Genomic DNA, 55,812 nt, shown 5'->3' on the forward strand with positions numbered 1-55,812 from the left:
ACGGGAAGAGGCCGGCGTAGGTGGCGCCGTCGAACGTGCAGTAGGAGGCGCCGACGTAGTGCAGTTTGTCGTCGCCCAGGGCCGCCCGGGCCCCGGACCACCCGCCGCCGGCGCAGTTCGGCCGCCGGCCTCAGGCCCCGCGTTCCGCACCTGCGGGGCCGTCCGCGCCGTCCCCGGCGCGCTCGTCCAGGCGGAAGAGTCTGATCTCCCGTTCCACCCGCGCCTGGTAGCGCGCGTACGGCGGCCAGAACCGCAGCACCGCCGCCCAGACCTCCTCGCGTTCCGCGCCGTGCAGCAGGCGCGCCCGGACGGGGACGTCCCGGCCGCGCCAGCTGATCTCGGCCTCCGGATGGGCGAGGAGGTTCGCCGTCCAGGCCGGATGCCCGGGCCGGCCGAAGTTGCTGCCGATCAGCACCCAGGCGCGCCGTCCGGCTCCCGCGTCCTCGCAGGGCATGCAGGCCAGCGGCGTCCTGCGGGGCAGGCCGCTGCGTGCGCCGGTGGAGGTCAGCACGCAGCCGGGCAGCATGCGGGTGCTCAGCAGCACCCTGCCGCCGGTGATGCGGTGCACCGCGCGGTCCACCGCGGGCACGACGTACGGGGCGATCTTGGCGAAGGCGCGGGTCGAGGAGACCTTCTGCACCAGTTGTTCGACGACAGCCGTCACAGAACCACCGCTTCCCGGTCGTTTTGCGGGTCGAAGAGGCCGGCCAGCTCCGCAGCACGGGCCCGCAGGCGATGAACGGGGCCGAAGAGGAGTTCGTCGGAGTTCACCCGTTTGAAGTACAGCTGCACATCGTGTTCCCACGTCACTCCGATACCACCGTGCAACTGCACGCCCTCGGCGGCCACCGTGCGGGCCGTCTCCAGTGCCTGCGCGAGTGCCAGCGCACCGGCTGCGGCCCGCCCGGACCACGCCGCGTAGTACACCGCCGAGCGGGCGGCGCACACGGCCACGTACAGATCCGCCAGCCGGTGCTTGATCGCCTGGAACGAGCCGATCGGCCTGCCGAACTGTTCGCGTACGCGCGCGTACTGCACCGTCAGCTCCAGCACGCGCTCCGCCGCCCCCACCGCCTCCGCCGCCAGGGCGGTCGACACGCCGCCGGCGAGCGCCGCCAGCGCGGCCCGGGCATCGGCCCCGTCCGGGCCCAGCGGCCGTGCCTCGGCGTCGCGGAACTCCAGCCGCGCCTGGGGCCGCGTCTGGTCCAGGGTGACCAGCCGGACGCGGCGCACCCTGCTCTGCGCCGGGTCGACGGCGAACAGCAGCACGCACGGACGTACGGGGCCGCCGGCGCATGCGGCGACCAGCAGCAGGCCGGCACTGTGGCCGTCGAGCACCTGCGGCGCCTCGCCGTACAGCCGCCAGCCGGTGGGGGTGCAGCGCGCCTGCACCCCGCCGGAGCGGGCGCCGCCGGCCCACTCGCCGTCCTGCGCGCCGGTCAGGCCCAGGGCCTCGGGCAGGGTGCCGCGGGGCACCACGAGCGTCCCCGTGAGGTCGCCGCCGGCGAGGCGCGGCAGCAGCGCGTCCCGCTGCCGGGACGTACCGAGCGCGGCGACGAGCGGCGCCGCGAGCGCGCACGTGGCGAGCAGCGGCGAGGGCAGCAGCGCCCGTCCCGTCTCCTCGAAGGCCAGGGCCGGCTCGACGGGCCCGCAGCCGGCGCCGCCGTACCGCCGCTCCACCGCGAGGCCGGCCAGGCCCACCTCCTTCGCCAGCCGCCGCCACAGTTCCTCGTCGTACCCGGCCGGGGTGTCGGCCGCCGCTCTGACCTTGTGCGGGGGCGCGTGCCCGGCGAGCAGGTCGCGCAGGGTGCGCTTGATCTGGTGTTGTTCCTCGCTGAGTGCGGCGTCCATGGACAGCACCCCTCCGCGGGCTCGACCTGACGACTCGTCACATCACGCCGCCATGCTAGGCGTTGTTCTGAAGTACCGTCAGCTGTATGACTCGGGGCACGCGCAAGGTCGCCGTCGCCGGCGTCGCTCTGTCCGACTGCGGCCGCCTCGACGCGGTCACTCCCTACGCCCTGCACGCACAGGCCGCCCGCCGCGCGGTGCACGACGCCGGCCTGGACCGCTCGCTGATCGACGGCTTCGCCTCCGCCGGCCTGGGCACCCTGGCCCCGGTGGAGGTAGCGGAGTACCTTGGCCTGCGCCCCAGGTGGGTGGACTCGACCTCCGTCGGCGGCGCGACCTGGGAGGTCATGGCGGCCCACGCGGCCGACGCCATCGCCCAGGGGCACGCGAACGCCGTCCTGCTGGTGTACGGCTCGACGGCGCGCGCTGACATCAAGGCGGGCCGGCGCACGTCCGACCTGTCCTTCGGCGCGCGCGGGCCGGCGCAGTTCGAGGTGCCGTACGGGCACACGCTCATCGCCAAGTACGCGATGGCCGCCCGCCGTCACATGCACCAGTACGGCACGACGATCGAGCAACTGGCCGACATCGCGGTGCAGACCCGTGCGAACGCCGCCCACAATCCGCACGCGCTGCACCGGGACCCGATCACCGTCGACGACGTCCTCGGCAGCCGGATGATCGCCGATCCCTTCACCGCCCTCCACTGCTGCATACGTTCCGACGGCGGCTGCGCGGTCCTGCTGGCCTCCGAGGAGTACACGGCGGACGCGGCGAAGTCACCGGTGTGGGTCCTGGGCAGCGGTACGGCCGTCTCGCACGCGGCCATGTCGCAGTGGGAGGACTTCACGGTCGGCCCGGCGGCCGTCGCGGGGCGGCTGGCCTTCGAGCGGGCGGGCGTGCACCCCCACGAGATCGAGGTGGCGGAGCTGTACGACGCCTTCACGTACATGACGCTGGTGACACTGGAAGACCTGGGCTTCTGCGCCAAGGGCGAGGGCGGCGCCTTCGCCGCCGGGGGCCGGCTGACGACCGGCGGCGAACTGCCGGTCAACACCGACGGCGGCGGGTTGTCCGCCTGCCACCCGGGCATGCGAGGCCTCTTCCTGCTGGTGGAGGCGGTACGGCAGCTGCGCGGCGAGGCGGAGGAGGGCAGGCAGGTGCGCCGGGCGGGCGGCCGCCCGCCGCGGCTCGCCGTCGCCTCGGGGACGGGCGGCTGGTTCTGCTCGGCGGGCACCCTGGTCCTGGGCCGCGACTGAGCCCGGGGTCCGGGCAGCCGGTGGGACGCGCGAGGTGACCGCGCGGCCCGCCGTTCAGCCCGCCGGGGCGGGGCGGAACACGGGCACCGCCACCGGGACGTCCGCCTCGCGCCGGAAGGCGACCTGCAGGCGCATGCCGATGGCCAGCCGGTCCTTGGGGCAGTCGACCACCTCGGTCATCATGCGCGGGCCCTCCGCGAGCACCACTACGGCCGCCGTGTACGGCAGGCGCGCCCCGAAGGGGGCGAGGTCGTTGCGGTGGACGACGGACCACGTGTAGAGCTCCGCCAGGCCACAGGCCTCCTCCCAGACGACGTCCCCGCTCCAGCAGTGGGGGCAGAACTCCCGGGGATAGTGGTGAGCCCTGCCGCACGAGGCCGCACGGCAGCGCCGTACGAGCAACCGGCCCTCGGCGGCGGCGTCCCAGTAGGGGCGCGTGAAGTCGTCGATGTCGGGTACGTCGTGGCGTGCCGGACGGTCCACCGCCGAGCCCCCCTTGTGATGCGGATGCGTCTTGCGGGTGTGTGTCGCCAGTCTGGGTCGCCGGTCGCTCGCGCCCCTCCTGCCCCGTTCCCCGGAGCCTGCCCGGATCGCTAGTCTGACGGGGCATCAGTTTGAACACCACCTTAGCCAACGCTTCGTCGGCATACCCGGCACTGAGCAGGAGTGGGCGAGAACGATGCTCGGATCGACTCACGGCAGCCTCACCACCACCTCCCGTCCCGCCCGCGTAGCGGCCTGCGGCCGGCACCCGGGACCGGCCGTGCACGGCACGGCCACCGACCCCGCGGAGGACCTCGACGTCAGCGGTCGCCCGCTGAAGCGCGACGTCCCCGACCTGGACCGGCTCTTCCGGCCCGAAACCGTGGCCGTCATCGGCGCCTCCGACACCGAGGGACGCCCCAACACCGCCGTCACCCGGCAGCTCGTCGACTGGGCGGGCCGCGTCGGCGCACGCATCCACCCCGTGCACCCCACGCGCACCAGCGTCTTCGGCATACCCTGCCGCCCCGGCGTCCGCGACCTGCCCGAACCGATCGACCTCGCCGTCGTGCTCGTCGGCGACCCGGCACCGGTGCTGGAGGATCTCGCCCGGCTCCGGGTGAAGTTCGCCGTCGTCTTCGCCTCCGGGTTCGCCGAGACCGGCGCCGAGGGCGCGGCCGCCCAGCGGCGGCTCGCCGCCGCCGTGCGCGGCACCGCCACCCGCCTGCTCGGCCCGAACACCAACCTCAACGCCTTCGAGCGCTTCCGCGACGACCTCACGGGCCCCGCCATCGCCCTGATCACCCAGTCAGGCCACCAGGGACGGCCGGTCTTCGCCCTGCAGGAGCTCGGCATCCGCGTCTCGCACTGGGCCCCGACCGGCAACGAGGCCGACCTGGAGTGCGCGGACTTCGTCTCCTACTTCGCCACGCGGCCCGAGGTCGGGGCCATCGCCGCCTATGTGGAAGGGATCGCCGACGGCCGCTCCTTCCTCCTGGCCGCCGACCGGGCCGCCCGGCACAAGGTGCCCCTGGTGATGGTCAAGGTCGGCCGCACGGAGACGGGCGCCCGGACCGCCGCCACCCACACCGGCAAGCTCACCGGCGCGGACGACGTGGTGGACGCCGCCATGCGGCAGTTCGGCGTCATCCGTGTGGACGGCCTCGACGAGCTGCAGGACACCGCGACGCTCCTCGCCCGTGCCCGCCCCCCGCGGGCCACCGGCGTCGCCGTGTATTCGATCTCCGGGGGGACGGGGGCACACTTCGCCGACCTGGCCACGGCAGCCGGGCTGGAACTGCCGGTCCTCTCCCCCGCCAAGCAGGCCGAGCTCCATCAGTGGATCCCCGAGTACCTGAGTGTGGCCAACCCCGTCGACAACGGAGGCCACCCGGTCGGCGACTGGCGGGGCCGCAAAATCCTCGACGCCCTCCTCGCGGACCCGTCCGTCGGCGTCCTCGTCTGCCCGATCACCGGCCCCTTCCCGCCCCTGAGCGACAAGCTCGCGCAGGATCTGGTGGACGCGGCCGAGAAGACCGACAAGCCGGTGTGCGTGGTGTGGGGCTCGCCCGTGGGCACCGAGGCCGCCTATCGCTCCACCTTGCTGGGCTCCTCGCGCGTAGCCACTTTCCGTACCTTCGCCAACTGCGTCGGCGCGATCCGCGCCTACTTCGCCCACCACCGCTTCACCGGCGACTACCGCTCGCCCTTCGAGGACGCACCCCGCTCGCCGTCCCCCGCCGTACGCAAGGCCGAGCAACTGCTGCGCCCGGGCGAGCAGCTCAGCGAGCACGCGGCGAAGCAGCTCCTGCGCGCGTACGGCATACGGGTGCCGCGCGAGCAGCTGGTGACCAGCGCCGCGGCGGCCGTGCGGGCCGCGGGCCAGATCGGCTATCCGGTGGTCATGAAGGCCTCCGGCCCGCGGCTGGCCCACAAGACGGAGCTGGGGCTGGTCAGGCTCGGACTCGGCTCCGCGAGCCAAGTGCGCGACACCTACCGGGAGCTGTGCGACATCGCGCGCTACGAAGGGCTCCCGCTGGAGGGCGTCCTCGTGGGACAACTGGTGCCGCCAGGTGTCGAGATGGCCGTCGGCATCACGCACGACCGTCTCTTCGGCCCCACGGTGACCGTGGGCGTGGGCGGTGTCCTGATGGAGGTCCTCGACGACACCGCCGTCCGCGTACCGCCGTTCCGCGAGGAGCACGCCCGTCAGATGCTCGGCGAACTGCGCGGGCGCGCCCTGCTGGAGGGCGTCCGCGGGGCTCCCCCGGCCGACGTGGACGCCCTCGTCGAGACCGTCCTGCGCGTCCAGCGCATGGCGCTGGAACTCGGCGGCCTCGCCGAGCTGGACGTCAATCCGCTCGTGGTGCTGGAGCGCGGCCAGGGCGCCGTGGCCCTCGACGCGCTCGCCGTCTGCCGCTGATCCCGCGGCCCCAAGGAGTCCGCTCATGAGTCCCTCCCCCCAGGAGATCCCCTCCGCTGGTTCATTGGTAGCGCACACCACTGACAACGGGGTGGTCCGACTGACCCTCAACCGCCCCGAATCCCTCAACGCCATCACGCCCGACCTGCGCGAACAGCTGATTTCCGGCTTCGCCCGGGCCTCGGCCGACCCGGCCGTGCGGGCCGTCGTCCTCACCGGCGCCGGCAAAGGGTTCTGTGCGGGTGCCGACCTGCGTACGGGTGCCGGGGCGCCCCCGCCCGAGCGGGTGCCCGGCGACGTGGCGCGCCTGCTCCGGGAGGGGGCGCAGCGGCTGGTCGGGGCGGTGCTGGACTGCGAGAAGCCCGTGATCGCCGCCGTCAACGGCACGGCCGCCGGCCTGGGGGTGCACCTGGCGCTGGCCTGCGACCTGGTCCTGGCCGCGGAGGGCGCGCGGTTCCTGGAGGCCTTCGTCCGGCGCGGGCTGGTGCCCGATGGCGGCGGCGCGTATGTGCTGGCCCGGCTGGTCGGTCCGCAACGCGCCAAGGAGTTGATGTTCTTCGGCGACGCGGTGCCCGCGGCGGAGGCGCAACGGATGGGGTTGGTGAACCGTGTGGTGCCGGACGACGAGCTGGCCGCTGCCGCGATGGCGTGGGCGTCGCGGCTGGCAGGCGGTCCGACCCGTGCCCTGGCGCTGACGAAGCAGCTGGTCAACGCCTCCTTGGAGAGCGGTCGTGCGGCCGCGTTCGCGGCCGAGGCGGCGGCTCAGGAGATCAACGCGACCACGGCGGACGCTGCCGAGGGCATCGCCTCCTTCCGGGAGCGCCGGAACGCTGTCTTCCGTGGACGCTGACCGTGGGCTGCGCGCCTGAGCCTTCCGATCTCACGGGGCTTCGGATTCAATGTGCGCATGATGGGACACGCCGGTATGGCGGCCGTCGCCATACGCTTCCTGCGGTCGGAGGGGAACACCGCCCCGGTCGCCCCGTATCCCGCCCCGCGGGCCCGCCCCGTCCTGCGGGCCGTCGGACCGGACGAGCGTCCTCCCCCGTCGCCGGAGGTGTTCCGCAGCGTTCTGGGGCACTTCGCCAGCGGCGTCACGGTGATCACGGCCCCCGGCACGGAAGGCGAGCCTCCGGCCGGCTTCGCCTGTCAGTCGTTCTCCTCCCTCTCCCTCGACCCGCCGCTGGTCGTCTTCATGGTGGCCCGCACCTCCACGACGTGGCCCCGCATCGCCCGTGCGGGCGTCTTCTGCGTCAACATCCTGGGATCCGGACACGGCGCCCTGTGCAGGGGTTTCGCCGTCAGTGGCGCGCGAACCGCCGACAAATTCGACGGAGTTGCCTACGACGCCGCGCCGGTGTCCGGCTCACCGCGGCTGCGGGACGTGCCGGCGTGGATCGACTGCGCGGTGCACGCGGTGCACACCGCCGGGGACCACCTGGTGGTCGTGGGGCGTGTGGCGGCACTGGGGGCGGACGAGGATGCGGCGAGCGCCGGTCCCCTGCTCTTCCACCGCGGGGCCTTCGGCACGTTCGACGCCTTCGGCAGCTACGACGGATAACCGTTTCCGCTAGTGCTTCCCGTGCTTGTCCCTGCTGCCGCCCTTGCCGTGCTTGACGACCTTGGTGAGCACATAGCGCTTGCCCGAACCGGGCTTGCCGATCTCGTGGTAGATCCGCGGCTCCCGCTTCGTGCCGATGAGGCTCCAGTCGCGGGACAGCTCGCACGCGCCGATGCGCAGGGAGACGCCCTGGACGCGTCCGCTGTCCTTGACCGGCGTCCAGGTGCCCGAGCCGTCGCAGTCCCGGGCCCGGTCCTTGCCCGTACCGTCCCAGGTGAAGTTGTCCAGGCCGTCGGCCACGGCGGCGCCGTCGTCGGTGAGCCGTACGGTGCCGCCCCGGCCGTCGCTCCACGTACCGGCGAGGTCCTGCTTGGTCAGCCGCGGTGGCTGGTACACGCTCACCAGACCGGAGGCGTACGCCCCCGTGCCGAGGGCGCCGACGACGAGCCAGGCGATCAGGCCGTCGCGCACGACACGGCGGGTCACACTGCCGGCGCGACCGGTGCGCACGCGGCGTGCCGCCGCCCGGCCGGCCAGCGCGGCGGGCAGCAGTCCGGCGGTGAGAGCGCCCCACCAGATGAGGTAGTTGAGCGGGTTCGCGACGTTGCGACTGCCGAGCGCGGCCACCGCGCCGAAGACGAGGACCGCGGCCGCGGAGACCACGGGCACGGCTGCCGCCGTCCACCAGGCGCGGTCCTCGCGGTAGCGGCGGCGGGCGGCCCGCCGGCCCAGCGCCAGCGCGGGCATCACGGCGGCCGCGGTGACGAAGCCGCTGATCAGGACGGTGAGGAGCAGGGCGGCCAGCGCGACCACGGCGGCGAGCAACGGGGCCTTGGGCAGGCCGTCGTGCTCGCGTGCGAGCAGGACGAACACCCCGGTGGTGACGGCGACGACCGTCTCCGCGCACAGCGCCGCCATGGAGGCACAGAACGCGGCACCGAAGCCGTCGTTGCGCACCGGGCGCTGCGACGCGGCGCAGCACGGCACGGACGCGGCGTCCGTCGCCCCGTCCGGTATCGCGTGCGGCTCAGCCTGCTGTGTCATATCAGCCCCTCTCACCATGAGAGATTCCCCCGAAGGCCGAGAGGTTGCGTCGGATCGGCCCAAGATTTCACCGATTCATCCCGCTTGGTCCGCAGGGGACCCGGGCGGGGTCCGGCCGGACGGCAGGAAGGCCGGACCAGGCTGGTCGGACCAGGAAGGCCGGACCAGGAAGGACGCACCCACCTCACACGGACATGCCCGGCCGCGCAAGACCTCCCGCCCAGAACGCACGACAGATCACAGGGCGGCCGTGAGCGGCTCACGATGCGGACCGATCGGGCCGAAGGAGAGGACGCCGCGCGCGACCCTACGGTTGTTCGCGTCGGCCACGGCCCGCTCGAAGTCCTCGACGGGATAGACCTCGGTGACCAGCTCGTCGAGCAGCAACCGGCCCTCCTCGTACAGCCGCGCGTAGAGGGCCACGTCGTGCTGGGGCCGCGAGGAGCCGTACCGGCAGCCCAGTACCGACTTGTCCATGTACAAGGACGCGACCGGGATCGCCGCCTCGGCCCCGGCGGGCGGCACGCCGAGCAGTACGGCTCGGCCGTGCCGGCCCAACGCGTCCACCGCCTGCCGGACGAGCCCGGTGTCGCCGACGCACTCGAAGGCATGGTCGACCCCTGGAGGAACGATCCTGCGCACCGCGGCCGACACCTCGTCGGCGGCGGGGACGTGGACGAAGTGCGTGGCCCCGAAGGTGCGCGCCACGGCCTCCTTCTCCGGGTTGGCATCGGCGGCCACGATGACGGAGGCGCCCGCGAGCCGGGCCCCCTGCAGGACGTTGAGCCCGACGCCGCCGGCGCCGATGACCAGGGCGGATTCGCCGTGCGCGACGCGGGCGCGGTTGAGGACCGCCCCGACGCCGGTGACGACACCGCACCCGAGAAGTGCGGCGGAGGCCGGCGGGATGCCGGACGGGATCCTGACGGCCTGGACGGCCGTGACCACGGTCCGCTCGGCGAAGGCCGAGGTGGACGCGAACTGGAAGAGGGGCTCTCCGCGGCGGGAGAAGGGCCGGCCCGGCCGGCCGATGGAGGTGCGGCACATCGCCGGTCTGCCCAGCGCGCAGTCGGGGCAGGTACCACAACTGGCCAGAGTGGCCAGGGCGACGTGATCGCCTGGTGAGACATGGGTGACGCCGGGGCCCGCACTGCGGACGATGCCGGTGCCCTCGTGCCCCAGGACCACGGGAACGGGGTGGGCGATGGTGCCGTCGATGACCGAGAGGTCGCTGTGACACAGGCCGGCAGCCGTGACCTCGACGAGGACCTCACCGGGTCCCGGGTCCCGGACGTCGAGGTCGTCCACGAACCGCGGGCGCTTGCCGTCGAAGATGACGCCTCTCATGGGGTGGTTGTCCTCTCGGCAGCGCGAAGGGGGCCGGCGGGTGGGGGTGACGGTCAGGAGGGCCAGACGACCGACTGCAGTTCGCTGTACGCGGCGAGGCCGAAGGAACCGCCGTCGCGGCCGGTCCCGCTCTCCTTGAAACCGCCGAAAGGCGTCTCGGGGTGGCGCTGGACGGTGTTGATGCCGACGTTGCCGCTGCGCAGCCGGGCGGCCAGGGCCCAGGCCCGGGCGGTGTCGCCGCTGAAGACGTAGTCGTACAGGCCGTACGCGGTGCCGTTGGCGATGCCGACGGCCTCGTCGTCGGTGTCGAAGGGCATGGCCACCACGACCGGGCCGAACAGCTCCTCGCGCGCGACGATCATCGACGGGGTGGCGTCGGCGATGAGCGTGGGGGCGACGTAGAAGCCGGGGCGGACGGGGGGACGGGTGCCGCCCGTGACGATGCGGGCCCCCTCGGCGCGGGCCGCGGCCACGTGCGCCTCGACGCGGTCGCGCTGCGCCGCGGAGATCAACGGGCCGACGATCGTGGAGTTATCCACAGGGTCCCCGACCGTCAGTGACTCGGCGTAGTGTTTCAACCCGGCGACGACCCGCTCGTACAGCGATCGATGGACGAGCACACGGGTCGGAGCCGTGCACACCTGCCCGCTGTGGAAGGACCAGACCGAACCGACCGCCCCGATCGCCGACCTGATCACCTTGTCGTCGGCGTCCTCGAGAATGACGGCCGCTCCCTTGCCGCCCAGCTCCATCAGGGTGCGCTTGAGCGACCTCCCCGCGGTTTCGGCGATCTTCCTTCCCACGGCAGAGGACCCGGTGAAGCTGACCATGTCGACGCCGGGGTGGGCCACGAGTGCCTCCCCGGCCGCCGGGCCCGAACCGGTCACCACGTTGAACACCCCGTCGGGCAGCCCGGCCTCGCGCAGGATCGGGCCCAGTTCGAGGCAGCAGAGGGGGTCCTGCGGGGCCGGCTTGGCCACGACCGTGTTGCCCATGGCCAGGGCGGGGGCGACCTTGCCGGCGAGATTGACGATCGGGAAGTTGTAGGAGGTGATGCACGCGACGACACCCACGGGACGACGGACCGCCGCGGCGCCGAGCAGACCGCCCGGGGCGAGCGCGCTCGCCCCGACGGCCCGCGGAGCCAGGGGGATGACGTCCGGTTCCACCGCGCCGCGCGCGTAGCGCCGGAAGCGGTCCGCGGCGACCGGCACCTGCATCGTCGAGGCGACGCGCATCGTCGCGCCCGTCTCGGCCTGGAGGAGGGGCACGAGCTCCTTCCCGCGTTCCACGAGGAGATCAGCGATCCGGTCCAGTACGGCCGCGCGCTCGCGCCGAGCCGTACGGGACCAGCCGTCCTGCGCGGCCCGCGCGGCGGCCACGGCGTCGGCCACTTCGGCGGGAGTCGACTCCGGGGCCTCCCCGACGACCTCTTCGGTCGCCGGATTGACAACTGGATAGTGCCCCTTTTCCGGCGCGCGCCAGGCGCCGGCGATCCAGTGGCCGTACGCCGTCATGGCCGGGCCTCCTTCGGCAGGCCGAGCACGCGCTCGGCTATGAGGTTGCGCTGGATCTCGTCCGAGCCCCCGTAGACGGTGTCGGCTCGGCTGAAGAGGAACAGGTGTTGCAGGTCGTCGAGCCGGTACGGGCGGCCGGCGCGCCAGTCGTCCGGTCCCAGGGCGGCCGGCGCGCCGCGCACCTGCATCGCCAGTTCACCGAGCCGCTTGTGCCAGGTGCCCCACAGCAGCTTGGCGACGCTGGGCGCCCCGGGGTCCGCGGCGTCCCCCAGGAGGCGCAGGGCGTTCCAGCGCATGACCTGCAGGTCGGCCCACTGCCGTACGAGCCGGTCCCGTACCACCGGCTCCGCTGCGGCTCCGGTCCGCAGGGCGAGGCGGATCACCCGGCCCAGCTCGGCCGCGAACCCGGTCTGCAGGGCGAGGGTGGCCACGCCGCGTTCCCGGGCGAGCAGGCTCATGGCGACCCGCCAGCCGGCGCCCTCGCCGCCCACGAGGTGCTCGGCCCGGGCCTTCGCGCCGTCGAAGAAGACCTCGTTGAACTCGGCGGCGCCCGTCAGTTGCCGGATGGGGCGGACCTCGATCCGGCCCGGCTGGCCCATCGGCACGAGGAGGAAGGAGAGACCGTGATGACGCCGGGAGCCCTCGGTGGTGCGGGCCAGCAGAAAGCACCAGTCGGCCTCGTGGGCGTGGGAGGTCCATACCTTCTGTCCGCTGACCCGGTACGTGCGGCCGCCGTCGGCGCGGACGGCGGTGGTGCGCAGGGCGGCGAGGTCGGAGCCCGCCCCGGGTTCGCTGTAGCCCTGGCACCAGATCTCCTCGCCCCGGGCGACGGCGGGCAGGAAGCGGGCGCACTGCGCGTCGTCGCCGTGGGCGAGCAGGGTGGGCGCGAGGAGGTGTTCCCCCATGTGCCCCAGGCGCGGTGGGCCGCCCGCCCGGGCGTACTCCTCGGCCCACACGACCTGCCCGGTCGGGCTCGCCGTGCGGTTGCCGTACGTGCCGCGTGCGGTGCTCCAGCCGAGGCCGATCCAGCCGCCTGCGCCCAGATCCCGTTCCCAGGCGCGGCCGGTGGGTCGCGGGGCACCGTCCGCGAGGTGTTCGGTCAGCCAGGCGCGGGCGCGATGGCGCAGTTCCTCGTCCTCGGGGCCGAATGCGAAGTCCATGCTGTGCGCCTTTCCTCGTGGCGGCGCCGGGTCCTTCAGGCGTTGGGCCGCCGGCCGGCAGCGGCAGCGTCGGCCATGGCCTGCACGTGGCCGAGCATCGGCATGGGGTCGGTGCCGACGGTGCCCGGGAAGAGATCCGCGATGCGCTGGGGTGTCCAGGGCTCCTCGGCGTAGGCGGCGCGCACCTCCCGTGGCTGTGCCCACAGGGCGATCTTCCGGCCTGCGACGGTGTAGACCTGCCCGGTGACACCGTCGTGGCGGGCCTGGTCGCTGAGCAGATAGACCACGAACGCGGCCACGTCCTCGGGGGCGCCGAGGTCCTTGAGCTCCATGGGGACGTTGGCGGACATCCTGGTGCGGGCCACCGGGGCCACGCAGTTGGCGGTGACACCGTACTTGTGCAGGCCGAGGGCGGCGCTGCGGACGAGGGAGATGACGCCTCCCTTGGCGGCGGCGTAGTTGGCCTGGGCGACGCTGCCCTGGTGATTGCCGCTGGTGAAGCCGATGAGCGTGCCGCTGCCCTGCCGTCGCATCACGCCGGAGGCGGCGCGGAAGACGGTGAAGGTGCCTTTGAGGTGGGTGGCGACGACCGAGTCCCACTCCTCCTCGGTCATGTTGAAGATCATGCGCTCGCGGAGGATGCCGGCGCCGCACACGACGCCGTCGAGCCTGCCGTAGCGGGCGAGCGCGGTGTCGACGATCCGTTGCCCGCCGGCCATCGTCGAGACGTCGTCCGCGACGGCGGTGGCCTCCCCGCCTTCCGCCTCGATCTCCTTGGCCACGGCGGTGGCGACCTCGCTCGTGGGTTCGTCGCCGGCGACGGAGACCCCGTAGTCGTTCACCACGACCTTGGCGCCCTCGGCGGCGCAGGCCAGGGCGACGGCCCTGCCGATGCCCCGCCCGGCCCCGGTGACCGCGACCACCTTGTCGTTGAGGAAGTTCGCCACGGCACTGCCCCTTCCCGCAGTTCCTGACGGTCCGTTAGATTTTTGGGCAGCGCGGGCACGAGCACAAGACCCGGCACCGCACCCTCCGGGCGGGGATGCGCGGCCGCGATCAGGAGGGGAACCCATGCCGCTGCCGAGCGAGTTCCACGAGCTGGCCAAGCGCGTGAACAACTGGGGGCGCTGGGGCGAGGAGGACGAGATCGGAACCCTCAACCTCATCACGGACGCCGTCGTGCGCGAGGCGGCGGCGACCGTCACCAGTGGGCGCCGCATCCCGCTGGCTCTTCCCCTGCAGCAGGACGGGGTGCAGACGGGAGTCATTCCGGGCCGCGTCAATCCGCTGCACACCATGGTGGCCATCAACGCCGAGATCTTCGGCCCGGGGACCGTCGCCACCAGCGACGACGTCGTCACCATGGGCCTCCAGGCGGCCACACACTGGGACGGGCTCGCACATGTCTCCCACAGTGGGCTGCTGTACAACGGCCGCCCGGCGGACTCGGTGACCGCTCATGGCCGCGCCGCCTTCAGCGGCGTGGAGAAGGCCGGCCACATCGTCTCGCGGGGTGTTCTGCTCGACGTGGCCCGCGCCCTGGGGGTGGACCGGCTCGACGGCGGACACGCGGTGACTCCGCAGGACCTGGAGGCCGCGGAGGAGCTTGCCGGGGTCCGGGTGCGATCCGGCGACATCGCGCTGGTGCGCACTGGCCAGATCCAGCTCTACCTCGGCGGTGACAAGCAGGCGTACGCCTATCCTTCGCCCGGCTTTTCGATCCGCGCGCCCGAATGGTTCCACGCCCGCGACGTCGCCGCCGTCGCCAACGACACCCTGACCTTCGAGATCTTCCCGCCCGAGATCGAGAACCTGTGGATGCCGGTGCACGCCCTGGACCTGGTGGAGATGGGCATGCCGCAAGGCCAGAACTGGAACCTGGAGGCGCTGTCGGAGGCCTGCGCCGAGCAACGGCGTTACGCGTTCCTGCTGGCAGCGATGCCGGAGCCGTTCGTGGGCGGGACGGGCACGCCGGTGGCACCGGTCGCCGTCCTGTGAGTGCGGGCACGCAACGCCGGGCGGGTACGGGCGTCGGAGCCCGGCAGGCGAAGAGACGGGCGGGCGGCGGCGCACCGATGCGCACCCCGAGCACGGCACCTGTGCGCCGCCACCCAGCTCCGGCGCCTTAAGCCCTGTCGTCGCGCCGGCCGCGACCCGCACTCGCCAAGGCAGCCCCGCACAGCCGGGCCTCTCGACGTCCCCTCGCAGCGAATCGCTGCATCCAAGGGTGATCACCCGAACACTTCACGTCAACACCTGGTCTGGACTTTGTCGACTACGCCCGATTTGTCGCGGCGTGTTGTGGCTCGAAAGCACCAGTCCAGCAGGCGGCGCGACGGTCCACCTCGCACCAGATGCGCTTGCCGGCCCCGTCCCGCTGCCAGCCCCAGCGATCGGCGAGACCGTCGACCAGCTCCAACCCCCTGCCACCGGTGTCCTCACCCTCGGCGTGCCGACGCCTGGGCGGGCGGGCACTGGTGTCGGCCACCTCGACCCGCACCGGGCCGGTGCCGGGCAGGAGCATCCGCAGGACCGCCGGACACCCCGTGTGCACCACGGCATTGGTGACCAGCTCCGAGATCAGCAGGATCAGCGTCTCGGCCAGGGGCTCGTCCGCCCCTATCCCCGATCCTGCGAGCCGCGACCGCGCCCACCTGCGAGCCCGCCCCACTTCCGCGGGATCGGCCCCGACCTCCATCTGCACCTGAAGCACATGCACCGCTCACACCACCCGAACCGGCGGACCCAACGCCTCACGCCTCGACGAGATCACGGTCAGTGACCCCCCGTCGACACAGCATGGTTGACGTACGGTTACCTCAACAAGCGCTTCCGGCATATTCAGACGCAACGGCGTATGCGTCCGGCATACTGTGCGGCGCACTTGATGAGGGGTCGAACATCGAGGCGCCTTCCGCCCCGGAACGCACTGCACGAAGGGCACTCCGGCACCGACTGTCACCGCTGTGGCGACACCGTTTTTATTGCGCCTCTGAACCACTCGCACCTCACGGAGAGTACCCGAGAGATGCAACGACTCCACACAGTGACGAGTTACTGGAAGAAATCGCGTCGATATCGACACTGAGTGACTGTCGATCGGGTCAAGAGCGGCAATTCACCCACATCCTTCACAGCGAATCATTTGGGTCATTCGCGATTTCCTGCCCGCAATTCCCGGACTCGTCGAGGAGTGCGCCGGCCAGCAGTTCCTCGGCGTCACCGGCCGAGCACCACTGGGCGGCCCGCAGCCAGGCACGTTTCAGGTACGGATGGACGTCCGCCTCCCAGGTGAACCCGATACCGCCATGCAGTTGCAAACAGTCACGGGCATTGCGGACAGCAGCCTCGTCGGCGAGCAATTTGGCCGCAGCGATCTCACCATGAGTAGCGGTCAGGGCCGCTGCATAGACGCTAGCGCGTGCGATTTCCGTACGCACGAGCATCTGTGCGCACACGTGCTGCACGGCTTGAAAGGCGCCGACAGGGCGCCCGAACTGCCGCCTTCGCGTCACATGGGAGACGGCCATCTCCAGTGTCCGGGCAGCATTGCCGAGTTGGAGCGCCGCTGTGAGCAGGGCCGCTTCCGCCCTCGTACGGGCCGGCTTCCCGGCCACCTCCACGGCCGGCGACCTTGGGTGCGGCAGGGGGAGTTCCACCAGGTGCAGGGGGGTCGTCGGATCGACGGAGTGCAGCGGGCGGGCGGAGAGCACCACCGGCCCCGTACCTTCGGCGGTCGGCAGCACTCGGACCGCCGCGTCGTCGAGGAGCAGGACGGCGTCGGCTGCGGCAAGGTGTTCGACCGTTCCGGAGCGGTCGGGTGCCGTCACGACGGCTTGCCCCTCGGCCGCACCGGGCACCGACCCGGCCGCCAGTTGCGTGGCCACCACGGGTCCCGGCAGGAGGCAGCGCCCCGCCTCCTCCAGGACGAGAACGGCCTCCGCAAGCCCCAGGCCGGCCCCGCCCGCCTCCGCCGGCAGCCGCAAGGAGAAGAAGCCGGCCTCGCCCAACTGCTGCCACAGGGCCCGGTCCGGTCCGTCGTGCGGTGCAGCGGTGTCCACTGCTGCGCGCAGCCGTTCACGGGGGAAGCGGGCCGCCAGCAGGGCCCGGGCGGCCGACTGCACGGAGCGCTGGTCGTCGTTCAGCCGGAAGTGCAAGGCCGCTCACCGTCCCCGGGGCAGGCCGAGAACGCGCTCGGCGATGATGTTCTGCTGGATCTGCGAGGTGCCCGCGGCGATGGTGTAGGAGAGGGACGACAGCCGTCCCGTCGTCCACTCGTGCCCGGCGTCCAGCGCCCGAGGACCGAGCACCTCGGCAGCCGCGTCGTAGAGCTCCTGGCGCGCCTGCGAGTAGCGCAGCTTGAAGACGGAGCCGCCCACCCCCGGCGCCCCGCTGCCGCCCTCCCGCAAACTCGCCTCGGCCTCGCTGACGTTCCACTGCACCAGGCGCCACAGGGCAAGAAGCTCGGCGTTGAGCCTGCCGAGCCTGCGCCGCAGGACGGCGTCCTGCCATCGGCCGTTGTCGTGTGCTTCCCGGGCGATCCGGACCAGGGTGCGCCGGCAGGCGATCACCTCGCCGGCGAACGCGGTGCCGCGCTCGAAGGCGAGGGTGACCATGCAGACGCGCCAGCCGTCGTTCTCGGCGCCCACACGGTGGGCGACGGGCACCCGCACCCCGTCGAGGAAGACCTCCGCGAACTCGGCCGTCCCCGTGAGGGTGCGCAGCGGGCGGACGGTGATGCCGGGCGCGTCCATCGGCATCACCAGCCAGGACAGGCCCTTGTGGCCGGGGGCGTCCGGGTCGGTGCGCACCAGCAGTTCGCACCAGTCGGCCACCTGGGCGTGGGAGGTCCACACCTTGCTGCCGGTGACGACGTACGCGTCGCCGTCGCGCACCGCCCGCGTGCGCAGGGAGGCGAGGTCCGAGCCGGCCTCGGGTTCGGAGAAGCCCTGGCACCACACCTCCTCGCCGCGCAGGATCGGCGGCAGCCAGCGCGCCTTCTGCGCGGCCGTGCCCTCGGCGGCGATGGTGGGGCCGGCGTGGAGCAGCCCGACGAAGTTCGCTCCGACATAGGGGGCGCCGGCCCGTTCGGTCTCCTCCAGGAAGATCAGGTGCCGGGTGGGGCCGGCACCGCCGCCGCCCGCGTCGGCCGGCCAGTGCAGTCCGGCGTACCCCGCGTCGTACAACGCCCGCTGCCAGGCGCAGTCGTAGGCCCGGCGGGCGGGCCAGTCGGCCGGGTCCGGCGGGGTGGGCAGTGCGGGCAGCGTCTCGCGCAGCCAGCGCCGCAGCCGCGCCCGGAACGCCTCCTCTTGTGGGGTGCTGGTGAGGTCCACGGTGCTCAGGCCCCCGCACCGTCGGGGCCGCAGGCGAGGTCGAGGCCGAGCATGCGGATGGCGTTGCCGCGCAGGATCTTGTGGACGGTGACGTCGTCGAGACCCCGCACGTGGTCGAGGGCGACCTGGCGGGTGTGGGGCCAGGTGGAGTCGACGTGGGGGTAGTCGGTCTCGAAGGTGGCGTTGTCGCGCCCGACGGCATCCAGGGAGGCGACGCCGTGCTTGTCGCGGAAGAAGCAGCAGAAGACCTGGCGGTAGTAGTAGCTGGAGGGCGGTTCGGGCACCAGGTCGCGCACCCCGCCCCAGGCCCGGTGCTCGCGCCAGACGTCGTCGGCGCGCTCCAGGGCGTAGGGGATCCAGCCCATCTGTCCCTCGCTGTAGGCGAGCTTGAGGCGGGGGAAGCGGACGAGGACGCCGCTGAAGAGGAAGTCGGCGAGCGAGGCCATGGCGTTGTTGAAGGACAGCGTGGCCTGCACGGCAGGCGGAGCGTCGGGGGAGGCGGCCGGCATCTGCGAGGAGGAGCCGATGTGCATGCACACCACCGTGCCGGTGTCCTGGCAGGCGGCGAAGAAGGGATCCCAGTAACCGGTGTGGATGCTGGGCAGCCCCAGATGGGTGGGCAGCTCGCTGAAGGTGACCGCGCGCACCCCCCGCGCGGCGTTGCGCTCGATCTCCGCCACCGCCAGGCGGACGTCCCACAGCGGGATCAGGCACAGGGGGATCAGCCGGCCTCCGCTGTCACCGCACCATTCCTGGACCATCCAGTCGTTGTAGGCGCGCACGCAGGCGAGCGCGACCTCCTTGTCCGCGGCCTCGGCGAAGGTCTGTCCGCAGAACCGCGGGAACGTCGGGAAGCACAACGATGCCTCCACGTGCCCCACGTCCATGTCCTTCAGGCGCTCGCCCGGGTCCCAGCAGCCGGGGCGCATGTCCGCGCGCGTGATGCCCTCCAGCGTCATCGCGTCCCGGTCGAAGCCCACCGCGGCGATCACCCGCTTGTACGGGAACAGGCTCCCCTCGTACTCCCACCAGTCCGTGGGCTCGCCCTCCGGGTCGGTGGTGAAGCGGTACCGGCCCCCCACGTACGCGAGCTCGCCGATTCCGGCGGTCAGCGGCTTCGGACCCCGCTCGCGGTACTTCGCCGGCAGCCAGGTGTCGAAGAGATGCGCCGGCTCGATGACGTGGTCGTCGACGCTGACGATGCGCGGCAGGTCCATGAGCACACCTCGCAATCTGACAGACCGTCAGTTAGTCGGAGGCTAGCCCGCACCCCCTGGACCGGCAAGGCACGGCGACCTACGCTCCACGACATTGCTGACGCACCATCAGGTGCGGGCCCGACGTCCTGGGGGTCGCCGTGCAGCACGTCATCACCGCTGAGGAGCCCGCCGGGGAGTCCGCCGGGGGCCTCGACCGCTCCCCCACCCTGTGGGAGCTCCTGACCCGCCGTGCCGCCCTCACCCCGGATGCACCGGCCTTCGTCCAGGCCGACTCGCCGGCCGCCGACGGCCCGGCCGGCGACCGGCGGATCACCTTCGGCGCCCTGCCCACCCGCGCCGAGGCGGTCGCCGCCTGGCTGCACCTGCTGGGCGTGCGGCCGGGCAGCCGGTTCGTCTGGCAGCTGCCCACCCGCATCGAGACCGTCGTCCTCAGCTTCGCGCTGGCGCGGCTCGGGGCGGTCCAGTCGCCCCTCGTCCCCGCCTACCGCGACCGCGAGGCCGGGCACGCGCTGCGGGCGACGGGTGCCGCCTTCCTCGCGGTGCCCGGGGTGCTGCGGGGCTTCGACCACACGGCGATGGCCCGCCGCCTGGCCCGCGCCCTGCCCGTGCCCCCGCTCGTCGTGACCGCCTACGACGCCCTGCCGGAGGCGGACCCCGCGCCGTTGCCGCCCCCGCCCACCGACGGCACGGAGGTCCGCTGGATCCACTGGACCTCCGGCACCACGGCCGACCCCAAAGGCGTCCTGCACTCGGACCGGAGCCTGATCGCCGCCGGGGCCCACCTCGCCGACGCGCTCGGAAGGACGGCCGCCGACGTGGGGTCCATGGCCTTCCCCTACGCGCACGTGGCGGGCCCGGACTACACGGTCATGGCGCTGCTGCGCGGCTTCCCGGTGGTGCTCTTCGAGCATTTCTCGCTGCCCGGCTCGCTGGGCGCCTACCGCCGCCACGGGGTGACGTTGGCCGGCGGCTCCACCGCGTTCTACTCGATGTTCCTCGCCGAGCAGCGCAAGGATCCCGGCCGCCGGATCATCCCCACCCTGAGGATGCTGGCGGGCGGCGGGGCGCCCAGGCCGCCGCAGCTGTACGACGAGGTGGTCCGCGAGCTGGGGTGCCGGCTCCTGCACGGGTACGGCATGACCGAGGCCCCCACCATCACCATGGGCCGCCCGCAGGACCCGCAGGAGCGGCTGGCCGGCACCGAGGGGCGGCCACCGCGGTCGGGCATGGAGATCCGCATCATCGCGCCGGACAGCACCACGGCACCCGCCGGCAGCGACGGGGAGGTGTGCCTGCGCGGGGAGGCGGTGTGCCGGGGCTACCTCGACCCCGCCCACACGGCCGAGGCGTTCGATGCCGACGGCTTCCTGCACACCGGCGACCGCGGGCACCTCACCGACGACGGCTTCCTCGTCCTGACCGGACGGCTGAAGGACGTCATCATCCGCAAAGGGGAGAACATCTCCGCGCAGGAGATCGAGCAGCTCCTCCACCGCCACCCGGATGTGGAGGACTGCGCCGTCATCGGCCTGCCGGACGCCGAGCGCGGCGAGCGCGTGTGCGCGGTCGTGCAGCAGCCGGCCGGGGCCCGGCCGCTGGCCCTCCGGGACGTCACGGACCATCTGCGCGCCGCCGGACTGGCCGTCCACAAGCTGCCCGAGCAGCTGGAGGTCGTCGCCGAGCTGCCGCGCAGCGGGACCCTGCACAAGGTGCTCAAGCAGCCGCTGCGCGAGCGGTTCTCGGCTCAGCCACCGGCGCGGTAGCTGGAGCGGGCCTGCTCGAAGAAGGTGTCGACCGAGCGCTGTTCGTCGATCGGTCCGCGCACCTGGATGACGTGGAAGCGGTCCCCCATCAGTACGGCGGCGTTGCGCACGTACACCTGACGGCCGCTGCTGTCGTTCCAGTTGAACGCGCCCTCGGCCGCTGCGGTGGTGCCGACGTCGACGCGCTTGAGGCCCGAGGCGCCCGACCACGACGACGAGCGGTAGGGGGCCAGCTCCGGTTCCTTGTCCTGCTGGTAGGCCATGGGGTCACGGCCGAACTCCGCCGCCTTGTCCCTGCCCGGCACCACGATCAGCTCGTAGTCGCCGCCGACGTAGACGACCTGGCCGCGCTCGTTGGCACCGCGGCGCTGCCAGTCCCGGGCGACGGAGACGGAGAAGCCCTCCGGGTCCGTGCGCAGGCCGAAGCCCTTGGCCGGGGCACCGGCCGCCGCGCCGCCCGCGGACGCCTGGTCCAGGATGTCCGCCGCGGCGCTGTTCCCCGGCGCCGCGCTCACGGCACCGGCCGAGCCCGTGCGGTCGCTCGGCGCCCGGTCGGCACTGTCGTCCGCGCGCGGCATGAACAGCAGGGCGTAGACCACGGCGCCGATGAGCGTGAGCAGGATGAGGCCCACGAGCAGCCGGCCGAGGCGGTAGGGGGCCGGGGCGGTGCGTACGTCCTCCTGGCGCAGGTGCCCGGTGGTCTCCGCCGGACCGCGCTCCGCCTCGCGCGCGGTGCGCTTGTGGCGCCCGTGCACCACGGCCTGCCGGGCGGCCCCGGCCGGGGCCCGGCCACGGCGGCGCCGGACCAGCTCGCCGCGGCGCCGCACGACCGGCAGTCGGCGCGCCTCGGCCGCGGGCGCGCCGATCGAGGGCACCGTGACCGTACGGCTTCCCAGGTCGGGCTCGGGTGCGGAGCGGATCAGGGAGCGCAGCCAGCCGCGCAGTTCCTCGAAGTCGGGGCGCTCCGCCGGGTCCTTGCGCATGAGGGACTCCACGACGGGCCGCAGCGCACCGCACTCCTCGGCGTACGCGGGCGGCTCGGCGCACACGACCTGGACGAGCTCGGCCGTGCTGTCCTCCGGGTAGGGGGCGTGCCCCTGCACGGCGCGGAAGAGCAGGGCGCCCAGCGCCCACAGGTCGGCGGCGGGGCCGACGGGCGGGGCGAGCTGCCAGTTCTCCTGCACGGGCCAGGCCTGTTCGGGCGCCCAGCGCTCGGTGACGGCGCCCACGACGAGCATGCGGGCCTGGCGGGCCCGTTCGGCGGCGAGGGCGTCGGCCGGTCCGGCCGGCAGGTCCCAGCCGCCCCGGGCCGCCGTCCCGGGCGACGTGGCCGGCTGTGGGGCGGCATCCTTGCGGCCCGGCTCCGGCTCCGGGCCGGGCAGCAGGGCGTCCGGCCGGCCCGGCGGGGTGCTCTCGGGCGCGGGCGCGGTGCCGCTGGCGGCGCTGCCGCCGCCCCAGGTCGAGGCCCCGGTGGCCGGTGCGGCTCCGGCCCGGGCCGCCGCCTTCGCGGCGGCGGCGCGGGCGGCCGCGTGATAGGCGGCGATGGCACCGGACCGCACGGCGCGGGGGTCGAGCCCGCCGGTGCGCCCCGGGCCGGCGCCGTCGCGCCCGGGCCCACCGGCGGCCCCTTGGTCGCGGTACGCGGGCCCGCCCTGCCGCGGCACGGCGGCGGCCCCGCCGCCGGCCGTCGCGCCGGCCGTCCCGCCACGGTTCGCCGCAGGGCCCGGGGGCACGGCGTTCGTCTGCGGCACGCGGGGGCGGGGGACGGGGTCGTAGCCGCAGAGGGCCTCCTCGGCCGCGCCCGCGGCCAGACCGGTGAGGATGGCGCGGCCGTCGTCGCAGATGAGGACCGTGCGGGCGGTGATGTTGCGGTGCGTCCAGCCCTGGTTGTGCAGGGTCCGCAGGGCGGTCAGGACGTCGGCGGCCACCTCGGCCGCCCGGTGCGGGCTCAGCGTGCGCTCGGCGAGGACGGCGGCCAGCGGGCGTGCGGAGACCAGTTCGCTGACGACCCAGAGGCTGCCGGCCTCGACGAAGACGTGGAAGACCTGGTCGAGCCGGGGGTGGTCGGGGATCTGCGCGGCGGCGGTGGCGGCCGTCAGGGCCCGGCGCACCGCGGGGCCGTCGGCGCCCCGGCCCCGTCGTACGCCGCGGCGCGGGGCGTCCTCCCCCACGGCCTCCGCGCCCAAGGCATCCGCGCCCACGACCTCCGCGTCGACGACCTCCGGCAGCGGCACCTGCCGGACGAGGACCTCCTGGCCGCTGTAGGTGTCGAAGGCTCTCGTCTCGACGAACTCGTACGCATCGGACGGGGGCTGCGGCAGACGGTAGCGGTCGGCGAGCACCCGGCCCGCGTAGTCGTCCACGACGCCTCCCCGATCGTGCGATCCCCTCGTGCCCACCGTGCGGCCCGGCACTGCCCCGAACGACCGTCAAAGGCGGTCGGCACGCGACGCTTTGACGGGCGCCTCGCGGTCCCGTACGGATGCGTACGGTCCCCGGTCCTTCACGATACGTGCCGGGCCGGCCCCTCAGGGCCCGTACGGCTCAGTACGTCCCGGCCGGTCCGCCGGCGGCCGGGGTGCCCGGGGTGGTCAGCACGAGCGCGGCCTTCTTGTGCGGCGCGGGGGAGCCGCCCTTGTCCTCGTCCTTGCCGCCGCTCAGGGAGATGGCGAGCACGGTGCCGATGACGACGAGGACGACGACGACCGCCGCCGCGAGCAGGACCTTGCGCGGGACGACGTCGGTGAGGGAGGCCCGGCCGTACGTCGTGCCGCCGCGCAGGCCACGGGCGCCCCGGGCGCCGGCGGCGACGCTGCCCACGCGCAGCTTCAGGGGCTGCCCGGACTCCTCCGAGCGCGCGGCCGACGCGCTCACCGCGTCGATGTCCTGCAGGGGCCGGAAGGCGCCGCGGTGGCGCGCTCCGGCGCCGTCGCCGGAGCGCGCGGCGCCCGTGCGCCCGGCCGAACCGGCCGAACCGGCCGGGCCGGCCGGGCCGGCCGCCGGGGACGAGCCCGCCGCACCCCGCGGCAGGGAGGGTGCGGAGGACGGCGTGCGCTGCGTGCGCTCCCCGCCGGACTCCCGCTTGCCCGCCTTCGCCGGCGCGGCGGACGCGCCGCCCGCGGCGCGGGCCGGCTTGTCCGGTATGGACGGCATGGCGATCGCCTGCGTCGCCTCCAGGTCCGGGTCGCGCTTCGGCTTCTTCACCAGGTGCTCGTCGGGGGCGTTGACCGCGTCCGTCAGCAGGGCGCGGGCACCGGCCTCGTCCAGGCGCTTGTGGGCGTCCTTGGCCAGCAGGCCGTACATGACCTCGGCCAGCGGGCCGGCGTTCTTCGGCGGGCCCAGCGGCTCGGTCATCACGGCGGTCAGGGTCGCTATGGCCGACCCCTTGTCGTACGGCGGCGCGCCCTCGACGGCCGCGTACAGCAGGCCGCCCAGCGACCACAGGTCGGCCGGCGGGCCCGGCTTCTGGCCCCGGGCGCGCTCGGGGGAGATGTAGGAGGGGGCGCCCACCAGCATGCCGGTGGAGGTGACGGAGGGGTCGCCCTCGACCTGGGCGATGCCGAAGTCGGTGAGGACGACGCGGCCGTCGTCCGCGATGAGCACGTTGGACGGCTTCACGTCGCGGTGCAGGATGCCCTCGCGGTGGGCGGCCCGCAGCACGTCGAGGACGGCGAGGCCGACTTCGGCGGCTCGGCGCCAGTGCAGCGGACCGTCCTCGCGGATGACGTCGGCGAGCGAGCGGCCCTCGATGAGCTCCATGACGATCCACGGCCGGTCGTCCTCGTGGACGACGTCGTAGACCGTGACGGCGCCGGCGCTGCGGATGCGGGCGATGGCCTTGGCCTCGCGCAGCGTGCGCGTGATGAGGCGTCGCTTCTCGTCCTCGTCGATGTTGGCCGGAAAACGCAGCTCCTTCACTGCGACGACCCGGCCCAGGGTCTCGTCCGTGGCACGCCAGACGGTGCCCATACCACCGCGCCCGAGGACGCCTCCGAGGCGATAACGCCCGGCGAGGAGGCGCCCTGTCGTGCCCTGCGTCTGCTCCGCCTCCGACATGCGTCCCCTCTGGCAATCAGCTCTGCGACCAACCGACCCTGGCAGAGCGACCATTGTCTCTCATCCGCGGACCGGTGGAAGGCCAGGGTCCGAGAGCCCCGGTGACGAGTGCATGCCGAGGTGCCCGGCGACGCCTCCGCGGCTCCCTTTGGGAGGACTTCCTTCCGGAACGTCCGGTTCCCGTTGCTGCCGCCCTGTCACAAGACGGTCACCGCCAGCCCTTACGCGCCACTCACACCGGCTGGATGTCCGGCGCCCCCAGCCGGGCCGCGTCCGCCGTCAGGTCGTCCGGCTGGCGCTGCGACTCGCGTTCGGCCTCCACGCGCTTCTCGTAGTGCTCGACCTCCTTGTCGACCTGGGACGCGTCCCAGCCCAGCACCGGCGCGATGAGCTCGGCGACCTCGCGGGCGCAGCGCGTACCGCGGTCGAAGGTCTCGATGGAGATCCGCGTGCGCCGGGTCAGCACGTCGTCCAGGTGCCGCGCCCCCTCGTGCGAGGCCGCGTAGACGACTTCCGCCCGCAGGTAGTCGTCGGCGCCCGTCAGCGGCTCGCCCAGCGACGGGTCGGCGGTGACGTAGGCGAGCACCTCGTCGACCAGCGACCCGTAGCGGTTGAGCAGGTGTTCGACGCGGGCCACGTGCAGGCCCGTGCGCACCGCGAGCCGTGCCCGGCCGTTCCACAGCGCCCGGTAGCCCTCGGCGCCCACGAGCGGCACGTCCTCGGTGACGCAGTCGGCGACCCGCTGCGAGAGCCCGTGCACGGCCTCGTCCACGGCGTCCTTGGCCATCACGCGGTACGTGGTGTACTTGCCGCCCGCCACGACCACCAGCCCCGGCACCGGGTGGGCCACCGTGTGCTCGCGCGAGAGCTTGCTCGTCGCGTCCGACTCGCCGGCCAGCAGCGGGCGCAGCCCCGCGTAGACACCCTGCACGTCGTCGCGGGTGAGCGGCACGCCCAGCACCGAGTTGACGTGTTCGAGCAGGTAGTCGATGTCGGCACTGGAGGCGGCCGGGTGGGCCTTGTCCAGGTCCCAGTCGGTGTCCGTCGTACCGATGATCCAGTGCCTGCCCCAGGGGATGACGAAGAGCACGCTCTTCTCGGTACGCAGGATCAGCCCGGTGGTGGAGTGGATGCGGTCCTTGGGCACTACCAGGTGGATGCCCTTGGAGGCCCGCACGTGGAACTGGCCGCGCTCGGCGATGAGCTGCTGGGTGTCGTCCGTCCACACGCCCGTGGCGTTGACGACCTGCCGGGCACGGATCTCGAACTCGCCGCCCTGTTCGAGGTCGCGCACCCGGGCACCGACCACCCGCTCGCCCTCGCGCAGGAAGCCCACCACCCGCGCGCGGTTGGCGGCATCGGCGCCGTAGGCGGCGGCAGTGCGCACGAGGGTGGTGACGTAGCGGGCGTCGTCCATCTGCGCGTCGTAGTACTGCAGGGCGCCCACCAGGGCGTCCCTGCGCAGGCAGGGTGCCACCCGCAGCGCCTTGCGGCGGCTGAGGTGGCGGTGCACCGGCAGCCCGCGGCCGTGCCCGGACGACAGCGACATCGCGTCGTACAGCGCCACGCCCGAGCCGGCGTACAGGCGCTCCCATCCTCTGTGCTGCAGCGGGTAGAGGAAGGGCACCGGCTTGACCAGGTGCGGGGCCAGGCGCTGCAGCAGCAGGCCGCGCTCCTTGAGCGCCTCGCGCACCAGGGCGAAGTCGAGCATCTCCAGATAGCGCAGACCGCCGTGGATGAGCTTGCTGGAGCGGCTGGAGGTGCCCGCGGCCCAGTCCCGGGCCTCGACGAGGCCGGTCGCGAGCCCACGGGTGGCCGCGTCCAGCGCGGTGCCGGCGCCCACGACGCCGCCGCCGACCACCAGGATGTCCAGTTCCCGCTCCGCCATCCGGGCGAGCGCCTCGCCGCGCTCGGCCGGCCCGAGTGTCGCTGTCCTCACCACTGCCTCCCGCCTGGCCGCTTCCGCGTACCCGCCGCGCGGGCGAGTACCCGTCCTCTCTTCGATGCTGCCCCAGATCGGCCGCCCGGGCCGTGCGCGAGCCGCCCGGCCGGGGCCCCGGACACCACACCCGGCACACCTGGGCAATACCGGATATCAGTCATATATCCGCCTAACCTGATGTAACGGCCGAGCCCCGCCGGACGTCCCCCTTCCGGGAAGGACCGCATCGCCCCATGCCCGCCGCCATGCCCGCAGACCTCGCCGTCATCGGCCTAGGCCACCTCGGCCTCCCGCTCGCCCGGGCCGCGACCGACGCCGCCATCCCCACCGTCGGCTACGACACCGACGCCCGCACGGTCGCCGAGCTGCGCGCGGGCCGGGTGCCCTCCGGCGGCGCCGACGGCTTCACCGCGGGAGTCGTGCGCCGGATGGTCGCCGCCGGCTTCCGCGCCACCACCGAGGACGCCGAGCTCGGCAGGGTCCGTACGGCCGTGATCTGCGCACCCACCCGGCTGGGCGAGGACCGGGCACTGGACCTCGGCGCCGTCGGCGACGCCGCCCGCGCCCTGGCTCCCCGGCTGCGGCCGAACACCACTGTTGTCCTGGAGTCCACCGTCTACCCGGGCGCCACGGAGGAATACCTGCGTCCCATCCTCGAAAGCGGCTCCGGGCTGCGCGCGGGCCGCGACTTCCACCTGGCCTACTCCCCCGGCCGCCTGGACCCGGGCAACCGCCTCCACGGCCTGGCCAACACCCCCAAGGTCATCGGCGGCCTGACCCCCGCCTGCACCGAGGCCGCCGCCGCCTTCTACGGGCGGATCTGCGAAAAGGTCGTCCGGGCCCGCGGCCCGCGCGAGGCGGAGGCCGTCAAGATGCTGGAGAGCAACTACCGGCACGTCAACATCGCGCTGGCGAACGAGATGGCCGTCTTCTGCCACGACATCGGCATCGACCTGTGGGACGTCCTGCGCTGTGCCGAGACCAAGCCGTTCGGCTTCCAGGCCTTCCGCCCCGGTCCCGGCGTCGGCGGCCACGGCGTGCCCATCGACCCCGGCGCTCTGCCCTCCTACCGCAGCCGTGGCCTCGGCGACCCGCTGCGCCTGGTGGAGATGGCCCAGGAGATCAACGGGCGCATGCCCCGCTACGTCATCCAGCGCTGCGCCGCGCTCCTCAACGAGCACGGCAAGTCCGCGCGCGGCGCCCGCGTCCTGCTGCTGGGCGTCAGCTACAAGCCCGACGTCGCCGACCAGGAGGGCTCGCCGGCCCACGAGATCGCGGTCCGGCTGATGAAGATGGGCGCCCTGCTGAGCTACCACGACCCCTACGCCGCCCACTGGCACGTACTGGGCCGGCCCGTGCCGCGGGCGGACTGCCTCTACGAGGCCGCGGCCGAGGCGGACCTGACGGTGCTTCTGCAGCACCACTGCACGTACGACCTGCAGGGGCTCGCGGTCAAGGCGCAGCTGCTGCTGGACACCCGGGGCGCGAGCCCCGCCGGTTCGGCACACCGCCTGTAGGGCGGGTGCGCCGGAAGGCGCCTAGAGGCGGCCGGTGGAGAGCATCCGCGGCTGGGCGTCGAGCACCGTCCGCAGCGAGGCGAAGTTCTCCACGCAGCGGCCCGTGCCCACCGCGACGCAGTCCAGCGGGTCGTCCGCGATGAGCACCGGGATGTCCAGCTCGCGGCTGAGCCGCACGTCCAGCCCGCGCAGCAGTGCACCGCCGCCGGTCAGGACGATGCCGCGGTCCATGATGTCGCCGGAGAGCTCCGGCGGCGTCTCGTCGAGGGTCTGGCGCACGGCCATCACGATCGCGTCCACCGGCTCGGTGAGCGCGTGGCGGATCTCGTCGGCCGTCAGCTCCAGCGTCTTGGGCAGGCCGCTGACCTGGTCGCGGCCGCGGATGGTGGTGCGGTCCGAGGGCGCGAGGCCCTGGGTCTCCTCGGAGTCGCCGATCGCGCCGTTGGCGGGGGCCCAGTAGACCGGCGAGGCCGAGCCGATGGTCATCTTGAGCTCCTCGGCGGTGCGCTCACCGATCGCGAGGGCGTACTCCTTCTTGACGTACGACATGATGGCCGCGTCCATCGCGTCGCCCGCCGTGCGCACCGAGCGGGCGGTGACGATGCCGCCCAGCGAGATGACGGCGACCTCGGTGGTGCCGCCGCCGATGTCGACGACCATGCAGCCGGTCGGCTCGCTGACCGGCAGCCCCGCGCCGATCGCCGCCGCCATGGGCTCCTCCACCAGGTGCACCGCCCGGGCCCCGGCCTGGGAGGCGGCCTCGATGACCGCGCGCCGCTCGACGCCGGTGATGCCGGAGGGCACGCACACCACGACCCGCGGCCGCGAGAAGAAGCGGTTGCCCATCACCTTCTTGATGAAGTGCCGCAGCATCCGCTCGGCCACCTCGAAGTCGGCTATGACGCCGTCCCGCAGGGGGCGTATGGCGACGATGTTGGAGGGGGTCCGACCGATGGTCTCCTTGGCTTCCGAGCCGACGGAGAGCACACTGCCGTCTTCGGCGTTGACGGCGACGACCGAGGGCTCGTTGAGCACCACTCCCTTGCCCCGTACGTACACCAGCGTGTTCGCGGTGCCGAGGTCGATGCCCATGTCCCTGCCGCTGAACGACTTGCTTTGCGCCATAAGTCGCCAGTATTCCCTACGATCGAACCTTTATATGGCGCTCCTTTATACGGCACTGACGAACCGCCGACGAACAGTTCAGGCAAGACGAAGGGCCCGCACCGCGCCGTGGCGGTACGGGCCCGTTCGAAAGCCGACAGGGCGTGGCGTCAGCGGTTGTCGTGCTGCGACGGGGCGACCGTCACCTCGACACGCTGGAACTCCTTGAGCTCGCTGTAGCCGGTGGTGGCCATCGCGCGGCGCAGGGCGCCGAAGAAGTTCATGGAGCCGTCGGGGGTGTGCGAGGGGCCGAGCAGGATCTCCTCGGTGCTGCCGACCACGCCCAGGTTCATGCGCTTGCCGCGCGGCACGTCCTCGTGGACGGCCTCCATGCCCCAGTGGTGGCCGCGGCCCGGCGCGTCGGTGGCGCGGGCGAGCGGGGAGCCCATCATCACGGCGTCGGCACCGCAGGCGATGGCCTTGGGCAGGTCGCCGGACCAGCCCACGCCGCCGTCGGCGATGACGTGCACGTAGCGGCCGCCGGACTCGTCCATGTAGTCGCGGCGGGCGGCGGCCACGTCCGCGACGGCGGTGGCCATCGGGACCTGGATGCCCAGGACGTTGCGGGTGGTGTGGGCGGCGCCGCCGCCGAAGCCGACGAGCACGCCCGCGGCGCCGGTGCGCATCAGGTGCAGGGCCGCGGTGTAGGTGGCGCACCCACCGACGATGACGGGGACGTCGAGCTCGTAGATGAACTGCTTGAGGTTCAGCGGCTCGGCGGCGGACGAGACGTGCTCGGCGGAGACGGTCGTGCCGCGGATGACGAAGATGTCCACGCCGGCGTCGACGACGGCCTTGGAGAACTGGGCGGTGCGCTGCGGGGAGAGCGCGGCGGCGGTCACGACGCCGGAGTCGCGGACCTCCTTGATGCGCTGCCCGATCAGCTCCTCCTTGATCGGGGCGGCGTAGATCTCCTGCAGGCGGCGGGTCGCGGTGCGCTCGTCCAGCTCGGCGATCTCGGCAAGCAGCGGCTCGGGGTCCTCGTAGCGGGTCCACAGGCCCTCGAGGTTGAGCACGCCCAGGCCGCCCAGCTCGCCGATGCGGATGGCGGTCTCGGGGGAGACGACCGAGTCCATGGGGGCGGCCATGAACGGCAGCTCGAAGCGGTAGGCGTCGATCTGCCAGGCGATCGAGACCTCCTTCGGGTCGCGGGTGCGGCGACTGGGGACGACGGCGATGTCGTCGAAGGCGTACGCCCGGCGCCCGCGCTTGCCGCGCCCGATCTCGATCTCAGTCACGTCTGTGGCCTTTCCAATTGCTCTGGCGCTCCGTCTGCCGCATCCAGTATCCCCGAAGCGGCGGAGCCCGCGGCCTGGCGGTCGCGGGCTCCTGCGGCACTGTAGGAAGCTACGGCACTACTACCGGCGGGCGTACTGCATCTCCCGCGGGACGACCCCCGGGCCACCGGCCCGGCGGGCGCCGGGTCAGCGGCGCGAGTAGTTCGGCGCTTCCACCGTCATCTGGATGTCGTGCGGGTGGCTCTCCTTCAGGCCCGCGGAGGTGATCCGCACGAAGCGGCCCTTGTCCTTGAGCTCGGGGACGGTGGCGGAGCCGACGTAGCCCATGGAGGCGCGCAGGCCGCCGACGAGCTGGTGGGCCACCGAGGCCAGCGGGCCGCGGTAGGGCACCTGGCCCTCGATGCCCTCGGGCACCAGCTTGTCCTCGGAGAGGACGTTGTCCTGGAAGTAGCGGTCCTTGGAGTACGACCGGGCCTGGCCACGGGACTGCATCGCGCCCAGCGAGCCCATGCCGCGGTAGGACTTGAACTGCTTGCCGTTGATGAAGACCATCTCGCCCGGCGACTCCTCGCAGCCGGCCAGCAGCGAGCCCAGCATCACGGCGTCGGCACCGGCGGCGATCGCCTTGGCGATGTCGCCGGAGTACTGCAGGCCGCCGTCGCCGATGAGCGGCACGCCGGCCGCGTGGCAGGCCTGGGCGGCCTCGTAGATCGCGGTGACCTGCGGGACGCCGATGCCGGCGACGACGCGGGTGGTGCAGATCGAGCCGGGGCCGACGCCGACCTTGACGCCGTCCGCACCGGCGTCGATGAGCGCCCGGGCGCCGTCGCGGGTGGCGACGTTGCCGCCGACGACGTCGACGTTGATGTTGGACTTGACCTTGGCGATCATGTCGAGGATGCCGCGGCTGTGGCCGTGGGCGCTGTCCACGACGAGGAAGTCCACGCCGGCCTCGACCAGCGCCTGGGCGCGCTCGTACGCCTCGTCGCCCACGCCCACCGCGGCGCCGACGATCAGGCGGCCGCCCGCGTCCTTGGCGGCGTTCGGGTACTTCTCGGCCTTGACGAAGTCCTTGACCGTGATCAGGCCCTTGAGCACGCCGCTGTCGTCGACCAGCGGCAGCTTCTCGATCTTGTGGCGGCGCAGCAGCTCGATGGCGTCCTCGCCGGAGATGCCGACCTTGCCGGTGACCAGCGGCATCGGCGTCATGACCTCGCGCACGGCGCGGGCGCGGTCGGTCTCGAAGGCCATGTCGCGGTTGGTGACGATGCCGAGCAGCTTGCCGGCCTCGTCGGTCACCGGGACGCCGCTGATGCGGAAGCGGGCGCACAGGGCGTCGGCCTCGGCGAGCGTGGCGTCCGGGCGGACGGTGATCGGGTCGGAGACCATGCCGGACTCCGAGCGCTTGACCAGGTCGACCTGGTTGGCCTGGTCCTCGATGGAGAGGTTGCGGTGCAGGACGCCCACGCCGCCCTGGCGGGCCATGGCGATGGCCATGCGGGCCTCGGTGACCTTGTCCATGGCGGCGGACATCAGCGGGATGTTGACCCGCACGTTGCGCGAGACCCGGGAGGAGGTGTCCACGGTGTTCGGCAGGACCTCTGAGGCGCCCGGCAGCAGCAGGACGTCGTCGTATGTCAGACCGAGCATCGCGAATTTCCCGGGCAGTCCGTCGACGTTGTCAGTCATGACACCTTCCCAAATGGTCTTGCCCCAGCGAGGACTCCCATGCTAACGGCCGCCGCAGGGTGTCCCATCCCACGAGGAGTGAGGCCCGCATCACTTGGAGCTTCGTACGACGTGCCGTACGAAGGCACCGCGCGAGGCGGGCGGCTCACTGTTCGGCGAGCGCCCGCAGCCTGCTCAGCGCCCGGTGCTGGGCGACGCGCACGGCACCGGGCGACATGCCCAGCATCTGTCCCGTCTCCTCGGCCGTCAGCCCCACGGCGACACGCAGCAGCACGAGCTCCCGCTGGTTCTCCGGGAGGTTGGCGAGCAGTTTCTTGGCCCACTCGGCATCGCTGCTGAGCAGGGCCCTCTCCTCCGGGCCGAGCGAATCGTCCGGCTGCTCCGGCATCTCGTCGGAGGGCACGGCCGTGCTGCCCGGGTGGCGCATCGCGGCGCGCTGCAGGTCGGCGACCTTGTGGGCGGCGATGGCCACCACGAACGCCTCGAAGGGGCGGCCCGTGTCGCGGTAGCGCGGCAGGGCGCACAGCACCGCGAGGCAGACCTCCTGGGCCAGGTCGTCGACGAAGTGCCGGGCATCGCCCGGCAGGCGGGAGAGCCGCGTGCGGCAGTAGCGCAGCGCGAGCGGGTGCACCAGGGCGAGCAGGTCGTGCGTGGCCCGCCGGTCGCCCTCGGCTGCGCGGGCGACGAGCGCGCCAATGGCTGTCGTGTCGTCGTCGCGCATCGGTCCATGGTGCCGTGAAGCCGGATTCTCCGTGGCACCGCATCCATAGTTGTGCACCGAAGCGTTATGAGCGGGTGCGCCGGCGGTCATCTCCCGCACCTTCCCATCACGCCTGCCCGAGCCGTCCCCGAGGAACTCCATACCTCAAGGATGCGGCAGCGCGCGGGAAACGTGCAGCGGGCCGGGTGGCCGGGGCCTCGGGGGCGGAGCGCACGGCGCCCCGCCCCGCCCGCTCGCCCACCGGAACGGTCCGGCTCACGCCTACCGGACCAGTCCCCAGCGGAAGCCGAGCGCCACGGCGTGCGCACGGTCCGAGGCGCCCAGCTTCTTGAACAGGCGTCGGGCGTGGGTCTTGACGGTGTCCTCGGAGAGGAACAGCTCGCGGCCGATCTCGGCGTTGGAGCGGCCGTGGCTCATGCCCTCCAGCACCTGGATCTCGCGCGCGGTGAGGGTGGGCGCGGCGCCCATCTCGGCGGAGCGCAGCCGGCGCGGGGCCAGCCGCCAGGTGGGGTCGGCGAGCGCCTGGGTCACGGTGGCCCGCAGCTCGGCGCGCGAGGCGTCCTTGTGCAGGTAGCCGCGGGCGCCGGCGGCGACCGCGAGCGCGACGCCGTCGAGGTCCTCGGCGACCGTGAGCATGATGATCCGGGCGCCGGGGTCGGCGGACAGCAGCCGGCGCACGGTCTCCACTCCGCCGAGCCCGGGCATGCGTACGTCCATGAGAATGAGGTCCGAGCGATCGGCGCCCCAGCGGCGGAGGACTTCCTCGCCGTTGGCCGCCGTCGTCACGCGCTCGACGCCGGGCACGGTCGCCACCGCGCGCCGGAGCGCTTCACGGGCAAGCGGGGAGTCGTCGCAGACGAGGACGGATGTCATGGCCGCCCTCCGCAGCTGATGCGCGTCACCTTGAGCCTCCAGAGGCTGGTATTGGTCGTCACCTTGTGCGGTCGACGGCGCCGGGCCCTGCCACCCGCCCGGCTGCTTCATGCGTCAACCGCCTCCGCCCTCTCAACGACGGTCACCCGAAAGAGTTACGGGCTTGGTCGGCCGTGTTCGGCACTCTACGTGAGGGCGCGGACACGGAGCAGGGCGCACGGGGGGCGCCCTGCTCCCGGGCCAAGCTATGCCCCATTTGCCCGGTCGGACCTGTTTTTCTTCCCATTTGCCAGCGTCTGTGGCTAGATTCGCAATGAGTCATATTTTCATCTGCTCATACGGCAGATGGAGAGGCAGGTACCTGCACGGTTCGCTGCGGATCGCTTCGGCGGATTCGACGATCGCTTCGAGGGGACAAGCCATGGCAGATTTCTCCCGCCTCCCCGGCCCCAACGCCGACCTGTGGGACTGGCAGCTCTTGGCCGCCTGCCGAGGAGTGGACAGCTCGCTCTTCTTCCATCCCGAAGGCGAGCGGGGAGCAGCCCGCAGCGCCCGGGAGAACTCCGCCAAGGAGGTCTGCATGCGCTGTCCGGTACGCGCCGAGTGCGCGGCGCACGCGCTGGCGGTCAGGGAGCCCTACGGCGTGTGGGGCGGTCTGACGGAGGACGAGCGCGAGGAGCTCATGGGGCGCGCACGACACCGCCCCATCAACGCAAGCGGCGCGGGCGCGGGCGCGATGACCGCCTGAGCGCCCCTCCGAGCGCCCCCGCACGCATCCGCCGCGACGCGCGGCTCGGCGCGCCCAGCCCCGGCGTACGGCTCGGCGCTGCGCACACGTCGGCGTACGCCTCAGCGCCCCTCAGCGCCCCGCTGCGGCCACCAGACGGTCGAGCATGGCGCCGACCGCCGGCACCCGTGCGAGGTCCGGCAGGGTCAGGGCGACGATCTCGCGGTGCACCACGGGCTCGACCGGCACCGTACGAATGCCCTTGGGCCGGACCGACTCCAGGGCCAGCTCCGGCATGACCGCCACGCCCAGGCCGGCGCCCACCAGCCCGAAGACCGCCGGGTAGTCGTCCGTCGCGAAGTCGATGCGCGGCGTGAAGCCCGTCTCCTCGCAGACCTCCACCAGGTGCCGCCGGCACCGCGGGCAGCCGGCGATCCACGGCTCGCGCTCCAGATCCTGCATCGCGATGCGCTCCGCGCCCGCCAGGCGGTGCCCCTCGGGCACCACGCCGATGAGGCGGTCGCTGAGCAGGGGCCGTACGACGAGGTCGTCCCACTCGGCACCGGCCGCCGGATCGGCTCCGGGCACCTGGGGGTAGCGGAAGGCCAGCGCGATCTCGCAGTCGCCCTCCCGGAGCATCTGCACCGAGCGCGGCGGCTCGGCCTCGACCAGGGAGACGCGGGTGCCCGGGTGGGCGGCGCGCATCTCCGCGAGCGCGGTGGGCACGAGCGTGGAGCTGCCGCTGGGGAAGGACACCAGGCGCACCCGCCCGGCCCGCAGCCCCGCGATCGCCGCGATCTCCTCCTCGGCCGCGGTCAGCCCGGCCAGGATGCCGGAGGCGTGGCGCACCAGGGCCTGGCCGGCCTCGGTCAGGCGCATCTCCCGGCCGGTACGGATCAGCAGCGGGGTGCCGGCCGACTGCTCCAGGGCCTTCATCTGCTGACTGACGGCGGGCTGGGTGCAGCCGAGCTCACGGGCCGCGGCGGAGAAGGACCCGGTGGTGGCCACCGCGCGCAGCACCCTCAGGTGACGAGCCTCGATCATTCTTCGAGCATAAGGCCACCTTGGATCAGGAGGGAAATATCTGTTCGACGCTTTGAGCCGCACCCCATAGGCTTCGGCCATGTACGTGATCTCCGTGAACGTCGGCCGGAACGGCACGCTCGACCGCCCCGGCCACGAGGGCGCCTTCACCCCCGACCTGCCCAGCGGCATCGACAAGCGGCCCGTCGACGGGCCCGTCGCCGTCACCGCGCCCGGCCCGCGGGGCGTGGGCGGCAGCGGCCTCGCCGGGGACGCGATCGCCGACCTGCGCTACCACGGCGGCGACCACCAGGCGGTGTACGCCTTCGCCCGTGAGGACCTCGACGGCTGGGAGCGCGAGCTCGGCCGTCCGCTGCCGGCGGGCTCGTTCGGGGAGAATCTGACGACGCGGGGGCTGGACGTCAACGGGGCGCGCATCGGAGAGCGTTGGCGCATAGGTACGGATCTGCTGCTGGAGGTCTCCGCCCCGCGCATTCCCTGCCGGAAGTTCGCCGACTGGCTCAACGAGGCGGGCTGGGTGCGCCGCTTCACCCAGCAGGCCGCACCGGGGGCGTACCTGCGCGTCCTGGTGCCCGGCACCGTACGGGCGGGCGACCCCGTCACCGTCGAGCACCGCCCCGACCACCAGGTGACGATCGCGTACGCCTTCCGCGCCCTGACCACGGAGCGGGCCCTGCTGCCCGGTCTGCCGGCGGCCGGCGAGGCGCTGCCCCCGCACCTGCGCGAGAAGGCGCTCGCGTACGGCCCGGCACCGGTACCGGCTTCCGCGCCCGCGGAAGCACCCGCCTGAACAAGGGAAACAATGGCGCGAATGTGACGCACGGGTCGTCAGGAAACCGCCGTGGGGCGCCCGCAGGGGCGACGGCACCCCCGGGCGGGCAGCCGGGAGGGCGGCGCGAGCACTAACGTTCCTGTATGACGACTGCACTGATCACGGGAGCCACCGCCGGCATCGGCGCGGCCTTCGCACGCCGGCTGGCGGCCGACGGACACAACCTGGTCATCGTGGCCCGCGACGAGAAGCGGCTGGGCGAGCAGGCGACCGAGCTGCACGACCGCCACCGCGTCGAGGTGGAGGTGCTCCGCGCCGACCTGTCGCAGGACGAGGGCATCGAGGCGGTCGAGGCACGGCTGTCCGATCGCAAGAACCCGGTGGACCTGCTGGTCAACAACGCCGGCTTCGGCAACAAGGGCCGCTACCTCGAGGTGCCCATGGCCGACGAGCTGACGATGCTGAAGGTGCACTGCGAGGCGGTGCTGCGCCTGACCTCGGCCGCCACGGCGAGCATGCGCGAGCGCCGGCGCGGCGGCGTGATCAACGTGGCCTCGGTGGCGGCCTTCGTGCCGCGCGGCACGTACGGGGCCAGCAAGGCGTGGGTCGTGCAGTTCACCCAGGGTGCCGCGCGCGACCTGGCCGGCAGCGGGGTGCGGCTGATGGCGCTGTGCCCCGGGTTCGTACGGACGGAGTTCCACCAGCGGGCCGGCATGGGCACGGAGAACATCCCCGGCTGGCTGTGGCTGGACGCCGACAAGCTGGTGGACGCGGCGCTGAAGGACCTGGCGCGCGGCAAGGCGCTGTCCATTCCCGACCCGCGGTACAAGGCGCTGACCGGGCTGCTGAAGCTGGCCCCGCGCCGGGCGGTCTCGCGCGCCGGCTCCACGACGGGCCGCCGCTACGGGCCGAACTGAGCCCCGCAACCGATCACCGGCCCCGCTGCGCTGCTCCTCCCGGGTGATCCGCCAGGACTAACCTGGACATATCACCCGGGACCGGGGAGGCGTGCCATGACTTTCGTGCAAGTAGTCGACTGCAGGACCCGTCACTTCGACAAGATGAACCGGCTGATGGACGACTGGATCGCGCTCACCGAGGGAAAGCGCACCGCCACCCACTCCGTCGTCGGCCGGGACCACTCCGACGGTGACCACTACATCGAGATCATCGAGTTCCCCTCGTTCGAGAAGGCGATGGAGAACTCGAACCTCCCGGAGACCGACCGGGTCTTCCAGGAGATCGTCTCCCTCTGCGAGGGCCTGCCGTCCTTCACCGACCTCGACGTCGTGCGCGACGAACAGCTCGGCAAGTCGACCGTGCGGCGGTTCTTCGAGGAGGTGGCGGTCGGCGGCGACCTCGCACTCGTGGACGAGCTCTTCACCGACGGCTACCGCGACCACGACATCGGCAGGGCCGAGCCGATCGTCGGCCACGAGGCGATGAAACGGGACGTCACCGACTGGCGCGACGCCTTCGACTTCCGCTTCGACCTGCACGAGGAGCTGGCCGAGGGCGACCGGGTCGCCGTCCGCTGGACCTGGCAGGGCAGCCACCAGGGCGACTTCATGGGCCTGCAGCCCACCGGCCAGGAGGTGCGGATGGCCGGCACCACCGTCTTCCGGCTGGAGGACGGCAGGATCGCCGAGGGCTGGTGGACCTACGACCTGCTGGGCCTGCTGCGGCAGCTGGGCGGGGTCTCCCTCCAGCGCCATGTGCCGGCCGAGGGCTGAGAACGCGGCCGGGGCCCGGCCTCCCCGAAGGGAGGCCGGGCCCCGGCGCGAGCAGATCCGATCCGCAGGGATCAGTGGGCGTGGCCGTGACCGTGGCCGGCCTCCGCCTTCTCCTCTTCCTTCTTCTCGACGACCAGGGTCTCGGTCGTCAGCAGCAGGGAGGCGATGGAGGCGGCGTTCTCCAGGGCGGAGCGGGTGACCTTGACCGGGTCGATGACGCCGGCCTTCACCAGGTCGCCGTACTCGCCGGTCGCGGCGTTGAAGCCGTGGCCCTTCTCCAGCTCGGCCACCTTCGAGGTGATGACGTAGCCCTCGAGGCCGGCGTTCTCGGCGATCCAGCGCAGCGGCTCGACAACGGCGCGGCGGACCACGGCGACACCGGTGGCCTCGTCGCCGTCCTTGCCCAGGCCGCCCTCCAGCACCTTGGCGGCGTGGACCAGGGCGGAGCCACCACCGGAGACGATGCCCTCCTCGACCGCGGCGCGGGTCGCGGAGATGGCGTCCTCCAGACGGTGCTTCTTCTCCTTGAGCTCGACCTCGGTGGCCGCACCCACGCGGATGACACAGACGCCGCCGGCCAGCTTGGCCAGGCGCTCCTGCAGCTTCTCGCGGTCCCAGTCGGAGTCGGTGGTCTCGATCTCGGCCTTGATCTGGGCCACGCGACCGGCGACGTCCTCGCTGTTGCCGCCGCCGTCGACGATGGTGGTGTCGTCCTTGGTGACGGTCACGCGGCGGGCCGTGCCGAGCACGTCCAGACCGGCCTGGTCGAGCTTGAGGCCGACCTCCTCGGCGATGACCGTGGCACCGGTGAGGGTGGCCATGTCGCCCAGCATCGCCTTGCGGCGGTCGCCGAAGCCGGGGGCCTTGACCGCGACGGCGTTGAACGTGCCGCGGATCTTGTTGACGACCAGCGTGGACAGGGCCTCGCCCTCGACGTCCTCGGCGATGATCAGCAGCGGCTTGGAGCCACCACCCTGGATGATCTTCTCCAGCAGCGGGAGCAGGTCCTGGATGGAGGAGATCTTGCCCTGGTGGATGAGGATGTACGGGTCCTCGAGGACGGCCTCCATGCGCTCCTGGTCGGTGACCATGTAGGGCGACAGGTAGCCCTTGTCGAACGCCATGCCCTCGGTGAAGTCGAGCTCCAGGCCGAAGGTGTTGGACTCCTCGACGGTGATGACACCGTCCTTGCCGACCTTGTCCATCGCCTCGGCGATGAGCTCGCCGACCTGCTTGTCCTGGGCGGACAGCGCGGCAACGGCGGCGATGTCGGACTTCTCGTCGATCGGGCGCGCGGTGGCCAGCAGGTCGTCCGAGACGGCCTTGACCGCGGCGTCGATGCCCTTCTTCAGGGAGGCCGGGGAGGCGCCGGCGGCGACGTTGCGCAGACCCTCGCGGACCAGCGCCTGGGCCAGCACGGTGGCGGTGGTGGTGCCGTCACCCGCGATGTCGTTGGTCTTGGTCGCCACCTCCTTGACCAGCTGGGCGCCCAGGTTCTCGTAGGCGTCCTCGAGCTCGACCTCACGGGCGATGGTGACGCCGTCGTTGGTGATGGTCGGGGCGCCGAACTTCTTGTCGATGACGACGTTGCGGCCCTTGGGGCCGATCGTCACCTTCACGGTGTCGGCGAGCTTGTTGACGCCGCGCTCGAGCGCGCGACGGGCGTCCTCGTCGAACTTCAGGGTCTTGGCCATGGGTTACGTATCCTCGCGATCTCTCAACGAACTGCGCCCCGGGCGCCCGGCTGAATGGGCGCGGGAGCCAGGGGCGCAGACGTGTTGCTGGTGAATTACTTCTCGATGATCGCGAGCACGTCGCGAGCCGAGAGGACGAGGTACTCGTCGCCGTTGTACTTCACCTCGGTGCCGCCGTACTTGCTGTACAGAACGACGTCGCCGACCTTCACGTCGAGCGGGAGGCGCTCGCCGTTCTCGAAGCGGCCCGGGCCCACGGCCAGGACAGCGCCCTCCTGGGGCTTCTCCTTGGCGGTGTCCGGAATGACCAGGCCGGAGGCCGTGGTCTGCTCGGCGTCGAGCGGCTGGACCACGATGCGGTCCTCGAGCGGCTTGATGGCAACCTTGGAGCTGGCGGTCGTCACGATCCGACCTCCCCCTTCGGAGATCTCACGGGGTTAACTGTCTGAGGTGGCGACCAGGTCGATCCGTCGTCGCGGGTGCCGGACCTGCCCGTCGCTGTGTTTGGCACTCACCGAGGGAGAGTGCCAACGGAGCCGAGACTATGACGCGGTTAGCACTCGGTCAAGCGGAGTGCCAATTCACACCCGCGGCGAGCCGCACGCGTACGACGACGGGGGCCGCCCGAGGCCCTACCCACCGGGGCGCGGGTGCACTCCTGGTACGCCCCTCACGGGCCGGGCGCAGTGCCGTGGCGCCGGAGGAGGCGGGGCTCAGAGGTAGTCCTCCAGGCGGCCCACCGTGTAGCCCTGGCGCTCGATACTGCGCAGCATGTTCGTGACCATCTGCGTCATCGTCGTCCCCTTGAGCTCCTGCGGCCCGCGGAAGTGCGCCAGCACGATGTCGCCCGGCCGCAGCCCGTCCCCCTCCGCGTAGCGCATGTCGTTGATCTGCATCGTGGCCTCCCACAGGACGACCGCCCGCACCCCGCACGCCCGCGCTGCCGCGAGCGTGGCGTCGTTGTAGTTGCCGTACGGCGGCCGGAACAGCGCAGGCCGCTCGCCGAATCGTTTCTGCAGCGTCTCCTGCTGCGTGCAGATCTCCTTCTTCTGCGCCTCCGCCGACAGCGTGCGCAGGTTCGGGTGGTCGATCGTGTGGTTGTCCACGCCGTTGCGCACGCCCCCGCCCGGAGCGTCGCGCAGCTGCTCGAAGTATCCGTAGCCCTGGCCCGTGTGGGCGACGCTGTCCGTCAGGAACATCGTGAACGGCAGCTTCAGGTCCTTGGCCATCCTCACGAACTGCGGGTCCTTCTCGGCCCCGTCGTCGAAGGTCAGGAAGACGACCTTGTCCTGCGTGGGGATGCGCCGCACGATCTTCGGTGCGTCCCCGTCCCTCATCCCGTCCGTGATCTTCTTCGCGGGCGGCGCCGGCGGGGCGGCCGGCGGCCGCTCCAGCCCCCAGCGCCGGTACGCGGCGGCGTCGGGCGCCGACTCGCCCTTGCCCGGGTGCGGCGTCCCGGTGGCGGCCGAGGGGGTCGAGGAGGCGGAGGGGGAGCCCGACGGACGCGCCGCGCTCCCCGACCCGGTCGAGGAACACCCGGCTATCAGCGTCAGAACGGCAGAACCGGCGGCAGCAGCGGCGGCAGCACGTCGGCGGCCGGAGAAGAAGGGGCTCACGCTGACGATTCTTGTCCACGGGTTCGATCACTGCGAGCGGGGCATCCTCAGGCACCGGGGCCCCGCCGTCCCGGCGGCCGCGATCACGCGCGCGAGCAGCGCACATCCCCGGGGTACGTTGGAGCACGTGCCCGCACCGAACGCCGAGACCAACCCCGAGACCAGCCCGGAGACCGAGGCCTTCGCCGCCCTCCTCACCGACGAGGGCCGCCGCCTGCTGGACGACCTGCGGGACTACGACCCCGCCCGGGAGCTCGCCACCGCCACCCGGCTGCGCCGCGAGCACCCCGCCGAGCTCGTCTCCGCCGCCCTCGGACAGGCGCGTCTGCGGCAGCGCGCGGTCGCGAAGTTCGGCGCGGCCGACGCGCACCGCATGTTCTTCACCCCCAACGGCGTCGAGCAGGCCACCCGCGCCTCCGTCGCCGCCCACCGCGCCCGCCGGTTCGCCGCCCTCAGCGTACGCCGCCTCGCCGACCTGTGCTGCGGCAACGGCGGGGACGCCATCGCCCTCGCCCGCGCCGGCATCGCCGTCCTGGCCGTCGACCGCGACCCGCTCACGGCCGCGGTCGCCCGCGCCAACGCCGAGGCCCTCGGCCTCGCCGACCTCATCGAGGTCCGCTGCGCCGACGTCACCGACGTCGACACCTCCGGCTACGACGCCGTCTTCGTCGACCCCGCCCGCCGCGGCGGCCGCGGCCGCATCTTCGACCCGGAGGCCTACTCCCCGCCCCTGTCCTGGGCGATCGACGCCGCCCGCAGCGCCCCGCACGCCGCCCTGAAGATCGCTCCCGGCGTCCCCCACGAGGCCGTCCCAGACGACGCCGAGGCCGAGTGGATCTCCGACGGCGGCGACGTCAAGGAGGCCGTCCTGTGGTTCGGCACCGAACCCGGCACCCGGCGCGCCACCCTCCTGCCCGCCGGCACCCACCTGACCGGCGCGGACCTCCCCGACCCCGCCGTACGCCCCGTGGGCCGCTACCTCTACGAACCGGACGGCGCCGTCATCCGCGCCCACCTCGTCGCGGACGTGGCGGCAGCGCTGCCCGGGGACGCCGGCCTGATCGACGGCACCATCGCCTACGTGACCAGCGACGAGCTGCACCCGACCCCGTATGCCACGGCGTACGAGATCACGGACGTGCTGCCCTTCAACCTCAAGAAGCTCAAGGCCCTCGTCCGCGAACGCGGCATCGGCGTCGCCGTCATCAAGAAGCGCGGCTCCGCCGTCGAGCCCGAGGAGCTGCGCAGGAAGCTCAAGCTCGACGGCCCTCATTCCTGCGTCGTCATCCTCACCCGCGCGGCGGGCGCACCGGTGATGCTGCTGGGGCAGCCGACGACCTGACGCCACGAGTGGCGCCATATGGCACCACCCATGACACCAGAAGCTCGCCGCGTCATTTCCGCAGGTCAGAGACTCCCATCTCAGAGTGACCACCAAGGCGGTGCCACCCACCCTTGCGCATGGCGCCACAACGGTGCCATCATGGCGTCATGGATCTCACCCCGTATGTCGACACCCTCCGCCGTGAACTCGCGGTGGCCGCCGAGGCCGGCGGGGACGACGCCCGTGAGCTGGCGGAGCGGCTGACCGCCCCCCTGGAGTCGGCGACCCGCCTGACCATGCTCAACGTGCTCTCCGCCGCGATGGACGAGATCACCCGCGAGCTGGCTCCCGGCTCGGTCGACGTACGGCTGCGCGGCCTCGACCCCGACTTCGTCGTCACCCTGCCGCCGGCCGACAGCGGCTCCCCGCAGGTGTCCGCCGCCCCGGCGGAGCTGCTGGCGGCGCACGCGCCCGCCGAGGGCGACGAGGGCGGCACCGCCCGCGTCAACCTGCGCCTGCCGGCCCATCTCAAGGCGCGCGCCGAGGAGGCCGCGAGCCGCGAGGGCCTGTCGGTCAACGCCTGGCTGGTACGGGCCGTGTCGGCCGCCGTCGACGGCGGCACCCGGGCGCGTACGACGCAGAAGACGCACACCGTCGGACAGAGCATCACGGGCTGGGTGCGCTGACCGCGCCCCCCTCCGACGAACCCCTTCCCCACCACGTCCCACCAGCAGGGACGCCTCGACGACTCAAGAGGACGGCACCGCCATGCCTTCTTTCGACACGCCCTCCCCCCTCTCCGTCACCGCCCATGTGGAGGCCGGCTCCGTCCGGTTCGCCGCGAGCGACCGCCTCGACACCGTCGTCGAGGTCCGGCCCCGCGACCCCAAGAAGGACCAGGACGTACGGGCGGCCGAGCAGACCGAGATCACGTACGCCGGCGGGGTCCTGACGGTCAGGACGCCCAAGCCCCGCTACCTCGTCGGCCGCACCGGCACCGTCGACGTGACGATCGAACTGCCCACCGACTCGCGCGTCGACATGACCGGCGCCTGGGCCCAGGTGCTCGGTGAGGGGCGGCTCGGCGAGGTCCGCGTGAAGACCTCGTCCGGCGACGTCCGCCTCGATGCGACCGGCCCGCTGACCCTGACGGCGTCGCACGGTTCGATCACCGTGGACCGGGTCGAGGGCGCGGCCGAGATCACCACCAGCTCCGGCAGCCTGCGCGTCGGCACCGTCGTCGGCTCCGCCGTCCTGAAGAACTCGCACGGCACCACGACCGTCGACGCCGCGACCGGCGAGCTGCGGGTGCGCGGCGCCAACGGCGACATCGAGATCCGGCGCGCCGAGGGCTCGGTCGCCGCCACCACCGCCCACGGCACCGTGCGCGTGGGCGACGTGGCCCGCGGTTCGGTGCAGTTGGAGACCTCCTACGGCGCCATCGAGGTGGGCATCCGCCAGGGCACCGCGGCCTGGCTCGACGTCAGCTCCGGCTTCGGCCAGGTGCGCAACACGCTCGCCGCGTCCGAGAGCCCGGCGGAGACCGACGACACCGTCGAGGTCCGCGCCCGCACCCGGTACGGCAACGTCGACATCCTCCGCGTCAAGGCCTGAGCGCTCGGCTGCTTCCGGTCGACGGCGAAGTTCAACCGCGGCCGGTGATGGCCCGTTCGACCAGGCCGCGCAGGACGCCCTGCTCCTGCGGGGAGAGGCCGGACAGCGGCGAGTCCACGGCGAGGAGTTCGAGGAGGCGTGCGCGCAGTGCGGTGCCCTCGGCGGTGAGGACGAGGTGCTTCGCGCGGCGGTCGACGGGGTGCGGGTGGCGCTCGACCAGCTTCTGCTTCTCCAGCTTGTCGACGACGAAGGTGGTGTTGGAGGGCTCGCAGCACATGCGCTCGGCGAGCTCCCGCATGGTCATCGGCCCGCTCATCTCCCGCAGCGCGGTCGCCTGGGGCGCAGTGAGGCCGAGGACGGCGGCGCGCTCCCGTACGTGCTCGCCGAGCCGCTGGGCCAGCCCGTTCACCAGAGAGCACAGCTGCCGCTCGGCCATCGCCTGCGACTCCGGTGAGGTCGTCATGGCGCCAGCCTACCAACTGCATCAAGCCCACATATTTAGAGCTTGAATGATTCGAGCTTGATGCTTATGGTGATCGTCATCGCCGCAGGGACCCGACCACCGCAGGGGCCCGACGAAGGAGAAACATGGCTGACGTGACCGTGGCTCAGGACGAACGACTGCGCCGCCCCGCCGGAATCCGCTCGATCCGGCTGGGCGACACGAAGGTGTCGTACATCCCGGACGGCGACGTACGGCTCCGGCCCCTGCAGCTGCTCCAGGACACCACCGACGAGGTGTGGGCCGCCCACCCCGAGTACCTGGACGCCGACGGCCGCCTCGTGGGCAGCATCGGCGCCCTGCTCGTCGAGCACGGCGACCGCGCGCTGCTGATCGACACGGGCTTCGGCCCGCAGACGCTCACGGCCCCCGAGGGCCCGGTCGACACGATCCACGGCGGCGCGCTCCCGCAGAACCTGGCCGAGCTCGGCCGCGCCCCCGAGGACATCGAGGCGGTGGCCTTCACCCACCTCCACGTCGACCACCTGGGCTGGGCCTGCGAGCCCACGTTCGCCCACGCCGACTACCTGATCTCCGAGCCGGAGTGGGCCGGGCGCGACGCCCTGGAGGCCCAGGGCATGACCGAGCAGGTCGCGGCCCTCGCCCCGCACGTCCGCACGATCACCGACGGGCAGGAGATCTTCCCCGGCGTCCACGTGCGGATCGTCCCCGGCCACACCGTCGGGCACGCCGAGTACGTCATCACCGGGGGCGGCCGGCGGCTGATCGCCTTCGGCGACGCCATGCACACGCCCCTCCAGGTCGACCACCCCGACTGGTCCGTGGCCTTCGACCACGACGCCACCCGCACCGCCGACCACCGCCACCGCCTCGTCGCCGAACTGGCGGAGCCCGGCACGATCGGCTTCGGCGTCCACTTCGCCGACGTGGTCTTCGGCCGCGTCCAGCAGGACGGAACCGGCCCGGCCTGGCGCCCGGTGGACGCCTGATCCGGGCGCTACGCCGACGACGCCGCGGACGACGTCCTCGGGGAGCGCCCGGCAGCCGCCGGGAGGGCGAGAAGGACCAGCAGCCCGAAGGCGACGGCCGCGGACAGCGTGCGGGCGTCGTTGAACAGCTCCCAGCGCCGCAGGACGTCCGCGTAACCGGCCGGCGGCGCGGTGGCGGCCCACTGCTTGATGCGGCCGTTGATGGGAACGTTGCCGAACCGTGTGATCAGGAACGACGCGACCACCAGGGCCCCCGCCGCCCCGGCGAGGACCCGGCCCCGGCCCCGCTCCACGGCGGCCAGGGCGAGGGTGCTCAGGGCCGAGACGGCCATCGCGCCTTGCATGGTGATGCCGTTCTTCGCCATCAGGGCCGTGTGGAAATCGAGCCTCATGTCGATCGGCACGACATCGAACGTCGGGACGAGGTTGGCGGCGCCGTAGCCGAAGGCGCCCGCCAAAAGGCCGGTGGAGAACAGCGAGAGCATCCGGAGGAGCCGGGTGCGCCGGGTACGCGGGGTACGCATGGCCGTCACCGTTCGCCGGTGGACGTGAAGCGGCTGCTCTGCTCGCCGTGGAGGCGGCCGTACGGGAGTCTGCGGCCGAAGGCGAGCAGGAGGAGGTCCTGGGCGGCGCCGTACACGGGGGCGCCGGAGCCGTAGGACCAGTCCATGTCCTCGGCGCACAGCCGCACTCCGCGGAGATCGACGCCGAAGAACTTCAGGCCGCGGGGCCTGATGTCGTCGAGCAGGACGCGCAGCCGGTCCTCGGGGATCCGACGGTCGAGCCCGAGGGCGACGGTGACGTCCAGGCCGTGCACCACGTCATGGCCGAGCGCCGCCACGTACCCGCCGACCGGCGGCGTCCAGGGGTGGTGGGCGTTGTCCCGCAGAAAGGCGCCGAGCTCGCCGGTGGAGTGGGCGGCCGCGTCCCTGCGGGCGACGCGGTCGGTCATGCGGTGCAGGTTCCCGCGCGCCGCGACCAGTTCGCCCAGGGTGGCGGGCAGGGAGAGCCGGAAGCCCATCGACATGTGGGCGACGACCTCACGGACCCGCCACCCCTCGCACAGGCTGGGCGCGTCCCACGCATCGGCCTGCAGGCTGTCGAAGAGGTCGGCCAGCTCCCGGCGTTCCGCCGCGATGGCGGCCCTGACGGCCGGGGTGTCCGTCGCGTTGTCGTCCGTCGCTTTGCGCATGTGATCAAGCCTGCGGGCGGCCGATCCATATATCCAATAGACAGTTGTGCTGCGACCTAGCATTGCTGCTTATGGAACTTCGCCAGCTGCGCTACTTCGTCACCGTCGTCGAAGAGGGCGGTTTCACGCGCGCAGCAGCCCGCCTGCACCTCGCCCAGCCCGGACTGAGCGCCCAGATCCGCCAGCTGGAGAAGGAATTGGGACAGCCGCTGCTCGACCGCTCCCGCCGTTCGGTGACGCTGACCGAGACGGGCCGGGCCGTCCTGCCGTACGCCCGGGCCGCGCTGGCCGCCGCCGACGCAGTGCGGCAGACGGTCGACGCGTACACGGGACTGCTGCGCGGCCGCGTCTCCCTCGGCCTCGTCTCCGGAGCCACGGGCCACGCCTTCGACATCGCCTCCCTCCTCGCGGACTTCCACGACGCCCACCCCGCCCTGGAGGTCGCCCTCACCGAGGACACCTCGGAGCGGATGCAGGCCGCACTCCTGGCCGGCGAACTCGACATCGCCCTCCTCGGCCCCACCGACGCGGTGCCCCCGCCCGGCCTGTCCCTCCACACCGTCATCGACGTTCCGCTGGCCGTCGTCGCCGCGCCCGGGGACCCGCTCCTCTCCCCCGCCGACCGTACGAGCGTCCCCCTCGCCGAACTGCGCGACCGCCCCCTGATCTGCCTGCCGCGCGGCACCGGAGTACGCGCGGCACTCGAACGCGCCTGCGCGGAGGCGGGCTTCCGCCCCCGCGTCGCCTTCGAGGCGGCAGCGCCGCCGGTACTCGCACAGTTCGCCGCCCGGGGCCTGGGCGTCGCCGTCCTCCCGGCGGGCGAGGAGGACGGCCCGGCGTCGGACGGTGACAAACCCCTGCGAACCCTGACCATCGTCCGCCCCACCATCCGCGCCCGCATCGCCCTCGCCTGGCGCGCCACCGGCCCCACGAGCCCCGCAGCCCGAGCCCTGCTCGACCGCCTCCGCGCAGCCCTGCCCACGGCCCCCGGAAGCCCTGTGCGCTAGCGCGTGTCCGGCGGATCTCCGTCACGCGCCCCCCCGGAGCCCCTTAAGGGGCTCCGGGGGGGGGTTCCCCCCTTTGCGGGCCGGGGGGTCGCTCCATACCCCGGTGATGCGACCAACAAGCATGATCCACACATGACTTCACAACGAACGAGAATGCGCATTGCGGCCGGTGCGGCGGTCCTCGGCAGCGTGTCCGCCCTGGCCGCTCCGGCCTCGGCGGCCGGCTCCCGCGGCGAGCGTGCGCAGGGCGGGGCCGTCGTCTCCGTCGAGCAGGCGGCCGACCTGACAGCGGAGGAAGTGGCCGGCCAACTCCGGGGAGAGATCGACACGTCCTCGGTGCGCCACGGCGTGACCGCGTATCGGGTCACCTACCGCACCACGGACAGCACGGGCGCCCCCACGACCGCGAGCCAGCTCGTCGTCCTGCCCAAGAACGGGGCCCGCCACCTGACCACCGTTTCCTGGCTGCACGGCACCACCGTCTACCGCAAGGACGTCGCCTCGGAGAATCCGAGGTCGACCGACCGGCTCACCGCCCTGCTGTTCGCCTCGACCGGACGGGCCGTTTCGGCGCCCGACTACGTCGGCCTCGGCTCGGGCGAGGGCTTCCACCCCTACGGCGACCCCCGGGCCACGGTCGCGGCCTCGGTGGACGGCCTGCGCGCGGCCCGTACCGTCGCCCACCGCAACGGCCGGGAGTTGAAGCGGAAGGTGCAGGTCAGCGGGTTCTCGCAGGGCGGCCCCGCAACCATGCTGGTGGGCCGGGCACTCCAGCAGGAGGGTGCCGACCGCTACTTCCGGCTGGGAGCACTCGCCCCGGTCAGCGGCCCGTACAACCTCTCGGCCTTCGAGGCCGCCGCGGCCGACGACAAGATCGCCAAATCAGGCATCTACCTCGCCTACTTCGCCACCGCGTGGAACAGGATGTACGGCCTCTACTCGTCACCCGGCGAGGCCTTCCGCGCTCCTTACGACAAGAAGGTGGAAGCCCTCTTCGACGGCCACCACACCACCGGGCAGATCGTCGGCGCACTGCCGGCGGCCTCCAAGGACCTCTTCACCGAGGACTTCCTCAACAAGGTCCGCAAGCCCGGTGGTGTCCTGAAGGACAGGCTGCGCCCGTTGGACAACACGTGCAACTGGCGGCCGAACGCGCCGATCGAGATCTTCCACGGCCGAGGCGACAAGGACGTCGACTTCGGTCACGCGACCTACTGCGCCGACCAGTTGGCGAAGAACGGCGTCGCACTCCGCCCCACCGATGTCGGCAACTACGACCACAACGCATCGGTGCGGCAAGCCCTGCCGCGGATCGTCACGTTCTTCGACGAGTCGGCGAAGACCGACTGAAAGCGCGCGAGGCCGCGGCCCAGCGCGCCCGGCAGCCCTTGGGGCCGCTTGTTACCCTTCCGCTCATGCGAGCCCTTTTCCCAGGATCGTTCGACCCGGTCACTCAAGGGCACCAGGACGTACTCCGGCGCGTTGCCCGCCTGTTCGACGAGGTCGTCGTGTGCGTGATGGCCAATCCGAACAAGACCGGCCGCTTCCCCGTCGAGGAACGACTGGAACGACTCCGCACGGCAGCAGCCGACTTGAGCAACGTCACCGTCGACTCCCACACCGGTGGCCTGCTGGTCGACTACTGCCGCCGCGCCGGGATCGACGTCGTCGTCCGCGGAGTCCGCGGCGTGCGCGACCTGGAGTACGAAATGCCGATGGCCCGCATGAACCACGAGCTGGCCGGAGTCGAGACGTTCTTCATCGCCGCCGACCCCACCCTGGCCCACATTTCCTCCACCCTCGTCACCACGATGCGTCACGGCGGGGGTTCCTAGGACCTGTCCGACGGATCATGCAGTGCCCTGTCGGGGTGCGGTGGTGACGCGTTGGCGGCGCGGTGGTGGCGCGGTGGTGGCGCGGCGGCCGTGGCGGGCGGCCGCGGCGGGCGGCCGCGGCGGGCGGCCGCGGCGGGCGGCCGCGGCGGGCGGCCGCGGTCAGGTGCTCGGTTCGAGTACGAAGACGGGGATCACGCGGTCGGTCTTCTCCTGGTATTCGGCGTACGGCGGATACGCGGCGACCGCGCGCTCCCACCACTGGGCCCTCTCGTCCCCGGTGACCTCACGAGCGATCATGCTCCGGCGTTCGGGACCGTCCTGGAGATCCACCCGCGGGTCGGCCTTGAGGTTGAAGTACCAGACCGGGTGGCGCGGGAAGCCTCCCTTCGAGGCCACCGCCGCGTACCGCCCCTCATGCTCCACGCGCATGAGCGGAATCTTGCGGATCCTGCCGCTCTTCGCGCCGCGCATCGTGACAATGACGACCGGCAGGCCCGTGTCCCAGAGCGTCGTGCCCTGTGTGCCACCCGAACTCTCGTACAGCTCGACCTGTTCGCGCACCCACTGCGCCGGACTCGGCTCGTACTCGCCCTCAAGAGGCATCGCATTCACTCCATTGTCTGTTGTGTACGGATGTCGTGTACGGATGTCGTGTACGGGTTAGGCCACCGTTGCCGGCAAAGAGAGATCGGGCCCTGAGCTCGGACTTCCCGTGCGGGTGGTGAAGGTGGCTGAGGTCAGAACTTTGGCTGGCTACGAGGGGAGGGGTGGGGGGCCGGGGTCTGTTTGCGGTCTGCGGGTGGGCTTGGGGCTGGTCGCCGTTCTCGTGCCGTCGCGGGGTGGGGGTGCGTGAGGAGATCGCGCCGTTTGTTTGTGGCTGAGGGGGAGCTGGCTGCTGCCGCGATGTGGCTTGTGCCGGTGGAGACGCTCCGCTCGTGTCACGTGTGATGGGGCTGAGCGTCCGGCTGCAGGCCGTGGCGGGTGAGCGCGGTCAGGAATGCCGTCCACGAGACCGCGGAGATACTCACCTCCGGCCCGGGTATTCGCTTCGAATCGCGGATACGTATGCCATCCCGGGGCCCGCCACACACTTCGACGCAATCACCGCTATCCAGGTTGCTGTAGCTGGATTTGAACCAAGGCGACGTGCTGTTCACAGTTCCTCCCTCAGGTTCGCAATAAGGCGAGTGGAATCCCTTGGACTGAGAGCCACTTGGTGGACCCGCGACAGTCCATGCGTCATACGGCTGACCTTCCCAGGATCCGTCACCAGCACTTCGGCGAAGCTGCCCTCCTGGTAACCAATCCGCTCCTGGCTGGCCAGCTCCAGCACGACAAGAGACCCGCTGAGCTCCAACTGGAAGACATCCGCCGGCATGACCTGGATGGTCACGTTGCGCTGGGACCCGACTTCGAGCAGATGCTGCAGCTGCTCCCTTTGAGTCTCAGCGTCTGCAACGGGGTGACGCAGAGGCATCTCACCGATGACGAAGGAGAACGCAGTCGACTGCTTGTCCAGCAGGCGCTGACGCCCCAGCCTCAGGGCGACTCGCTCCTCGATGACTTCGTCATCGAGCGGCGGCCAGCACTTAGCGAACAACGCCCGGGCAGTCCTCTCGGTTTGCAGCAGTCCGGGGATGAACACCGGCTCACATGCGCTTCGCGCGATCGCCTCCTCCTCGTACCGGAAGAAGTCGTGTGCCGCGGGCCTCTGGGGCTCCGGCTGGAGGTACTGGTAGGCCGCCTCCAGCAGCCCACCCGCCCCGCACAGCTGATCAGCGATCTGCAGGATCCTCAGGCTGGCCCTTCGCCGCCCCTGCTCGATCGACTTGATCAACTCGACGCCCACGCACGCCTCCTTCGCCAGCTCCTCGCGCGAAATCCCCGCCCGCTGACGCCACCGCTTCAGCTGGTCCCCGCAGTACCGCCAGCCGATCGGCGGCTGGGACTCCAGAGTCATAGGACCACCCCTTCCCATCGCTACTACTCAAAGTAGCCACACGGAAGCACTAAGGCAGCGCAGATCACACGACCCGGCGACTCCACCCCTCATTCCCTCCCGCCAGTGAAGATTTCTGCAGCCAGACGCTCAGCCACACCACCACCTGACACGAGCGGAGCGTCTCCACCGGCGCAAGCCACATCGCGGCAGCAGCCAGCTCCCCCTCAGCCACAACCAAACGGCGCGATCTCCTCACCCACCCCCACCCCGCGACGGCACGAGAACGGCGACCAGCCCCAAGCCACCCGCAGACCGGAAACCAAGGCGCGCCCCCCACCCCTCCCCTCGTAGCCAGCCAAAGCTCTGACCCGCACCAGCCCACGGACGAACACCCACCCCCGCCGTCACGCACCCGAAGCCCTCACCCCCTCAGCGAGGCCGACAGCGCACGCGCCTCGTGCTCCGTCATTCGGGAGGTCTCGTACGGCACGGCGTTGACCCATCGCTGTGCCAGCCGGGCGATCCGCTCGCCGTACCGCTCCGCCGTGATCAGGTCTCCGCGGGATCCCGCCTGCTCCGGACCCTGGTCGGCGTGGCTCTGGCTCATCAGGCCCAGCCACGAGCCCAGCCGGTTGATGTCGTCGCGGGAGCCGCCGCTCCAGTTGTTGCCGGGCATGTCGCCCACGCCTATCCACTGCATGCCCAACTGTGCGCCGAAGACCGCCAGCTGTTCCAGGACCGCCAGTTTGTCGCCGCTCTGCGAGGCGGACATGGTGAACCCTCCCGCCAGTTTGTCCTTCCACGCCTGCGTCACGAACGGCGTGAACGCCGCTTCCATGAATGCCTTGAACACCGCCGACACACTGCCCATCAGCGTCGGGCAACCAAAAACAATCGCGTCGGAGCGGTCGAGCAGCGCCAGTACCTCCGCATCGTGCCAGCGGCCCGCGGTGACGTCCTCGGACCGGATCTCCACGAGGTGCACCCGGGCGCCGGGCACCAGCCGTGCCCCGTCGGCGAGGTGCTCGGCCAGGACGCGGGTGTGGCCGTGCACCGAGTGGTAGACCACCGTCACCGTGACCACCGGCGCTTCGTGCTCACGGTCAACGTCATTGCTCTGCATTGCGCTTCACTACTTCCGATGGGGGATCGCGGGGAATTCCCGCTCGCCCACCCATCCCACCCCGCCCGCACCCCGGCATCAACGCCGAACATCGACACGCAGCGATCGGTCGCACCGATCGATCGGGTTAGCCTGGCCGCGTGGACAGGATGGAACTGGAAGCGTTCGTCGCGGTCGCGGAAGAGCTCCACTTCGGCCGCGCCGCCGCGCGCCTGCACCGGGGGCAGCCCACCGTAAGCGACGCCATCAGACGGCTGGAGAGCAGCCTGGGCGGGCGGCTGTTCCACCGCACGAGCCGCCGCGTGTCACTGACCGACCTCGGTGAAGCGCTGCTGCCCGACGCCCACGCCACCCTGGCCCAGCTGCGCCGCTTCCAGCAGCGCGGACGCTCGCTGGCCGCCGGCGACGGGGGTCTCACCACCCTCGTCGTCGGCCACGCCGAATACACCGGCCATCAGCTGCTGTTGCGCTGCCTGCCGCAGCTGCGCGACCGTTTTCCGGGCGTGACGATCGTGCCGGAGGCCATGCCGACCACGGCCCAGGTCACCGCCTTGCGGGCGGGGACGATCGGGCTGGGCATCGGCTGGGCGACCGGCGACGTCACCGGCGTACGCGCGCAGGTGCTGTCCACCGAGAGGTTCATGGCGCTCGTGCCCGCGGCACACCCCCTGGCCGGGCGCGCCGAGCTGAGCGCGTCCGAGCTGTCCACCACCGACCTGCTCACCTGGCCCCATCAGATCAACAGCGGTCTGTGCGACCGCCTTCTGACCGCCTTCCACATCGGCGGAGCCGATCTGCACATCATCAGAACCGCGGACAGCGTGCACGCCATCGCCGCTCATGTCGCCGCGGGAACCGGCATCGGCATCACCGTCGAATCCGCGCTCGACCACGAGCCTCCCGGCCTGCGCGTCATCCCCCTGACCGGCCCCTCGACGACCGTCGACCAGGTCGTCCTCACCCCCGCCGAGCCGTCGGACACCGCCACGGCACTGCGGGAGCTGCTGCTGGACGCCTCGGCGCTGATCCCCTGACCCCACCGCCACCGCCACCGCCTTACGGCACCAGCACCACCTTCCCCCGTACGCGCCCCGTCTCGCTCAGTTCGTGGGCCTTGGCGGCTTCGTGCAGCGGCAGGACCTCCTGGATCTCCGGGCGCAGCCCGCCCTTCCGGACGAGGTCCGCGAGGCCGCTCAGGTCGGCCGGTGTCGGTTCGAGGTAGAACTCGACGAACCGCTTCCCCTCCCGTTCGGCCTGCGCCGTCACCGCCGTACGGTCGATTCCCACGCCCACCACGTCGATGAGAATGCCGCCGGGATTCATGGTGGCGAGCGACCTGGGCCCGTAGTCGTTGCTGACGGTGTCCACGACCACGTCGATGTCGCGCACGGCGGCGGCGAAGTCCGTCACCGTGTAGTCGATGAGCTCGTCGGCGCCCAGGGACCGTACGAACGCGTGCTTCTCCTCGCGCGCCGTACCGATCACGTACGCGCCCCGCGCCTTGGCGATCTGTACGGCCAGGTGGCCGACACCGCCTGCCGCGCCGTGCACCAGCACGCGCTGTCCTGCCTGCACCTGCGCGATGTTCACGAGGGCCTGCCAGGCGGTCAGCCCGGCGATGGGCAGGGCGGCCGCCTGGACGTGGTCGACGGCGTCCGGCTTCGCGGCGAGCGACGTCTCCGGGACGACGACGTAGTCCGCGTGGCTGCCGCGGGGCGGGATCACCCACCCGTACACCTCGTCACCCATACCAAAGGCATCGGCACCGGCGCCCGTTGCCACCACTTCCCCGCTGAACTCGTGCCCCAGCACGAACGGCGGCGCGCCGAACCACTGCACATGCCCGGAACGGACCTTCCAGTCCGCCGGGTTGACGCCCGTGGCGCGTACCCGCACCAGGACCTCGCCGGGCCCGGGGCCCGGGCGCTCGGCCTCCGGGACTTCCCGTACTTCCAGAACTTCAGGACCACCAAGAGAACGCTGACTGATCACTCGCATGGCCTTGATCCTCGCGCCACTGGTATCCCTTGTACAGTAGGCACCTTTTCGAAAGGTAGGTACCCAATGGATACTGCCCCCGTGGACACCGCCCCCGTGGACACCGCCCCCGCCCCCTGGTCCGTGCCGCCCGGCGAATGCCCCTCGCGCACCGTCGTCGAGGTCCTGGCCAACAAGTGGGTGCTGTACGTGCTGGGCGAGTTGGGTGCGCTGGGCGACGGATCGGCGCCCCGTCGGTTCAACGAGCTGCAGCGCTCCATTCCGGGCATCACGCAGAAGATGCTGACGCAGACCCTGCGCACGCTGGAACGCGACGGCCTCGTCGCGCGCACGGTCTACCCGACAGTGCCCCCGCGGGTCGAGTACGCGCCCACGCCGCTGGGACGGGAGGCGGGGCAGCTGGCCGCCGTCATCGGCCACTGGGCGCGCTCCCACGTGCACCAGATCGTGGCCGCCCGTGAGGAGTTCGACGAAAAGGCCGCAGTGCCGCCCACTCCCCTGACCTGACCTGACCTGACCAGACCTGACCTCTCCTGACCTGCGACAACCCGCCGCAATGTGCCGCATCATGGACCTATG

At 72.4% G+C, this 55,812-nt stretch carries 52 protein-coding genes and 1 pseudogene (1 of these 53 only partly in view); 21 read left to right on the forward strand and 32 right to left on the reverse strand.

Annotation, left to right across the window (positions count from 1 at the left end; translation table 11 throughout):
* Positions 1 to 130: 130 nt before the first annotated feature.
* Entirely contained in the window at positions 131 to 664 is a 534-nt protein-coding gene (locus AB0K17_RS10535; protein ID WP_365982775.1) for a nitroreductase family deazaflavin-dependent oxidoreductase, read from the reverse strand.
* Complete coding sequence (locus AB0K17_RS10540; protein WP_365982776.1) at positions 661 to 1,851, reverse strand: acyl-CoA dehydrogenase family protein; 1,191 nt, start codon at positions 1,849 to 1,851, stop codon at positions 661 to 663. Before AB0K17_RS10540 ends, AB0K17_RS10535 begins: the two co-directional genes overlap by 4 nt.
* A gap of 86 nt (positions 1,852 to 1,937) precedes the next feature.
* Here AB0K17_RS10540 and AB0K17_RS10545 point away from each other — a divergent pair, with 86 nt between their 5' ends.
* Entirely contained in the window at positions 1,938 to 3,110 is a 1,173-nt protein-coding gene (locus AB0K17_RS10545) for an acetyl-CoA acetyltransferase (protein WP_365982777.1), read from the forward strand.
* A 54-nt stretch (positions 3,111 to 3,164) separates the two neighbouring features.
* Here AB0K17_RS10545 and AB0K17_RS10550 read toward each other — a convergent pair whose 3' ends face one another.
* A complete protein-coding gene (locus AB0K17_RS10550) occupies positions 3,165 to 3,593 on the reverse strand; it encodes an OB-fold domain-containing protein (protein ID WP_365965646.1) in 429 nt (142 codons plus the stop codon).
* A 196-nt stretch (positions 3,594 to 3,789) separates the two neighbouring features.
* Here AB0K17_RS10550 and AB0K17_RS10555 point away from each other — a divergent pair, with 196 nt between their 5' ends.
* The 3 genes from AB0K17_RS10555 to AB0K17_RS10565 are packed head-to-tail and all read left to right on the forward strand — an operon-like array spanning position 3,790 to position 7,576.
* Positions 3,790 to 6,015, forward strand: a complete 2,226-nt coding sequence (locus AB0K17_RS10555) for an acetate--CoA ligase family protein (RefSeq protein WP_365982778.1) — start codon at positions 3,790 to 3,792, stop codon at positions 6,013 to 6,015.
* Positions 6,016 to 6,040: 25 nt separating this feature from the next.
* Positions 6,041 to 6,865 (forward strand): enoyl-CoA hydratase-related protein, encoded by an 825-nt coding sequence (locus AB0K17_RS10560; RefSeq protein ID WP_365982779.1) that lies wholly within the window; start codon positions 6,041 to 6,043, stop codon positions 6,863 to 6,865.
* A 57-nt stretch (positions 6,866 to 6,922) separates the two neighbouring features.
* Positions 6,923 to 7,576: a flavin reductase family protein gene (locus AB0K17_RS10565; protein ID WP_365965649.1), complete on the forward strand. Its 654-nt coding sequence runs from the start codon at positions 6,923 to 6,925 to the stop codon at positions 7,574 to 7,576.
* 9 nt (positions 7,577 to 7,585) lie between these two features.
* Here AB0K17_RS10565 and AB0K17_RS10570 read toward each other — a convergent pair whose 3' ends face one another.
* The 5 genes from AB0K17_RS10570 to AB0K17_RS10590 form a co-directional block, all read right to left on the reverse strand.
* Complete coding sequence (locus tag AB0K17_RS10570) at positions 7,586 to 8,620, reverse strand: hypothetical protein (protein ID WP_365982780.1); 1,035 nt, start codon at positions 8,618 to 8,620, stop codon at positions 7,586 to 7,588.
* 237 nt (positions 8,621 to 8,857) lie between these two features.
* Entirely contained in the window at positions 8,858 to 9,967 is a 1,110-nt protein-coding gene (locus AB0K17_RS10575; RefSeq protein ID WP_365982781.1) for an alcohol dehydrogenase catalytic domain-containing protein, read from the reverse strand.
* A gap of 53 nt (positions 9,968 to 10,020) precedes the next feature.
* Positions 10,021 to 11,484, reverse strand: a complete 1,464-nt coding sequence (locus AB0K17_RS10580) for an aldehyde dehydrogenase family protein (protein WP_365982782.1) — start codon at positions 11,482 to 11,484, stop codon at positions 10,021 to 10,023.
* Positions 11,481 to 12,644 carry an acyl-CoA dehydrogenase family protein gene (locus AB0K17_RS10585; protein WP_365982783.1) on the reverse strand — a complete coding sequence of 388 codons (1,164 nt, stop codon included), beginning with the start codon at positions 12,642 to 12,644 and terminating at the stop codon, positions 11,481 to 11,483. Before AB0K17_RS10585 ends, AB0K17_RS10580 begins: the two co-directional genes overlap by 4 nt.
* 35 nt (positions 12,645 to 12,679) lie before the next feature.
* Complete coding sequence (locus tag AB0K17_RS10590; RefSeq protein ID WP_365982784.1) at positions 12,680 to 13,591, reverse strand: SDR family NAD(P)-dependent oxidoreductase; 912 nt, start codon at positions 13,589 to 13,591, stop codon at positions 12,680 to 12,682.
* Between the two features lie 124 nt (positions 13,592 to 13,715).
* Here AB0K17_RS10590 and AB0K17_RS10595 point away from each other — a divergent pair, with 124 nt between their 5' ends.
* Positions 13,716 to 14,642 (forward strand): cyclase family protein, encoded by a 927-nt coding sequence (locus AB0K17_RS10595; RefSeq protein ID WP_365982785.1) that lies wholly within the window; start codon positions 13,716 to 13,718, stop codon positions 14,640 to 14,642.
* A 277-nt stretch (positions 14,643 to 14,919) separates the two neighbouring features.
* Here AB0K17_RS10595 and AB0K17_RS10600 read toward each other — a convergent pair whose 3' ends face one another.
* The 4 genes from AB0K17_RS10600 to AB0K17_RS10615 form a co-directional block, all read right to left on the reverse strand.
* A complete protein-coding gene (locus AB0K17_RS10600; protein ID WP_365965656.1) occupies positions 14,920 to 15,363 on the reverse strand; it encodes an ATP-binding protein in 444 nt (147 codons plus the stop codon).
* Between the two features lie 412 nt (positions 15,364 to 15,775).
* Positions 15,776 to 16,801, reverse strand: a complete 1,026-nt coding sequence (locus AB0K17_RS10605; protein WP_365982786.1) for an acyl-CoA dehydrogenase — start codon at positions 16,799 to 16,801, stop codon at positions 15,776 to 15,778.
* A 6-nt stretch (positions 16,802 to 16,807) separates the two neighbouring features.
* Positions 16,808 to 17,977, reverse strand: a complete 1,170-nt coding sequence (locus tag AB0K17_RS10610) for an acyl-CoA dehydrogenase family protein (protein ID WP_365965658.1) — start codon at positions 17,975 to 17,977, stop codon at positions 16,808 to 16,810.
* A gap of 5 nt (positions 17,978 to 17,982) precedes the next feature.
* Positions 17,983 to 19,194 (reverse strand): amidohydrolase family protein, encoded by a 1,212-nt coding sequence (locus AB0K17_RS10615; RefSeq protein WP_365965659.1) that lies wholly within the window; start codon positions 19,192 to 19,194, stop codon positions 17,983 to 17,985.
* 140 nt (positions 19,195 to 19,334) lie between these two features.
* Between AB0K17_RS10615 and AB0K17_RS10620 the strand changes: the two genes are divergently transcribed.
* Entirely contained in the window at positions 19,335 to 20,960 is a 1,626-nt protein-coding gene (locus AB0K17_RS10620; protein ID WP_365982787.1) for an AMP-binding protein, read from the forward strand.
* On the opposite strand, the gene AB0K17_RS10625 is transcribed toward AB0K17_RS10620, so the two are convergent.
* The 3 genes and pseudogenes from AB0K17_RS10625 to AB0K17_RS10635 all read right to left on the reverse strand — a co-directional run bounded on the left by AB0K17_RS10625 (position 20,942) and on the right by AB0K17_RS10635 (position 26,955).
* Positions 20,942 to 23,323, reverse strand: coding sequence for a protein kinase (locus tag AB0K17_RS10625; protein ID WP_365982788.1), 2,382 nt, complete (start codon positions 23,321 to 23,323; stop codon positions 20,942 to 20,944). The genes AB0K17_RS10620 and AB0K17_RS10625 overlap by 19 nt on opposite strands.
* Before the next feature lie 265 nt (positions 23,324 to 23,588).
* Positions 23,589 to 25,016, reverse strand: a pseudogene (locus tag AB0K17_RS10630) (serine/threonine-protein kinase); the annotation flags it as partial.
* Between the two features lie 232 nt (positions 25,017 to 25,248).
* Positions 25,249 to 26,955 (reverse strand): glycerol-3-phosphate dehydrogenase/oxidase, encoded by a 1,707-nt coding sequence (locus AB0K17_RS10635; RefSeq protein WP_365965663.1) that lies wholly within the window; start codon positions 26,953 to 26,955, stop codon positions 25,249 to 25,251.
* Positions 26,956 to 27,203: 248 nt separating this feature from the next.
* Between AB0K17_RS10635 and AB0K17_RS10640 the strand changes: the two genes are divergently transcribed.
* Positions 27,204 to 28,475, forward strand: coding sequence for a nucleotide sugar dehydrogenase (locus AB0K17_RS10640; RefSeq protein WP_365965733.1), 1,272 nt, complete (start codon positions 27,204 to 27,206; stop codon positions 28,473 to 28,475).
* A 21-nt stretch (positions 28,476 to 28,496) separates the two neighbouring features.
* On the opposite strand, the gene AB0K17_RS10645 is transcribed toward AB0K17_RS10640, so the two are convergent.
* From AB0K17_RS10645 to AB0K17_RS10665, 5 genes are all read right to left on the reverse strand, one after another.
* The gene (locus tag AB0K17_RS10645; protein WP_365965664.1) at positions 28,497 to 29,600 is read right to left on the reverse strand and encodes a rod shape-determining protein; all 1,104 of its coding nucleotides are present in this window, start codon (positions 29,598 to 29,600) and stop codon (positions 28,497 to 28,499) included.
* 149 nt (positions 29,601 to 29,749) lie between these two features.
* Complete coding sequence (locus AB0K17_RS10650) at positions 29,750 to 30,877, reverse strand: GuaB3 family IMP dehydrogenase-related protein (RefSeq protein ID WP_344435110.1); 1,128 nt, start codon at positions 30,875 to 30,877, stop codon at positions 29,750 to 29,752.
* Positions 30,878 to 31,063: 186 nt separating this feature from the next.
* On the reverse strand, positions 31,064 to 32,566 hold the full coding sequence (gene guaB, locus AB0K17_RS10655; protein ID WP_365965665.1) for an IMP dehydrogenase: 1,503 nt from the start codon (positions 32,564 to 32,566) through the stop codon (positions 31,064 to 31,066).
* A 145-nt stretch (positions 32,567 to 32,711) separates the two neighbouring features.
* Positions 32,712 to 33,287: a sigma-70 family RNA polymerase sigma factor gene (locus AB0K17_RS10660; RefSeq protein WP_344435112.1), complete on the reverse strand. Its 576-nt coding sequence runs from the start codon at positions 33,285 to 33,287 to the stop codon at positions 32,712 to 32,714.
* A gap of 261 nt (positions 33,288 to 33,548) precedes the next feature.
* Entirely contained in the window at positions 33,549 to 34,160 is a 612-nt protein-coding gene (locus AB0K17_RS10665; protein ID WP_003948568.1) for a response regulator transcription factor, read from the reverse strand.
* A 421-nt stretch (positions 34,161 to 34,581) separates the two neighbouring features.
* Between AB0K17_RS10665 and AB0K17_RS10670 the strand changes: the two genes are divergently transcribed.
* Positions 34,582 to 34,908, forward strand: a complete 327-nt coding sequence (locus AB0K17_RS10670; RefSeq protein ID WP_344435113.1) for a WhiB family transcriptional regulator — start codon at positions 34,582 to 34,584, stop codon at positions 34,906 to 34,908.
* A 111-nt stretch (positions 34,909 to 35,019) separates the two neighbouring features.
* On the opposite strand, the gene AB0K17_RS10675 is transcribed toward AB0K17_RS10670, so the two are convergent.
* Entirely contained in the window at positions 35,020 to 35,931 is a 912-nt protein-coding gene (locus tag AB0K17_RS10675; RefSeq protein ID WP_365965666.1) for a LysR family transcriptional regulator, read from the reverse strand.
* A gap of 79 nt (positions 35,932 to 36,010) precedes the next feature.
* Between AB0K17_RS10675 and AB0K17_RS10680 the strand changes: the two genes are divergently transcribed.
* The 3 genes from AB0K17_RS10680 to AB0K17_RS10690 all read left to right on the forward strand — a co-directional run bounded on the left by AB0K17_RS10680 (position 36,011) and on the right by AB0K17_RS10690 (position 38,436).
* Positions 36,011 to 36,721 (forward strand): MOSC domain-containing protein, encoded by a 711-nt coding sequence (locus AB0K17_RS10680; protein ID WP_365982789.1) that lies wholly within the window; start codon positions 36,011 to 36,013, stop codon positions 36,719 to 36,721.
* A 125-nt stretch (positions 36,722 to 36,846) separates the two neighbouring features.
* Positions 36,847 to 37,620, forward strand: coding sequence for an SDR family oxidoreductase (locus AB0K17_RS10685; RefSeq protein ID WP_365965668.1), 774 nt, complete (start codon positions 36,847 to 36,849; stop codon positions 37,618 to 37,620).
* A 96-nt stretch (positions 37,621 to 37,716) separates the two neighbouring features.
* Positions 37,717 to 38,436, forward strand: coding sequence for an ester cyclase (locus AB0K17_RS10690; RefSeq protein ID WP_365965669.1), 720 nt, complete (start codon positions 37,717 to 37,719; stop codon positions 38,434 to 38,436).
* A 71-nt stretch (positions 38,437 to 38,507) separates the two neighbouring features.
* Here the strand turns inward: AB0K17_RS10690 and groL are convergent, their stop codons facing one another.
* From groL to AB0K17_RS10705, 3 genes are all read right to left on the reverse strand, one after another.
* Positions 38,508 to 40,130, reverse strand: a complete 1,623-nt coding sequence (gene groL, locus AB0K17_RS10695) for a chaperonin GroEL (RefSeq protein ID WP_365982790.1) — start codon at positions 40,128 to 40,130, stop codon at positions 38,508 to 38,510.
* Positions 40,131 to 40,225: 95 nt separating this feature from the next.
* Entirely contained in the window at positions 40,226 to 40,534 is a 309-nt protein-coding gene (groES, locus tag AB0K17_RS10700; RefSeq protein ID WP_004955293.1) for a co-chaperone GroES, read from the reverse strand.
* Positions 40,535 to 40,843: 309 nt separating this feature from the next.
* A complete protein-coding gene (locus tag AB0K17_RS10705; RefSeq protein WP_365982791.1) occupies positions 40,844 to 41,746 on the reverse strand; it encodes a polysaccharide deacetylase family protein in 903 nt (300 codons plus the stop codon).
* Positions 41,747 to 41,873: 127 nt separating this feature from the next.
* Between AB0K17_RS10705 and AB0K17_RS10710 the strand changes: the two genes are divergently transcribed.
* The 3 genes from AB0K17_RS10710 to AB0K17_RS10720 all read left to right on the forward strand — a co-directional run bounded on the left by AB0K17_RS10710 (position 41,874) and on the right by AB0K17_RS10720 (position 44,684).
* A complete protein-coding gene (locus AB0K17_RS10710) occupies positions 41,874 to 43,088 on the forward strand; it encodes a class I SAM-dependent methyltransferase (RefSeq protein WP_365982792.1) in 1,215 nt (404 codons plus the stop codon).
* A gap of 149 nt (positions 43,089 to 43,237) precedes the next feature.
* Entirely contained in the window at positions 43,238 to 43,756 is a 519-nt protein-coding gene (locus AB0K17_RS10715) for a hypothetical protein (RefSeq protein ID WP_365982793.1), read from the forward strand.
* Positions 43,757 to 43,838: 82 nt separating this feature from the next.
* Complete coding sequence (locus AB0K17_RS10720) at positions 43,839 to 44,684, forward strand: DUF4097 family beta strand repeat-containing protein (protein ID WP_365982794.1); 846 nt, start codon at positions 43,839 to 43,841, stop codon at positions 44,682 to 44,684.
* A 31-nt stretch (positions 44,685 to 44,715) separates the two neighbouring features.
* Here AB0K17_RS10720 and AB0K17_RS10725 read toward each other — a convergent pair whose 3' ends face one another.
* Complete coding sequence (locus tag AB0K17_RS10725) at positions 44,716 to 45,147, reverse strand: MarR family transcriptional regulator (RefSeq protein WP_365965675.1); 432 nt, start codon at positions 45,145 to 45,147, stop codon at positions 44,716 to 44,718.
* 125 nt (positions 45,148 to 45,272) lie between these two features.
* On the opposite strand from AB0K17_RS10725, the gene AB0K17_RS10730 reads away from it, so the two are divergent.
* Positions 45,273 to 46,136: an MBL fold metallo-hydrolase gene (locus AB0K17_RS10730; RefSeq protein WP_365965676.1), complete on the forward strand. Its 864-nt coding sequence runs from the start codon at positions 45,273 to 45,275 to the stop codon at positions 46,134 to 46,136.
* A gap of 8 nt (positions 46,137 to 46,144) precedes the next feature.
* On the opposite strand, the gene AB0K17_RS10735 is transcribed toward AB0K17_RS10730, so the two are convergent.
* Both AB0K17_RS10735 and AB0K17_RS10740 read right to left on the reverse strand, forming a co-directional pair.
* Positions 46,145 to 46,660 carry a DUF1772 domain-containing protein gene (locus AB0K17_RS10735; RefSeq protein WP_365982795.1) on the reverse strand — a complete coding sequence of 172 codons (516 nt, stop codon included), beginning with the start codon at positions 46,658 to 46,660 and terminating at the stop codon, positions 46,145 to 46,147.
* A gap of 5 nt (positions 46,661 to 46,665) precedes the next feature.
* Complete coding sequence (locus tag AB0K17_RS10740; RefSeq protein WP_365982796.1) at positions 46,666 to 47,328, reverse strand: maleylpyruvate isomerase family mycothiol-dependent enzyme; 663 nt, start codon at positions 47,326 to 47,328, stop codon at positions 46,666 to 46,668.
* A 71-nt stretch (positions 47,329 to 47,399) separates the two neighbouring features.
* Between AB0K17_RS10740 and AB0K17_RS10745 the strand changes: the two genes are divergently transcribed.
* From AB0K17_RS10745 to coaD, 3 genes are all read left to right on the forward strand, one after another.
* Entirely contained in the window at positions 47,400 to 48,335 is a 936-nt protein-coding gene (locus AB0K17_RS10745; protein ID WP_365965679.1) for a LysR substrate-binding domain-containing protein, read from the forward strand.
* A 132-nt stretch (positions 48,336 to 48,467) separates the two neighbouring features.
* On the forward strand, positions 48,468 to 49,685 hold the full coding sequence (locus tag AB0K17_RS10750; RefSeq protein WP_365982797.1) for a lipase family protein: 1,218 nt from the start codon (positions 48,468 to 48,470) through the stop codon (positions 49,683 to 49,685).
* A gap of 65 nt (positions 49,686 to 49,750) precedes the next feature.
* Entirely contained in the window at positions 49,751 to 50,170 is a 420-nt protein-coding gene (gene coaD, locus AB0K17_RS10755; protein WP_365982798.1) for a pantetheine-phosphate adenylyltransferase, read from the forward strand.
* Positions 50,171 to 50,329: 159 nt separating this feature from the next.
* Here coaD and AB0K17_RS10760 read toward each other — a convergent pair whose 3' ends face one another.
* From AB0K17_RS10760 to AB0K17_RS10775, 4 genes are all read right to left on the reverse strand, one after another.
* A complete protein-coding gene (locus AB0K17_RS10760) occupies positions 50,330 to 50,773 on the reverse strand; it encodes a nitroreductase family deazaflavin-dependent oxidoreductase (protein ID WP_365965682.1) in 444 nt (147 codons plus the stop codon).
* A 335-nt stretch (positions 50,774 to 51,108) separates the two neighbouring features.
* Positions 51,109 to 51,327 carry a DUF397 domain-containing protein gene (locus tag AB0K17_RS10765; protein WP_365982799.1) on the reverse strand — a complete coding sequence of 73 codons (219 nt, stop codon included), beginning with the start codon at positions 51,325 to 51,327 and terminating at the stop codon, positions 51,109 to 51,111.
* Complete coding sequence (locus AB0K17_RS10770; protein ID WP_365982800.1) at positions 51,324 to 52,130, reverse strand: helix-turn-helix transcriptional regulator; 807 nt, start codon at positions 52,128 to 52,130, stop codon at positions 51,324 to 51,326. The genes AB0K17_RS10765 and AB0K17_RS10770 overlap by 4 nt, the downstream gene beginning before the upstream one ends.
* A gap of 403 nt (positions 52,131 to 52,533) precedes the next feature.
* Positions 52,534 to 53,235 carry a flavodoxin family protein gene (locus AB0K17_RS10775; protein ID WP_365982801.1) on the reverse strand — a complete coding sequence of 234 codons (702 nt, stop codon included), beginning with the start codon at positions 53,233 to 53,235 and terminating at the stop codon, positions 52,534 to 52,536.
* A gap of 149 nt (positions 53,236 to 53,384) precedes the next feature.
* On the opposite strand from AB0K17_RS10775, the gene AB0K17_RS10780 reads away from it, so the two are divergent.
* Complete coding sequence (locus AB0K17_RS10780) at positions 53,385 to 54,269, forward strand: LysR family transcriptional regulator (protein ID WP_365982860.1); 885 nt, start codon at positions 53,385 to 53,387, stop codon at positions 54,267 to 54,269.
* A gap of 22 nt (positions 54,270 to 54,291) precedes the next feature.
* On the opposite strand, the gene AB0K17_RS10785 is transcribed toward AB0K17_RS10780, so the two are convergent.
* Entirely contained in the window at positions 54,292 to 55,233 is a 942-nt protein-coding gene (locus AB0K17_RS10785; RefSeq protein ID WP_365982802.1) for an NADP-dependent oxidoreductase, read from the reverse strand.
* Between the two features lie 66 nt (positions 55,234 to 55,299).
* Between AB0K17_RS10785 and AB0K17_RS10790 the strand changes: the two genes are divergently transcribed.
* A complete protein-coding gene (locus AB0K17_RS10790) occupies positions 55,300 to 55,740 on the forward strand; it encodes a helix-turn-helix domain-containing protein (RefSeq protein ID WP_365982803.1) in 441 nt (146 codons plus the stop codon).
* 69 nt (positions 55,741 to 55,809) lie between these two features.
* Positions 55,810 to 55,812, forward strand: the start of a protein-coding gene (locus tag AB0K17_RS10795; protein WP_365982804.1) for a GPP34 family phosphoprotein. Its footprint extends 684 nt past the window's final position; the window shows 3 of its 687 coding nt (coding positions 1–3); the start codon lies at positions 55,810 to 55,812; the stop codon falls past the right edge of the window.

This window comes from Streptomyces sp. NPDC049585 (assembly GCF_040675615.1).
In the GTDB taxonomy this organism is placed as follows: domain Bacteria; phylum Actinomycetota; class Actinomycetes; order Streptomycetales; family Streptomycetaceae; genus Streptomyces; species Streptomyces luteosporeus.

Bases quoted from the DNA above. Each gene is read 5' to 3' on its own strand.
- AB0K17_RS10565 (WP_365965649.1), top strand. From the start codon at position 6,923: ATGATGGGACACGCCGGTATGGCGGCCGTCGCCATACGCTTCCTGCGG.
- AB0K17_RS10645 (WP_365965664.1), bottom strand. From the start codon at position 29,600: ATGGCGCAAAGCAAGTCGTTCAGCGGCAGGGACATGGGCATCGACCTC.
- AB0K17_RS10745 (WP_365965679.1), top strand. From the start codon at position 47,400: ATGGAACTTCGCCAGCTGCGCTACTTCGTCACCGTCGTCGAAGAGGGC.
- AB0K17_RS10615 (WP_365965659.1), bottom strand. From the start codon at position 19,194: ATGGACCTGCCGCGCATCGTCAGCGTCGACGACCACGTCATCGAGCCG.
- AB0K17_RS10680 (WP_365982789.1), top strand. From the start codon at position 36,011: ATGTACGTGATCTCCGTGAACGTCGGCCGGAACGGCACGCTCGACCGC.
- AB0K17_RS10555 (WP_365982778.1), top strand. From the start codon at position 3,790: ATGCTCGGATCGACTCACGGCAGCCTCACCACCACCTCCCGTCCCGCC.
- AB0K17_RS10760 (WP_365965682.1), bottom strand. From the start codon at position 50,773: ATGCCTCTTGAGGGCGAGTACGAGCCGAGTCCGGCGCAGTGGGTGCGC.
- AB0K17_RS10750 (WP_365982797.1), top strand. From the start codon at position 48,468: ATGACTTCACAACGAACGAGAATGCGCATTGCGGCCGGTGCGGCGGTC.
- AB0K17_RS10665 (WP_003948568.1), bottom strand. From the start codon at position 34,160: ATGACATCCGTCCTCGTCTGCGACGACTCCCCGCTTGCCCGTGAAGCG.
- AB0K17_RS10640 (WP_365965733.1), top strand. From the start codon at position 27,204: ATGCCCGCAGACCTCGCCGTCATCGGCCTAGGCCACCTCGGCCTCCCG.
- AB0K17_RS10545 (WP_365982777.1), top strand. From the start codon at position 1,938: ATGACTCGGGGCACGCGCAAGGTCGCCGTCGCCGGCGTCGCTCTGTCC.
- AB0K17_RS10740 (WP_365982796.1), bottom strand. From the start codon at position 47,328: ATGCGCAAAGCGACGGACGACAACGCGACGGACACCCCGGCCGTCAGG.
- AB0K17_RS10735 (WP_365982795.1), bottom strand. From the start codon at position 46,660: ATGCGTACCCCGCGTACCCGGCGCACCCGGCTCCTCCGGATGCTCTCG.
- AB0K17_RS10540 (WP_365982776.1), bottom strand. From the start codon at position 1,851: ATGGACGCCGCACTCAGCGAGGAACAACACCAGATCAAGCGCACCCTG.
- AB0K17_RS10690 (WP_365965669.1), top strand. From the start codon at position 37,717: ATGACTTTCGTGCAAGTAGTCGACTGCAGGACCCGTCACTTCGACAAG.
- AB0K17_RS10715 (WP_365982793.1), top strand. From the start codon at position 43,238: ATGGATCTCACCCCGTATGTCGACACCCTCCGCCGTGAACTCGCGGTG.
- AB0K17_RS10585 (WP_365982783.1), bottom strand. From the start codon at position 12,644: ATGGACTTCGCATTCGGCCCCGAGGACGAGGAACTGCGCCATCGCGCC.
- AB0K17_RS10785 (WP_365982802.1), bottom strand. From the start codon at position 55,233: ATGCGAGTGATCAGTCAGCGTTCTCTTGGTGGTCCTGAAGTTCTGGAA.
- guaB (WP_365965665.1), bottom strand. From the start codon at position 32,566: ATGACTGACAACGTCGACGGACTGCCCGGGAAATTCGCGATGCTCGGT.
- groL (WP_365982790.1), bottom strand. From the start codon at position 40,130: ATGGCCAAGACCCTGAAGTTCGACGAGGACGCCCGTCGCGCGCTCGAG.
- AB0K17_RS10770 (WP_365982800.1), bottom strand. From the start codon at position 52,130: ATGACTCTGGAGTCCCAGCCGCCGATCGGCTGGCGGTACTGCGGGGAC.
- coaD (WP_365982798.1), top strand. From the start codon at position 49,751: ATGCGAGCCCTTTTCCCAGGATCGTTCGACCCGGTCACTCAAGGGCAC.
- AB0K17_RS10575 (WP_365982781.1), bottom strand. From the start codon at position 9,967: ATGAGAGGCGTCATCTTCGACGGCAAGCGCCCGCGGTTCGTGGACGAC.
- AB0K17_RS10570 (WP_365982780.1), bottom strand. From the start codon at position 8,620: ATGACACAGCAGGCTGAGCCGCACGCGATACCGGACGGGGCGACGGAC.
- AB0K17_RS10780 (WP_365982860.1), top strand. From the start codon at position 53,385: ATGGAACTGGAAGCGTTCGTCGCGGTCGCGGAAGAGCTCCACTTCGGC.
- AB0K17_RS10595 (WP_365982785.1), top strand. From the start codon at position 13,716: ATGCCGCTGCCGAGCGAGTTCCACGAGCTGGCCAAGCGCGTGAACAAC.
- AB0K17_RS10560 (WP_365982779.1), top strand. From the start codon at position 6,041: ATGAGTCCCTCCCCCCAGGAGATCCCCTCCGCTGGTTCATTGGTAGCG.
- AB0K17_RS10790 (WP_365982803.1), top strand. From the start codon at position 55,300: ATGGATACTGCCCCCGTGGACACCGCCCCCGTGGACACCGCCCCCGCC.
- AB0K17_RS10675 (WP_365965666.1), bottom strand. From the start codon at position 35,931: ATGATCGAGGCTCGTCACCTGAGGGTGCTGCGCGCGGTGGCCACCACC.
- AB0K17_RS10720 (WP_365982794.1), top strand. From the start codon at position 43,839: ATGCCTTCTTTCGACACGCCCTCCCCCCTCTCCGTCACCGCCCATGTG.
- AB0K17_RS10660 (WP_344435112.1), bottom strand. From the start codon at position 33,287: ATGCGCGACGACGACACGACAGCCATTGGCGCGCTCGTCGCCCGCGCA.
- AB0K17_RS10670 (WP_344435113.1), top strand. From the start codon at position 34,582: ATGGCAGATTTCTCCCGCCTCCCCGGCCCCAACGCCGACCTGTGGGAC.
- AB0K17_RS10775 (WP_365982801.1), bottom strand. From the start codon at position 53,235: ATGCAGAGCAATGACGTTGACCGTGAGCACGAAGCGCCGGTGGTCACG.
- AB0K17_RS10685 (WP_365965668.1), top strand. From the start codon at position 36,847: ATGACGACTGCACTGATCACGGGAGCCACCGCCGGCATCGGCGCGGCC.
- AB0K17_RS10580 (WP_365982782.1), bottom strand. From the start codon at position 11,484: ATGACGGCGTACGGCCACTGGATCGCCGGCGCCTGGCGCGCGCCGGAA.
- AB0K17_RS10725 (WP_365965675.1), bottom strand. From the start codon at position 45,147: ATGACGACCTCACCGGAGTCGCAGGCGATGGCCGAGCGGCAGCTGTGC.
- AB0K17_RS10730 (WP_365965676.1), top strand. From the start codon at position 45,273: ATGGCTGACGTGACCGTGGCTCAGGACGAACGACTGCGCCGCCCCGCC.